General features: G+C 68.1%; 46 protein-coding genes, 4 pseudogenes, 1 riboswitch and 1 other annotated feature. Of the genes and pseudogenes, 22 read left to right on the top strand and 28 right to left on the bottom strand.

The window, feature by feature from the left end:
• Positions 1-44: 44 nt before the first annotated feature.
• From E4V01_RS13885 to E4V01_RS13905, 5 genes are all read right to left on the bottom strand, one after another.
• On the bottom strand, positions 45-1,406 hold the full coding sequence (locus E4V01_RS13885; protein WP_135298745.1) for an L-serine ammonia-lyase: 1,362 nt from the start codon (positions 1,404-1,406) through the stop codon (positions 45-47).
• Between the two features lie 77 nt (positions 1,407-1,483).
• Entirely contained in the window at positions 1,484-2,074 is a 591-nt protein-coding gene (locus E4V01_RS13890) for a sarcosine oxidase subunit gamma (protein WP_135298746.1), read from the bottom strand.
• Positions 2,067-5,054: a sarcosine oxidase subunit alpha family protein gene (locus E4V01_RS13895; protein WP_135298747.1), complete on the bottom strand. Its 2,988-nt coding sequence runs from the start codon at positions 5,052-5,054 to the stop codon at positions 2,067-2,069. The genes E4V01_RS13890 and E4V01_RS13895 overlap by 8 nt, the downstream gene beginning before the upstream one ends.
• Position 5,055: 1 nt before the next feature.
• Positions 5,056-5,388, bottom strand: coding sequence for a sarcosine oxidase subunit delta (locus E4V01_RS13900; RefSeq protein ID WP_135298748.1), 333 nt, complete (start codon positions 5,386-5,388; stop codon positions 5,056-5,058).
• A gap of 25 nt (positions 5,389-5,413) precedes the next feature.
• Positions 5,414-6,667 (bottom strand): sarcosine oxidase subunit beta family protein, encoded by a 1,254-nt coding sequence (locus E4V01_RS13905; protein ID WP_135298749.1) that lies wholly within the window; start codon positions 6,665-6,667, stop codon positions 5,414-5,416.
• A gap of 436 nt (positions 6,668-7,103) precedes the next feature.
• Here E4V01_RS13905 and E4V01_RS13910 point away from each other — a divergent pair, with 436 nt between their 5' ends.
• Complete coding sequence (locus E4V01_RS13910) at positions 7,104-8,135, top strand: GlxA family transcriptional regulator (protein ID WP_060772353.1); 1,032 nt, start codon at positions 7,104-7,106, stop codon at positions 8,133-8,135.
• 313 nt (positions 8,136-8,448) lie between these two features.
• On the opposite strand, the gene E4V01_RS13915 is transcribed toward E4V01_RS13910, so the two are convergent.
• The 4 genes from E4V01_RS13915 to E4V01_RS13930 form a co-directional block, all read right to left on the bottom strand.
• Positions 8,449-9,798 carry a hypothetical protein gene (locus tag E4V01_RS13915; RefSeq protein WP_060771042.1) on the bottom strand — a complete coding sequence of 450 codons (1,350 nt, stop codon included), beginning with the start codon at positions 9,796-9,798 and terminating at the stop codon, positions 8,449-8,451.
• Positions 9,799-9,880: 82 nt separating this feature from the next.
• Positions 9,881-10,717, bottom strand: a complete 837-nt coding sequence (locus tag E4V01_RS13920; protein ID WP_060771041.1) for a glycine betaine ABC transporter substrate-binding protein — start codon at positions 10,715-10,717, stop codon at positions 9,881-9,883.
• A 184-nt stretch (positions 10,718-10,901) separates the two neighbouring features.
• Positions 10,902-11,753, bottom strand: a complete 852-nt coding sequence (locus tag E4V01_RS13925; protein ID WP_060771040.1) for a proline/glycine betaine ABC transporter permease — start codon at positions 11,751-11,753, stop codon at positions 10,902-10,904.
• On the bottom strand, positions 11,669-12,997 hold the full coding sequence (locus E4V01_RS13930; RefSeq protein ID WP_135298750.1) for a glycine betaine/L-proline ABC transporter ATP-binding protein: 1,329 nt from the start codon (positions 12,995-12,997) through the stop codon (positions 11,669-11,671). Before E4V01_RS13930 ends, E4V01_RS13925 begins: the two co-directional genes overlap by 85 nt.
• 504 nt (positions 12,998-13,501) lie before the next feature.
• Positions 13,502-13,611, top strand: a riboswitch (guanidine-I (ykkC/yxkD leader).
• 440 nt (positions 13,612-14,051) lie between these two features.
• On the opposite strand from E4V01_RS13930, the gene E4V01_RS13935 reads away from it, so the two are divergent.
• From E4V01_RS13935 to E4V01_RS13990, 12 genes are all read left to right on the top strand, one after another.
• On the top strand, positions 14,052-15,077 hold the full coding sequence (locus E4V01_RS13935) for an ABC transporter substrate-binding protein (protein ID WP_135298751.1): 1,026 nt from the start codon (positions 14,052-14,054) through the stop codon (positions 15,075-15,077).
• Positions 15,078-15,088: 11 nt separating this feature from the next.
• Positions 15,089-16,144 carry an ABC transporter permease gene (locus tag E4V01_RS13940; RefSeq protein WP_060771037.1) on the top strand — a complete coding sequence of 352 codons (1,056 nt, stop codon included), beginning with the start codon at positions 15,089-15,091 and terminating at the stop codon, positions 16,142-16,144.
• On the top strand, positions 16,141-17,076 hold the full coding sequence (locus E4V01_RS13945; protein ID WP_135298752.1) for an ABC transporter ATP-binding protein: 936 nt from the start codon (positions 16,141-16,143) through the stop codon (positions 17,074-17,076). Before E4V01_RS13940 ends, E4V01_RS13945 begins: the two co-directional genes overlap by 4 nt.
• A complete protein-coding gene (locus tag E4V01_RS13950) occupies positions 17,073-17,873 on the top strand; it encodes a creatininase family protein (protein WP_135298753.1) in 801 nt (266 codons plus the stop codon). Before E4V01_RS13945 ends, E4V01_RS13950 begins: the two co-directional genes overlap by 4 nt.
• A gap of 5 nt (positions 17,874-17,878) precedes the next feature.
• Positions 17,879-19,252, top strand: a complete 1,374-nt coding sequence (glnT, locus tag E4V01_RS13955; protein WP_135298754.1) for a type III glutamate--ammonia ligase — start codon at positions 17,879-17,881, stop codon at positions 19,250-19,252.
• An 11-nt stretch (positions 19,253-19,263) separates the two neighbouring features.
• A complete protein-coding gene (locus E4V01_RS13960) occupies positions 19,264-19,611 on the top strand; it encodes a cupin domain-containing protein (RefSeq protein WP_060771033.1) in 348 nt (115 codons plus the stop codon).
• Between the two features lie 88 nt (positions 19,612-19,699).
• A complete protein-coding gene (locus tag E4V01_RS13965; protein ID WP_135298755.1) occupies positions 19,700-20,512 on the top strand; it encodes an urea amidolyase associated protein UAAP1 in 813 nt (270 codons plus the stop codon).
• A 14-nt stretch (positions 20,513-20,526) separates the two neighbouring features.
• Entirely contained in the window at positions 20,527-21,192 is a 666-nt protein-coding gene (locus E4V01_RS13970; RefSeq protein ID WP_193763203.1) for an urea amidolyase associated protein UAAP2, read from the top strand.
• Positions 21,193-21,194: 2 nt separating this feature from the next.
• Positions 21,195-24,725 (top strand): urea carboxylase, encoded by a 3,531-nt coding sequence (gene uca, locus E4V01_RS13975; protein ID WP_135298756.1) that lies wholly within the window; start codon positions 21,195-21,197, stop codon positions 24,723-24,725.
• A gap of 312 nt (positions 24,726-25,037) precedes the next feature.
• On the top strand, positions 25,038-26,855 hold the full coding sequence (atzF, locus tag E4V01_RS13980; RefSeq protein ID WP_135298757.1) for an allophanate hydrolase: 1,818 nt from the start codon (positions 25,038-25,040) through the stop codon (positions 26,853-26,855).
• Between the two features lie 96 nt (positions 26,856-26,951).
• Positions 26,952-27,167 carry a hypothetical protein gene (locus E4V01_RS13985; protein ID WP_060771028.1) on the top strand — a complete coding sequence of 72 codons (216 nt, stop codon included), beginning with the start codon at positions 26,952-26,954 and terminating at the stop codon, positions 27,165-27,167.
• A 294-nt stretch (positions 27,168-27,461) separates the two neighbouring features.
• Complete coding sequence (locus tag E4V01_RS13990) at positions 27,462-27,683, top strand: hypothetical protein (protein ID WP_060771027.1); 222 nt, start codon at positions 27,462-27,464, stop codon at positions 27,681-27,683.
• A gap of 898 nt (positions 27,684-28,581) precedes the next feature.
• Here E4V01_RS13990 and E4V01_RS14000 read toward each other — a convergent pair.
• Together E4V01_RS14000 and E4V01_RS14005 are read right to left on the bottom strand one after the other, a co-directional pair.
• Positions 28,582-28,797: a hypothetical protein gene (locus E4V01_RS14000; protein WP_060771026.1), complete on the bottom strand. Its 216-nt coding sequence runs from the start codon at positions 28,795-28,797 to the stop codon at positions 28,582-28,584.
• A 356-nt stretch (positions 28,798-29,153) separates the two neighbouring features.
• The gene (locus E4V01_RS14005; protein WP_003600567.1) at positions 29,154-29,336 is read right to left on the bottom strand and encodes a DUF3606 domain-containing protein; all 183 of its coding nucleotides are present in this window, start codon (positions 29,334-29,336) and stop codon (positions 29,154-29,156) included.
• A gap of 541 nt (positions 29,337-29,877) precedes the next feature.
• Here E4V01_RS14005 and E4V01_RS14010 point away from each other — a divergent pair.
• The 3 genes and pseudogenes from E4V01_RS14010 to E4V01_RS14020 all read left to right on the top strand — a co-directional run bounded on the left by E4V01_RS14010 (position 29,878) and on the right by E4V01_RS14020 (position 34,598).
• Positions 29,878-32,544 carry an EAL domain-containing protein gene (locus E4V01_RS14010; RefSeq protein ID WP_245517563.1) on the top strand — a complete coding sequence of 889 codons (2,667 nt, stop codon included), beginning with the start codon at positions 29,878-29,880 and terminating at the stop codon, positions 32,542-32,544.
• 209 nt (positions 32,545-32,753) lie between these two features.
• Positions 32,754-33,901: pseudogene (locus E4V01_RS14015) on the top strand (IS3 family transposase).
• A 271-nt stretch (positions 33,902-34,172) separates the two neighbouring features.
• The gene (locus E4V01_RS14020) at positions 34,173-34,598 is read left to right on the top strand and encodes a hypothetical protein (protein ID WP_135298758.1); all 426 of its coding nucleotides are present in this window, start codon (positions 34,173-34,175) and stop codon (positions 34,596-34,598) included.
• Between the two features lie 223 nt (positions 34,599-34,821).
• Here E4V01_RS14020 and E4V01_RS14025 read toward each other — a convergent pair whose 3' ends face one another.
• The 7 genes and pseudogenes from E4V01_RS14025 to E4V01_RS14060 form a co-directional block, all read right to left on the bottom strand.
• Positions 34,822-35,457: a recombinase family protein gene (locus E4V01_RS14025; protein WP_135298759.1), complete on the bottom strand. Its 636-nt coding sequence runs from the start codon at positions 35,455-35,457 to the stop codon at positions 34,822-34,824.
• An 896-nt stretch (positions 35,458-36,353) separates the two neighbouring features.
• On the bottom strand, positions 36,354-37,064 hold the full coding sequence (locus E4V01_RS14030) for a hypothetical protein (RefSeq protein WP_135298760.1): 711 nt from the start codon (positions 37,062-37,064) through the stop codon (positions 36,354-36,356).
• 48 nt (positions 37,065-37,112) lie between these two features.
• Positions 37,113-38,602, bottom strand: a pseudogene (locus E4V01_RS14035) (IS66 family transposase).
• Positions 38,603-38,708: 106 nt separating this feature from the next.
• The gene (gene tnpB / locus E4V01_RS14040) at positions 38,709-39,035 is read right to left on the bottom strand and encodes an IS66 family insertion sequence element accessory protein TnpB (RefSeq protein WP_371688523.1); all 327 of its coding nucleotides are present in this window, start codon (positions 39,033-39,035) and stop codon (positions 38,709-38,711) included.
• 26 nt (positions 39,036-39,061) lie between these two features.
• On the bottom strand, positions 39,062-39,463 hold the full coding sequence (locus tag E4V01_RS14045) for a transposase (RefSeq protein ID WP_135298762.1): 402 nt from the start codon (positions 39,461-39,463) through the stop codon (positions 39,062-39,064).
• A gap of 118 nt (positions 39,464-39,581) precedes the next feature.
• Positions 39,582-40,457 (bottom strand): annotated as a pseudogene (locus E4V01_RS14050) (IS3 family transposase); the annotation flags it as partial.
• Positions 40,038-40,176 (bottom strand) — a sequence feature (AL1L pseudoknot). Its footprint overlaps the pseudogene before it by 139 nt.
• 328 nt (positions 40,458-40,785) lie before the next feature.
• Positions 40,786-41,385 carry a L,D-transpeptidase gene (locus tag E4V01_RS14060; protein WP_135298763.1) on the bottom strand — a complete coding sequence of 200 codons (600 nt, stop codon included), beginning with the start codon at positions 41,383-41,385 and terminating at the stop codon, positions 40,786-40,788.
• Positions 41,386-41,483: 98 nt separating this feature from the next.
• Between E4V01_RS14060 and E4V01_RS14065 the strand changes: the two genes are divergently transcribed.
• From E4V01_RS14065 to E4V01_RS14080, 4 genes and pseudogenes are all read left to right on the top strand, one after another.
• Positions 41,484-42,056 (top strand): hypothetical protein, encoded by a 573-nt coding sequence (locus E4V01_RS14065; RefSeq protein WP_245517564.1) that lies wholly within the window; start codon positions 41,484-41,486, stop codon positions 42,054-42,056.
• 378 nt (positions 42,057-42,434) lie between these two features.
• Positions 42,435-43,760 (top strand): efflux RND transporter periplasmic adaptor subunit, encoded by a 1,326-nt coding sequence (locus E4V01_RS14070; protein ID WP_135298764.1) that lies wholly within the window; start codon positions 42,435-42,437, stop codon positions 43,758-43,760.
• A 68-nt stretch (positions 43,761-43,828) separates the two neighbouring features.
• Positions 43,829-46,993 (top strand): multidrug efflux RND transporter permease subunit, encoded by a 3,165-nt coding sequence (locus E4V01_RS14075; protein ID WP_060770689.1) that lies wholly within the window; start codon positions 43,829-43,831, stop codon positions 46,991-46,993.
• A gap of 144 nt (positions 46,994-47,137) precedes the next feature.
• Positions 47,138-47,434 (top strand): annotated as a pseudogene (locus tag E4V01_RS14080) (GIY-YIG nuclease family protein); the annotation flags it as partial.
• 86 nt (positions 47,435-47,520) lie between these two features.
• On the opposite strand, the gene E4V01_RS14085 reads toward E4V01_RS14080, so the two are convergent.
• The 4 genes from E4V01_RS14085 to E4V01_RS14100 form a co-directional block, all read right to left on the bottom strand.
• The gene (locus tag E4V01_RS14085; protein ID WP_015823502.1) at positions 47,521-47,826 is read right to left on the bottom strand and encodes a hypothetical protein; all 306 of its coding nucleotides are present in this window, start codon (positions 47,824-47,826) and stop codon (positions 47,521-47,523) included.
• Positions 47,823-49,304, bottom strand: a complete 1,482-nt coding sequence (gene gatA / locus E4V01_RS14090) for an Asp-tRNA(Asn)/Glu-tRNA(Gln) amidotransferase subunit GatA (RefSeq protein WP_135298765.1) — start codon at positions 49,302-49,304, stop codon at positions 47,823-47,825. Before gatA ends, E4V01_RS14085 begins: the two co-directional genes overlap by 4 nt.
• Positions 49,305-49,400: 96 nt before the next feature.
• Positions 49,401-49,688: an Asp-tRNA(Asn)/Glu-tRNA(Gln) amidotransferase subunit GatC gene (gatC, locus tag E4V01_RS14095; protein ID WP_060770686.1), complete on the bottom strand. Its 288-nt coding sequence runs from the start codon at positions 49,686-49,688 to the stop codon at positions 49,401-49,403.
• 157 nt (positions 49,689-49,845) lie between these two features.
• Complete coding sequence (locus tag E4V01_RS14100) at positions 49,846-50,031, bottom strand: hypothetical protein (RefSeq protein WP_135298766.1); 186 nt, start codon at positions 50,029-50,031, stop codon at positions 49,846-49,848.
• A 160-nt stretch (positions 50,032-50,191) separates the two neighbouring features.
• On the opposite strand from E4V01_RS14100, the gene E4V01_RS14105 reads away from it, so the two are divergent.
• Entirely contained in the window at positions 50,192-50,770 is a 579-nt protein-coding gene (locus E4V01_RS14105; RefSeq protein ID WP_060770684.1) for an SMI1/KNR4 family protein, read from the top strand.
• Positions 50,767-51,264, top strand: coding sequence for a Holliday junction resolvase RuvX (gene ruvX, locus E4V01_RS14110; protein WP_060770683.1), 498 nt, complete (start codon positions 50,767-50,769; stop codon positions 51,262-51,264). The genes E4V01_RS14105 and ruvX overlap by 4 nt, the downstream gene beginning before the upstream one ends.
• Here the strand turns inward: ruvX and E4V01_RS14115 are convergent.
• From E4V01_RS14115 to E4V01_RS14140, 6 genes are all read right to left on the bottom strand, one after another.
• Positions 51,261-51,935, bottom strand: a complete 675-nt coding sequence (locus tag E4V01_RS14115; protein ID WP_135298767.1) for a DJ-1/PfpI family protein — start codon at positions 51,933-51,935, stop codon at positions 51,261-51,263. The genes ruvX and E4V01_RS14115 overlap by 4 nt on opposite strands.
• Before the next feature lie 38 nt (positions 51,936-51,973).
• Complete coding sequence (locus tag E4V01_RS14120; RefSeq protein WP_135298768.1) at positions 51,974-53,125, bottom strand: hypothetical protein; 1,152 nt, start codon at positions 53,123-53,125, stop codon at positions 51,974-51,976.
• Positions 53,122-53,955 carry a GDSL-type esterase/lipase family protein gene (locus E4V01_RS14125; protein ID WP_135298769.1) on the bottom strand — a complete coding sequence of 278 codons (834 nt, stop codon included), beginning with the start codon at positions 53,953-53,955 and terminating at the stop codon, positions 53,122-53,124. Before E4V01_RS14125 ends, E4V01_RS14120 begins: the two co-directional genes overlap by 4 nt.
• A gap of 317 nt (positions 53,956-54,272) precedes the next feature.
• Positions 54,273-55,466: a DNA-processing protein DprA gene (gene dprA / locus E4V01_RS14130; RefSeq protein WP_135298770.1), complete on the bottom strand. Its 1,194-nt coding sequence runs from the start codon at positions 55,464-55,466 to the stop codon at positions 54,273-54,275.
• Between the two features lie 31 nt (positions 55,467-55,497).
• On the bottom strand, positions 55,498-56,106 hold the full coding sequence (plsY, locus tag E4V01_RS14135; protein ID WP_060770678.1) for a glycerol-3-phosphate 1-O-acyltransferase PlsY: 609 nt from the start codon (positions 56,104-56,106) through the stop codon (positions 55,498-55,500).
• Entirely contained in the window at positions 56,103-57,413 is a 1,311-nt protein-coding gene (locus tag E4V01_RS14140; RefSeq protein WP_135298771.1) for a dihydroorotase, read from the bottom strand. Before E4V01_RS14140 ends, plsY begins: the two co-directional genes overlap by 4 nt.
• Between the last annotated feature and the right edge of the window lie 258 nt (positions 57,414-57,671).

Consider the following 57,671-nt stretch of genomic DNA (forward strand, 5'->3'; position numbering starts at 1 on the left):
CGCGCGAGCCGGCCGTTCCCACCCGCGACGGCGGGCGCGGGGCCTCAGCAGGCGGCGACGTTGACGGCGAGCCCCCCGAGCGAGGTTTCCTTGTACTTGGCCTGCATGTCGTGGCCGGTCTGGCGCATGGTCTCGATCACCTCGTCCAGGCTCACCCGGTGCTGGCCGTCGCCGCGCAGCGACAGCGAGGCAGCCACCACCGCCTTGTTGGCGCCGAAGGCGTTGCGCTCGATACAGGGCACCTGGACGAGGCCGGCGATCGGGTCGCAGGTCATGCCGAGATGGTGCTCCATGGCGATCTCGGCGGCGTTCTCGATCTGGAGGGCCGAGCCGCCGAGCGCGGCGGCGAGCCCCGCCGCCGCCATCGCCGCGGCCGAGCCGACCTCGCCCTGGCAACCGACCTCCGCCCCCGAGATCGAGGCGCGGGCCTTGATCAACCCGCCGATGGCGGCGGCGGTGAGCAGGAACTCGCGCCCGCGCTCGTCGCTCCAATCGGGGCAGAAGTCGCGGGTGTAGCGCAGCACCGCCGGCACGATGCCGGCCGCGCCGTTGGTCGGCGCCGTCACCACCCGGCCGCCTGAGGCGTTCTCCTCGTTCACGGCCAGCGCGTAGAGGCTGATCCAGTCCATGATCTCGTGGGCCGGGCGGCTGTTGGCGAGCTTCGTCGCCTCCAGCGACTCGTAGAGCCGCTTGGCGCGCCGCCGCACCCGCAGGCCGCCGGGCAACTCGCCGTCCATGCGCAGGCCGCGCTCGATGCAGGCGAACATCGCATCGCGGATGGCGTCGAGGCCGGCATCGATCTCCTCGCGCGTGCGCAGGGTCAGCTCGTTGGCGAGCTGGATCTGCGGGATCGTCAGCCCGGTGCGCAGCGTCAGGTCGAGGAGTTCGCGGCCGCTGCCGAAGGCGAGCGGGGGCGGCTCCTGCCCAGCATCCCCGGTGGACGCCGCCTCGGCCTCCGCCGCGGTGACGACGAAGCCGCCGCCGACCGAGTAGAAGATCTGGTCTTCAAGGAGCGCATCCCCGGCATCGTAGGCGCGAAAGCGCATGCCGTTGGTGTGCAGCGGCAGGATGTCCTTGAAGTTGAAGACGAGGTCGCGCTCGGGCTCGAAATGGACGCCCGGAATGCCGAGATCGCCGGTGCGGCGCAGTTCGTCGGCGAGCGGCGCGGTCCGGTCGGGATCGATGGTGGCGGGCGCGTGGCCCATGAACCCGAGCAGGATCGCCACGTCGGTGCCGTGGCCGCGGCCGGTCCAGGCGAGCGAGCCGTAGATCTCGGCGCTTACCCGAGCCACGCCGCCGCGGGCGAGCACGGTCTCGCGGAACCGGCGCGCGGCGACCATCGGCCCGACGGTGTGGGAGCTCGACGGACCGATCCCGATCTTGAACAGATCGAAGGTGCTGATCATCGGGTCCGTTGCTTTCTCTCGAGTGCCTCTCCCCAGGGTCTATGCAAGTTCGGGGGGAGGCGCGTCACGACAGGATGTCAGTGCGCGGCGGGTCCTTCGACACCGAAGACGGCCTCATTGAGGAAGCCGTGGACGTAGATCGAGAACGAGCGCCAGCACTCGACGCGGTAGAGCGGTGCGTTCGTCGGGCGCAGCAGCACGATCTCGGCCTTGCCGAGCAGGGTGCGGGTGGCGCTGCCCGGCGGGAAGCCGGTCTCGGACAGGTCGAGCGGGCAGCCGGCATTGAGGACCGCCGCCGCCTGCCGGCCCGAGACGTCGATGCCGACATTGCGGTGCGAGACGTCGACCAGAGAATGGGACAACCCGGCGAGCGCCTCATGGATCCGTCCCTGGAGGAGGTCGGCATCGGCCTCCGGGCCGCCGACGAGCCACTCGTCGGGCCCGAGGCGGGCGAGCCAGGTCTCGCCGTCGGTGCCGAGCGTGTTGATCGGCGTCTCGAGCGCGAGCCCGGCGAGTTTCGGCGCGGCGCCGTCGGCGAGCCGCACCCGCAGGGAGAAGCGCGCCTCGGCGCCCGCGGGCCGGACCGATACGCCCGAACCGGTGGTGGCAGGGCGGGACTGTGCGCCGAGCGGCAGGGCGCGGGCGGCGCGGTAGCGGGTCTCAAGCATGGATGCGCTCCCCCTGGACGTCGAAGAAGACCGGTTCGCAGACGGTGACGCGGGTGAACCCGTCCGGCGTGGTGACGTGGAGATGGCCGTTCATGCGCTCCCGGCCGCCCTCGACCAGGGCCAGCGCGATGGAGCGTCCGCAATTGGCGCTCCAGTAGCTCGACGTGACGTGGCCGAGCATGCGCATCGGGATCGGCTGGCCCGTATCGGCGACGATCTGCGCGCCCTCGTCGAGGACGAACGTCGGATCGTCGGTCATGAGCCCGACGAGCTGCTTGCGGTCGGAGGCCACCACGTCGGGGCGCGCCAGCGAGCGCTTGCCGACGAAGTCCCCCTTGGCCTTCGGGATCATGCCGGCCATGCCGACATCGTCCGGGGTCACCGTGCCGTCGGTCTCCTGGCCGACGATGATGTAGCCCTTCTCGGCGCGCAGCACGTGCATCGTCTCGGTGCCGTAGGGCGTGATGCCGTGGGCTTGGCCCGCCTCGAACACCGCCTCCCAGACCGCGCGGGCGTGGTCGGAGGGCACGTTGATCTCGAAGCCGAGTTCACCGGTGAACGAGACGCGGAACAGCCGGGTCGGCACGCCGCAGATCGTGCCCGTCCGCATCGCCATGTGCGGGAAGGCCTCCGGCGACAGGTCGATGTCGTCGACCAGCGGCGCGATCACGTCGCGGGCCTTCGGGCCCTGAAGCGCGATCACCGCCCATTGTTCGGTGGTCGAGGTCAGGAACACGTCGAGGTCGGGCCACTCGGTCTGGAGGTAGTCCTCCATGTGGGCCAGGACGCGGGCGGCACCGCCCGTCGTCGTGGTGACGTGGAAGCAGGCGTCCGAGACGCGGGCGACGACACCGTCGTCGAGGATGTAGCCGTCCTCCTTCAGCATCAGCCCGTAGCGGCAGCGGCCCGGGGCGAGCTTGGTCCAGGGGTTGATGTAGAGGCGGTTCATGAACTCGGCGGCGTCGCGGCCGACGATCTCGATCTTGCCCAGCGTCGAGGCGTCGAAGATGCCGACCCCCTCGCGCACCGCCTTGCACTCGCGGGCGACCGCGGCGTGCAGATCCTCGCCGGCCTTCGGGAAGTACCAGGCGCGCCGCCACAGGGCGACGTTCTCGAACAGGGCGCCGTGGGCCTCCGCCCATTCGTGGATCGGCGTGGTGCGGATCGGATCGAACAGGGCGTGGCGGGCGGGGCCCACCAGCGCGCCGAAGGTCACCGGCGTGTAGGGCGGCCGGAAGGTGGTGGTGCCGACCGCCGGCAGCGCCTTGTCGAGCTGCCCGGCGACGATGCCGAGCGCGTTCATGTTCGAGGTCTTGCCCTGGTCGGTCGCCATGCCGGTCGTGGTGTAGCGCTTGACGTGCTCGATCGACTGGAAGCCCTCGCGCACCGCGAGCTTGATGTCCTTGGCGGTGACGTCGTTCTGGTAATCGACGAAGGCGCGGACCTTGGCCGGGTTCGCATCCGTCGGCATGATCCGCACCGGCTGGAAGCCGGTCAGCGTCTGCGTCGCCTCGAAAGCTTGCCGCGCGTCCGAGCCCGCGGCGGCGGCACCGGCGGCGAAGCCATCCGCGAGGCAGGCGGCGAGGTCGTAGCGGCCCCGCGCCGCGCCGGCCGAACGCTCGGCCTGGGCCGAGACGCTCGGCACGAAGGCATCGATGGCATCGTCGTAGGCGAGCTTGCCGCGGGACTGCGAGAACAGGTGGACGGCGGGCGTCCAGCCGCCGGACATCCCGACGCAATCGCAAGGGAGAATGCGACGGCCGCCGCACCGGCCGTCGCTCCCGACAGGCGCCACGACGAGACCCGTGACGCGCTTCCGGCCCTTCGATCCGACCACGGTGTGGCCGGTCAGCACTTCGGCCCCGGCGGCGCGCAGGCGCGCCAGTTCCGGCCCGCAATCCGCTTCCAGGCGCAGATCGACGAGGGTGACGTCGAGGCCGGCGGCCCGCGCATCGAGCGCGGCCTGGTAGGCCGAGGCGCCGCTCGTGGCGAAGACGAGCTTGCGGCCCGGCGCCACGCCGTAGCGGTTGAGGAAGACCCGCACGCTCTCGGCGAGCAGGATGCCCGGCCGGTCGTTGTCGGCGAAGACCAGCGGGCGCTCATGGGCGCCGCCGGCGAGCACGACCTCGCCCGCCCGCACCTGCCACAGACGCTCGCGGGGCGCCGGACCCGCGGCGGACGACAGGTGGTCGGTGACGCGCTCGGTCATCGCCACGTGGTTGTGGTTATAGTAGCCGAAGGCGGTGGTGCGGGGCAGCAGGATGACGTTCTCGCAGGCATCGAGTTCGGCCAGCGTCTCGGCGAGCCAGTCCGCCGTGGAGCGCCCGTCGATCTGCGAGGTGGTGTCGTGCAGGAGCGCGCCGCCGGGCTCCGCGCCCTCGTCGGCGAGGATGACGCGCTTGCCGGTGCGCGCTGCTGCGAGCGCGGCGGACAGGCCCGCCGGGCCGGCGCCGACGATCAGCACGTCGCAATGGGCGTGGCGGTTGGCGTAGCGGTCGGGATCGGACTCGGTCGGCGCCTTGCCGAGACCGGCGGCGGCGCGGATGAAGGGCTCGTAGACCCGGTCCCAGAACGTCCGGGGCCACATGAAGGTCTTGTAGTAGAAGCCCGCCACGAAGACCGGCGAGAGCCAATCGTTGACCGCGCCGACATCGAATTCGAGCGACGGCCAGTGGTTCTGCGAGGTCGTGCGCAGCCCCGAGCGCGCCTCGACCACGGAGGCGCGGTTGTTCGGGTCGACCCGGCCGGGGCCGCGATCGACGGAGAGCAGCGCGCTCGGCTCGTCGGGGCCGTGGCTCAGGATGCCGCGGGGGCGGTGGTACTTGAACGAGCGCCCGACGAGGTGGATGCCGTTGGCCAGCAGCGCCGAGGCGACGGTGTCGCCGGCGAATCCGTGGACCGGCTTCCCGTTGAATTCGAAGACGATGGGGCGGGTGCGGTCGATGCGTCCGCCGCGGGACAATCTGAACGGCTGTGCCATCTCACGTCCTCGTCTCGCTCTTGGTTGCGGAATTGGTTCCGAGAATCGTTCCGGGTTTCACGCCGGATTTCGGCTGCTCGCCGATCGGATAGGTTTCGATGAAGCGGTCGCTGACCGTGTCGCGCCGGGCGTTGAACCAGCGGCCGCAGCCGTGGACGTGGCACCAGCGCTCGGCATGCACGCCCTTGGGGTTGGCGCGCACGAACAGGTGCTCGCTCCAGCCGCCGTCATCGACGCTCATCGGGTCGGCGGGGCGGGCGATGTGGGCTTGGCCACCGCACCGGAACTCGGTCTCGGGCCGTTTGCCGCAATGGGGACAGGCGATCAGCAGCATGGTTCGAGCTCCCGACGGATGCGGATCAGTGCGCGACGGCCGCGGCGGCGGCCTCGTCGATGAGGCGGCCGGTGCGGAACCGGTCGAGGGTGAAGGGGGCGTTGATCGCGTGCGGCGTGCCGGTCGCAAGGGTGTGGGCGAAGACGTGGCCCGAGCCCGGGGTCGCCTTGAAGCCGCCGGTGCCCCAGCCGCAATTGACGAACAGGTTCGGCACCGGGGTCTTGCCGATGATCGGCGAACGGTCCGGGGTCACGTCGACGATGCCGCCCCAGGAGCGCAGCATCCGCATCCGGGTGAATTGCGGGAACAGCTCGCAGATCGCGTCGAGCGTGTGGGTGGTGATGTGGAGGCCGCCCTGCTGGCTGTAGGAGGTGTACTGGTCGGTGCCCGCGCCGATCACCAGTTCGCCCTTGTCGGATTGCGACAGGTAGGCGTGGACCGCGTTCGACATCACCACGCAGGGGAAGCACGGCTTGACCGGCTCGGAGACCAGCGCCTGGAGCGGGTAGCTCTCCAGCGGCATCGACACGCCGGCCATCGCCATCAGGGTCGAGGTGTGGCCGGCGGCGACCACGCCGATCCGGCCGGCGCCGATGAAGCCGCGGGTCGTCTCGACGCCCACCGCCGCACCGGAGGCGTCGCGGCGGATGCCGGTGACCTCGCAGTTCTGGATGATGTCGACGCCGCGGGCGTCGGCGCCGCGGGCATAGCCCCAGGCCACCGCGTCGTGGCGGGCGGTGCCGGCCCGGCGCTGGAGCGCGCCGCCGAGGACCGGGTAGCGCAAGGAGCCCGAGATATCGAGCGGCGGGCAGAATGCCTTGCACTCTTCCTTCGAGAGCCACTCGTTGTCGATGCCGTTGAGGCGGTTGGCGTAGACGTGGCGCTTGAAGCTCTGGACGTCGTGGATGTTGTGCGCGAGCATCAACACGCCGCGCTGGGAGAACATGACGTTGTAGTTCAGCTCCTGGCTGAGCCCCTCCCAGAGCTTGAGCGCGTGCTCGTACATCGCCGCGCTCTCGTCGTAGAGGTAGTTGGAGCGGATGATCGTGGTGTTGCGGCCGGTATTGCCGCCGCCGATCCAGCCCTTCTCCAGCACCGCCACGTTGGTGATGCCGTGCACGGTGGCGAGATAATAGGCGGTCGCCAGCCCGTGCCCGCCGCCGCCGACGATGACGACGTCGTAGCGGGGCTTGGGCTCGGGGGCGCGCCACTGGCGGCCCCAGCCCGTATGGCCCCGCAGGGATTCGGAGAGTAGCGACGTGAGGGAGAAGCGGCGCATCGGTCGACCTCGCGGTGTTGACAGATCATGGTCCGCGCCCCGCGGCGGGGCTTGATCGACGGCGACCGCGAGTTTGGGATTCCCGACTTCGATCGATTTCCCGGCCTGTCTCACCGAAAGGCCGCCGCGCGGCGTCAACCGGCCCTGTTCGGTGGAATGCTTCGCGCAGCCGGTCGACCGACAAACCGGATGACGTGCCCGATCACGCGGCGGTGATCCGAGGGGCAAACAAGAATTATTCTATTGCCTTCGACGGCCGATCGGAGATTAAGTTCCGGTGTGGGCGTCGCCTTTGCGGAGGTGCCGCGTCCGATCGACCGTGCCGGGCACAGCCGGAGCGACCCCGAATCGCTTCCCCGCCGGCGCAGGATCGGACCGGCACGCGACTTGCCCACCAAGCCGCGGCACAGGCCGACAAACGGTGGTCGGGATGGAAATGACGATCGCGGCCGGGGCCACATGCCCGGCAGGTGTTGCTGCGGCGAGCGAGGCTGTGACCGGGAGAGCCATCTCCGTCGGTTTCATGCTGGTCGATCGCTTCTCGATGATCGCCTTCTCCTCGGCGATCGAGCCCCTGCGGCTCGCCAACCGCGCGGTCGGCCGCGATCTCTATCGCTTCTCGCTGTGGTCGGAGGACGGCACCAAATGCACCGCCTCGAACGGGATCGAGGTCAAGGTCGCGGGCCGCTTCTGCGATGCGCAGGACTTCGACATGCTGGTCGTGTGCGGCGGCATCGACATCCAGCACCCCGATCACCGCGCCCTCCATTCGGCCCTGCGCCGGTGCAGCGCCCGCGGGGCGGCGATCGGCGCGGTGTGCACGGGCACCTACGTGCTGGCCAAGGCCGGCCTCCTCGACGGATACCGGGCGACGATCCACTGGGAGAACCTGCCGGGCCTCGTCTCGGAGCATGACGGGCTGGAGATCGGCTCGGACCTGTTCGAGATCGACCGCAACCGCTTTACCTGCGCCGGCGGCACTGCGGCGGCCGACATGATGCTGTCGCTGATCATGCGCGACCACGGGCCGAGCGTGGCCTCGGAGGTTGCCGACCAGCTCATTCACCACCGCATCCGGGAATCCGGTGAGCGTCAGCGGATGGACCTGCGCATGCGCCTCGGGGTCTCGCACCCGAAGCTGCTGCGGGTGGTGGGGCTGATGGAAACCTCGCTCGCCGAGCCGCTCGGCAGCCAGGAGCTCGCCGACGCGGTACAGCTCTCGACCCGCCAGCTCGAGCGGCTGTTCCTGAAATATCTCGGCCGCTCACCGGCCAAGCACTATCTGCGCATCCGCCTGGAACACGCCCGCACCCTGATCCGCCAGACGGCGATGCCGCTGCTCTCGGTGGCGTTCGAGTGCGGCTTCACCTCGGCCTCGCACTTCTCGAAGGCCTATCTCGACTGCTTCGGCCAGCCGCCGAGCGCGGAGCGGAAGGCGATGCAGGGACACGCCGCCGCCCGCGTCTGAGACGGTTTCCGCTCGATTCGTTCGGACGACGCCTCGCGAGACGGGTGAGGAACCGATCCGATCAACGCGGCGCTGGACGATGCGGCACCCCGTTGAGCGTGGGTGGCCGTGTGCCGAGGCGGACCCACGACGAGATCGGACCCCGGGGGCGGGCTTGGAAAGCGAAAACGCCGGCTCCCAGGGGAAGCCGGCGCGCCGCTCACGAGAACAGCGATCCTAGAGCATCGTGCTGGAAATCAAATCCAGGACGATGCTCTAGCCTCTTGTTTTCGCATCGTCCCGAAAGTCGGAGGCCACCTTTCGGGATGATACTCTAGAAATAGTAGCCGATATTCATGATGAACCGCGACTTCCAGCGGTTCTCGCCGCCCTGGGCGAGGCCGTCGTTGAATTCGCCGACGCCGACATAGGGGTCGTTCCGGCCGATGGCGGCCTCGGTGTAGATGATCAGGTTCGGATCGGCGGTCAGGGTCCAGGCGCCGCCGAGCGTGAAGCGCTCGCTGGCCCGGAAGTTTGCCTTGTCCTTGTAGAAGGCACTGAAGCCGGCGAAGGGCACCACCGTGAACGGGCCGATCGGGTCGGGCACCTTGTAGGTCACCTCCGCCGAGACGAAGTTGCCGCGCGCCGCGAGATTGTACGAGAAGTCGAAGCCGCCGACCGTGACGAGATCGTTGCGGAAGGGGTTTTTCGGGTCGATGTCCTGGCGGACATAGATCGCCTTGAAGCCCCAGGGGCCGTAGGTGCCGAGCGCGTGCAGACCTTCGAGCTGCTTGGTGCCGGTCTGGCGCGTATCGAAATTGTAGATGTCCGAGTGCCAGATCGAGGCGCCGAAGGCGAGCGAGGCGGTGTCGTTCTTGAGGACGAAGTACTCCGCCCGGCCGATGAACATGTTCTGTTCGGCGTTGTTGGTTCCGAACGTGACGTAGGGGTCGGCCCGGACGATCGCGGTGGCGTAGCGCGCGCTGTCCGGGCTCAGGCCGAAGGCGTTGGGGGCGGAGCCCGGATAGAACCCAACCTGATAGTTGAGGTCCGGCTCGACATGCGAGAACTTGACGCCGAGATTGTACACTTCCTCCAGGCCCATGGTGAAGCCGAGTGTTTCGAGGAAGCTCGTCCCGAAATACGGGGTCAAGCCGAAGGGAGCTTGGTTGATGCCGGCGGTGATGCTGTCTTCCGGCGTGAACTTATAGCCGACATAGGCCCACATCGGGTAGCTCACCTCGCCCGGATTGCCGCGATAGCCGCTGCGAGGGCCGTAGATCGAGCTGCCGCCGTAGAACCGGTACTGGGCCGAGCCGAAGATCGTATCGGAATCGTAGGTGGCCTTGAGCGCGAGGGTATCGAAGTCGAAATTCTCCCGCGCCTTGCGCACGCCGCCGCGGCTGGCATCGTCGAAGCGCCAGTCGTAGCGGGCGCGGATGGCACCGCCGAAGGTGAAGGTCCCCGAGTCGGTCTTGCCCTTCGGCGGCCCCAGATCGAAATTGCTGCGGGATTCGGGCGTGTAGCGCGGATCGGCGACGGCAACCGGCTGCTCGCTGTTGGCCTGACTGGGCTCGGCATTGACCTCGACCGGGCCCTGCGCCTGCGCCGCGGCTGTCGATGGGCACAGCATGACCCCTGCGGCACATGCCACGAGGGCAGCCGCCAAACCGTTCGCCGTCATATCCCCCAACCCCCTTGAATGAAGACCCAGGTCGCCTTCCGAGCTGTTTCCCGTCGTTTTTCTTATGTCTCGGACCGGGCCGTCACTTCAGCCAGCCATCGACCGTCGCGCGATTCTGCGCGATCCACTTCGCGGCGGTCGCCTCGGGCTTGGCGCCCTTTTCCTCGTTCTCCGCCATCACGGCTTCTTCGTCCTCGATGGTGAGCTTGAACTTCTGGAGGATCGCGTAGACCTCGGGCATGTCCTCTTTCAGCCCCTTGCGGGCCAGCGTGTTCACGCTCTCGGCCTCGCCGAAGCTCTTCTTCGGGTCGGCGAGGTATTTCAGGTCGTAGCGCGCGAACATCCAGTGCGGCGTCCAGGCCGTGACGACCACGTCCTTCTTCTGCCGCACCGCGTCCTTCAGCGCGCTGGTCATCGTGGCGTCGCTGCCGTCGAGCAGCTTGACCTTGAGGCCGTAGGCCTTGATCGCCGCCTCGGAACTCTTCATCACGCCGGCGCCGGGATCGATGCCGATCACCTTGCCGTCGACCTCGGAGGCCTTGGTCGCCAGATCCTCGATCGAGTTGAGGGACGACGTGGCGGGCACGGCCCAGCCGATCCGGGCCCCCGTGACGTTCGGGCCGATCAGGTCGATGCGGTTCTTCAGTTTTTCGTAATAGGCGCCCTGCGTGACGGGGAGCCAGGCCGCGACGCTCGCATCCGCGTCGCCGGTCGCCACGGATTGCCACATGGCGGCCGCGGCGAGCGGAATCGTCTTCACTTGGTAGCCTTTTTCCTCAAGGGCGAGCTTGAGGATGTTGGTGGCGACCACGGCGTCGGCCCATTCCACGTAGGCGAGCCGGACCTGCTTGTCCGCCGCCTCGGCCGGCGGTGCGATCAGCGCAAGGCAGGCCATCACCCCAAGTATCGGAGCGCGCATGAAGTGAACCTTTCGGGCTTTTCGAGAGGTGAAGTCCGGTCCTGGACCGAGACCGAGCTTGGTCCGGGAAATCTTGATCTTTGAGAGATCCGGCCGGTCAGTGTTCAAGTCGCAATATGTCATATGTTATTCTAATGGAAGGCGAACGCAAGCGGATTCGGTTTGCCGACCGGAGATCGAGGGCTCAGGCCACACCGTGCGGACGAGCCCGGGCGGCGAGGGCCTGCGTCACGCGGTCGAGGATCACCGCCACGATCACGATGCCGATGCCCGCCTCGAAGCCGGCGCCCGCCTCGAGCCGCTGGATCGACTGCCAGACCGCGCGGCCCAATCCGCCGGCGCCGATCATCGCCGCGATGACGACCATGGAGAGGGCGAGCATCATGGTCTGGTTGACGCCGGCCATGATGGTCGGCAGCGCGAGCGGCAACTGCACCTTGAACAACTTCTGGGTCGCCGAGCTGCCGAAGGCGTCGGAGGCCTCGACGAGTTCGCCCGGCACGTTGCGGATGCCGAGCGCCGTCAGCCGGATGACCGGAGGCACCGAGAAGACGATGGTGGCAAAGCAGGCCGAGACCGCGCCGAGCCCGAAGAAGGGCAGCGCCGGGATCAGGTAGACGAAGCTCGGCAGCGTCTGCATCATGTCGAGGATCGGCGAGAAGGTCCGCCACGCCCGTCGGCTGAGCGCGAACCAGATCCCGACGGGAACGCCGATCACGAGCGCCGCGGCGGTGGCGATGGTGACGAGGACCAGGGTCTCGACCGTCGCCTGCCAGAGCCGCAGGTTCCACAGGAACAGCAGGCCGACGAGGGTCAGGAGCCCGATCTTGCGACCGCCGGCCCGGTAAGCCGCGAAGGCCGCGACCGCGATGCAGAGCCATGGCGGGATCGCGACGAGGGCGGTGGTCAGCGTTTCGATCCAGTCGGAGACGGTGCGGCTGACGGCTCGGGTCAGCCAACTGCCATGCTCGGTGAGCCAGTCGAGGCCGTTGTCGCTGAGCGTGTCGAGGGGGAATTTGGGGACGTTCCACTCCATGTCGGGGCTCCTGACGGCTTTGAGGGGATCGGGGCACCGGCATGCGGCTGACCGTGCGTGCCGGGCCGCGCGGCGAGCGCCTGCACGACGTCACGGCTCATGATGGCGCCGATCAGGCGTCCGTTCCGGCCCACGACCGCGACGGATTCCTCGGCGGCGACCGTCGCGAGGAGGCTGTCCAGCCGGCTGTCCGCCTCGACGACGGACTGTCCGAGATCGAGCAGGCTGGAGAGGGTCTCGGTCGGCCGGGCGGAGGCGAGCCTCTCGGCGAAGATGCGGCCGACCAGCCGTCCGTCCCCGTCGGCGACGAGCCAAACCCGGTTGCTTGTGCGGCCACCTGCCCCGCCGAGCGCGGCCCGCGCCTCGGCCACCGTCTGCGTGGGGGCGAGCACGGGGGCGGAGCGATCCGCGACCTGCTCCGCCCGCAGCACGGCGGCCAGATCGATATGCTCGACGAAGCGCTCGACATAGTCGGTCGCGGGGCGGGCCACGATGTCCTCGGGCTGCCCGATCTGCACCACCTCGCCATCCTTCATCAGGACGATGCGGCCGCCGAGCGCGATGGCCTCGTCGAGGTCGTGGGAGACGAAGACGATGGTCTTCTTGAGCTTGCGCTGGAGGTCGCGCAGCTCCGCCTGCATGTCGCGGCGGATCAGGGGGTCGAGGGCGCTGAAGGCCTCGTCCATGAGCAGGATGTCGGCATCGGCGGCCAACGCCCGCGCGAGGCCCGCCCGCTGCTGCATGCCGCCCGACAATTCATGGGGATACTTCGTCTCCCAGCCCTTCAGGCCAACGAGTTCGATGGCCTGCATCGACCGCTCGGTCCGCTCCTTGGCCGGGAGCTGCTTGATCTCGAGGCCGAACCCGACATTGCCGAGGATGGTCCGGTTGGGCAGCAGCGCAAAGTGCTGGAAGACCATGCCGAAGGTCTTCTGGCGGAAGGCGAGCAAGTCCTTGCGGCCGAGCCGGGTCACGTCCACCCCGTCCACGACGATCCGGCCGCAGGACGGCTCCACGAGACGGTTCATGCAGCGCAGGAGCGTCGACTTGCCGGAGCCGGACAGGCCCATCAGGACGAGGATCTCGCCCTCTTCGATGTCGAACGAGATATCGCGCAATCCGACGACCGCACCGCAGGCGGCGGCGATGTCGCTCTTGCGCTTTCCCTGGGCGATCAGATCGAGCGCCTTGAGGGAGTTCGAGCCGAATATCTTGCTGATACCTTCAAGATTGATCCGGCCCATGGGGTGATATCTTTCGATATAAGCCGATATTGTTCACGGCAGAATTTTCTGACAAGCTTATCTTCGACGATGTAAGAGTATTTCCGGCCCTTCGAGGGGGCTTGTCGTATTGCGACGCTTTATTGGCAGCGACCGACGTTCCGGAATTTTAACGCCTCGGCGACCGATCTATGTTGGTCGGTGCTGCGTTTCCGGGCAGATGTGTTCAATAAAGTTGCAAGATATGTGCGGGCCTTGTGCAGAAGGCCCGTGGTTCCCGGCCGGCCGATGCGAGTCCCTGCCGGGGCCGCGCTGTACTCTGGTCGATGCCGTCATCCGGCGCTTCGCCGAGCCCGCGTGCGGTTCGCGGCCGCCGATCCGGCGCCGAACACCGCTCTGCCCACTTGCACCGAATGCGAATTCAGGCTGCAGCGCGCTTAAAACGTGGGCATGAAAGATAAAAACTTACGCAGCCCAAGAATGGTCTCGGCTTGACCAAGAAAACGCCGGGCCTAAAACCATCATCGAGTTGACCGCTAGGGTTCCAGCATCTCTTTGATGTGTTCGGTCCGAGAGCGGTTGCCGCGGCGGGAGACATCCGCCCGGATGCACGGCGGGATAAAAGCCCGGGAGACCTCACTAGCCAGAGATTGGCAAGGGAAGGTCTTGTACAATCTCTTTCTATACGGGAAGGGACGTATGCCCGGCAGAGCCTCCAAGACAGACTTTTCGACATTTTCGGCGGATGCACGCCTGCGTGCCGTCCGACCCGCGCCGCCGACCGGCCTTCGGCCTGCCTCGGCCGCGCTCGGCGAAGGCTTCCCCAGCATCGTCCCATAGGCCGCGCCGGTGCGCGGGCGCTGCGAGCGTCTCGCGCCTGCGGTCTTCCCGATCCGCGCCCTCTTCCCGGTTCCCTTCCTGACCCCCTGGCCCGGCGCTCGTGCTCCGGGTCCCCGACGATGGGCTTTCCCGCCTGCCGCCGCCTTTCCGCGCGCTCGAAATCCGCGAGCGCCCGACAGCCGAACCGAACGTCGCACGCTGTGTCCGGCCATTCGGCCACCCCATGAGACGAGACATGCGCATCCCGAGTCTGATCAATCCTCGTCTGATCACCGATGGTCTCACGGGCGTCCGGCGCGGCCTGTCTGCAATGACCCTCGCGCTCGGCCTCCTCGCCGCGCCGGTGGCACAGGCCGCCGAGCCGCTGCGCATCGGCTACAGCGACTGGCCGGGCTGGGTGGCGTGGCAGGTCGCCATCGAGAAGGGCTGGCTCAAGGAGGCCGGCATCGACGCCAAGTTCGAGTGGTTCGACTACTCCGCCTCGATGGACGCGTTCTCGGCGGGCAAGCTCGACGCGGTGACCTGCACCAACGGCGACGCCCTCGTCATGAGCGGCAACGGCGCCCGCAACGTCATGATCATGCTCACCGACTTCTCCAACGGCAACGACATCATCGTCGGCAAGCCGGGGGTGAAGTCGCTGGCCGATCTCAAGGGCAAGAAGGTCGGGCTCGAAGTCGGCCTCGTCGAGCATCTCCTCCTCATCGACGGCCTGCAGAAGGCCGGGATCAAGGAGGGCGACGTGACGCTGATCAACGCCAAGACCAACGAGACGCCGCAGATCCTCGCCTCCGGCGACGTCGCCGCCATCGGCGCGTGGCAGCCCATCGCCGGCCAGGCGATGCGCGGCGCGGCGGGTGCCCGCCCGCTCTACAGCTCCGCCGACCGGCCGGGCCTGATCTACGATGTGGTGACCGTGACGCCCGCGAGCCTCGCCGCGCGGCGGCCCGACTGGATCAAGCTCGTCGGCCTGTGGGACCGCGTCGTCGGCTACATCACGGACCCGAAGACGCAAGGGGACGCGGTCGCCATCATGGCGGCCAAGGTCGGGGTCGAGCCCGCCGTCTTCACCCGCTTCCTCAAGGGCACCAAGCTGCTGACGCTGGCCGAGGGCCGCGCGGTGATGAAGGATGCCGACGGGTTCGGCTCGCTCTACGGCTCGAGCCGGCACGCGGATGCCTTCAACGTCAAGTTCGAGGTCTACAAGACCCCGCAGGACGTGAAGGCCGCCATCGATCCCGCCCTCACCGACGGCAAGTGAGGCGCGCCCCGATGCGTGCCCAACCGCTTCCGCCCCGGTCCGACGGGGACGCCGCTCCGGCGCTCGCCCCGCTCCCGCCGGTGGCGGGGGCGGCCCCTGTCGCCGGCCGGGCGCGACGGTCGTGGATCGGCGTGGCGCGGCCCCTCACGCGGCGGCGCCACCTGACGCTGACGCTGCTCTCCTTCCTGCTGCCGCTCGGCCTGTGGGCGGCATTCTCCTACCTGCCCTTCCTCTGGCATCCGCTGGTCGAGGTGACGAACCCCGGTGATGTGGCCTGGATGGAGCCCGGCATGCGGGTGCCGCGGGCGGCCTTCGCCGAGGAGGTCGCGACCGCCCGCGACGCCGGCACCGCCCTGCCCGAGGGGCGCTCCGCCAACCCGGTCTACCTGCCCGCGCCGCACGCCGTAGCGGCGGCCTTCTGGACCGCGCTCACCGCGCCGCCGCCCCAGCGCGACGCGATCTGGCTTCCGGCGAGCCTGTGGCACTCGATCCAGATCATCTTCTGGGGCTTCACGATCTCCTCCCTCGTCGGCGTGCCGCTGGGCATCCTGTGCGGGGCGCAACCGACGATCGCCCGGCTGACCGAGCCCGTGATCGAGTTCGTGCGCTACCTCCCCGCCCCCGCCTTCGGCGCGCTGATGGTCGCCATCCTCGGGATCTACGATGGGCCGAAGATCGCCATCATCGTCATCGGCACGTTCTTCCAGCAGGTGCTCGTCATCGCCAACACCACGCGCCGGGTCGATCCGCTGCTGGTCGAGGCCGCACTCACCATGGGCTCGCGCAACCTGCGCCTGATCCGCCGGGTGATCGTGCCGGCGGTGCTGCCGCAGATCTACCGCGACCAGCGCATCCTGCTCGGCTGGGCCTGGACCTACCTGATCGTCGCCGAGCTGATCGGCACCTCGTCCGGCATCACCTTCTTCATCACACAGCAGGCGCGCTACCAGCATTTCGACAACGTCTACGCGGCGATCCTCGTGATCGGCCTTATCGGTGTCGCCACCGACATCGCCCTGGCGCTGATCGGCCGCCGCCTGTTCCCCTACGCGAGGGCCGGGACATGAGCGGCGCTCCGATCCCGCTGACCGCGGAGCCCTGCGACTACCGCACCCAGTGCGAGCCGGTCCGCGCCCGCTTCGACCGGCTGAAGGCCCGCGACGTCGCCCTGCGGGTGGAGGGGCTCGGCAAGGTGTTCCGCAACGCCGACGGCGCGGAGACCGTCGCCTTGCGCGGCATCGATCTCGTTACCCACCGCCGCGAGTTCCTCTGCGTCGTCGGGCCGTCGGGCTGCGGCAAGTCCACCTTCGTGCGCATCCTCGCGGGCCTCGAGACCAAGAGTTCCGGCTGCGTCAGCGTCGAGGGCCGCGCGGTCTCCGGCCCCGGCGCCGACCGGGGCATGGTGTTCCAGGGCTACACCCTGTTCCCCTGGCTCACCGTCAAGCGCAACGTCGCGTTCGGGCTCGAAGAGAACGGCGAGTCGCGCCACGTGGCCGAGCGCGAGGCGGCGCAATGGCTCGCCCTGATCGGGCTGGAGCGCTTCGCCGACGCCTACCCGCACCAGCTCTCGGGGGGCATGAAGCAGCGCGTGGCGATCGCCCGTGCGCTGGCGATGCGCCCGCGCATCCTGCTGATGGACGAGCCGTTCTCGGCGCTCGACACCCAGTCGCGGGCGCGGATGCAGGCCTACCTGATCGAGATCTGGCGCAAGATCGACATCACCATCGTCTTCATCACCCACGACCTCGACGAGGCCGTGCATCTGGCCGACCGCATCCTCGTCCTGAAGGCCCATCCCGGCGAGGTCGAGGAGCTGATCGAGGTGCCGGTGCCCCGGCCGCGCCATCCCGGCCAGAGCCTGACGCCGGAATTCCGCGCCACCCGCGCCCGGCTCGACGCGCTGATCCACCCCGGCGAGGCGGAGGCCGACGGTCCGGCCGATCTCGGTGGCCTCGATATGGTCACCCGGATGGCGAGCGTGGGGGACGAGGTCGAATGAGCGCCCTCCCGAGCCTTCCCTTGCTCTGGTCCGAGCGCAGCTGGGAGGAGATCCCCGGTGATCTCCAAGCGGCCGCGGGGGCCGCGCTCCTGCCCGTCGGCGCCACCGAGCAGCACGGGCCGCATCTCGGCTGCGGCATGGATTTCGTGCTGGCCGACGCCCTCTGCCGCGCGGTCTCGGCCCGCACCCGCGTGCCGATGCTGCCGGCCCTTCCCTACGGCTGCTCGCTCGGCCATTCGCGGCGCTGGCCCGGCACCATCGCCCTCGATCCGCTGCTGATGACCGACCTCGTCCGGCAGATCGGCGCCCAGGCCTACCATTCGGGCGTGCGCCGCCTGTTCCTCGTCAACGGGCACGTCACCAATGCCGCGCCCCTGCGCTGCGCGCTCGAATTGCTGCGGGCGGCCCACGACGACCTGATGCTGGCGCTCGTCAACACCGCGACCGTCAGCGCGCGGGTGCGCGCGGCCCATTTCAGGGATGCCGAGGACTGGCACGCCAACCGCGCCGAGACCGGCCTGATGCAGGCGCTCGCTCCCGCCCTCGTGCGGGAGGACCGCATCGTCGATGCCGACGACCCGGACCGCACCGAGGGGCTCGTCTTCGCCCATCCGGTCAACCGCACCAGCCGCAACGGCGTCACCGGCCGGCCCTCGGAAGCGAGCCCGGCGGAGGGCGCCGAACTGTTCGCCTGGATGGTCGAGGACCTGACCGCCCTCGTCCGGCGCGGGCTCACCGAGACCCCGCCCCTCCCCCATTCCTACGACGGCCCGGCCGTCGTCACCGAAGGAGCCTGACACCCATGGGCCATGCGAACGAGGTCGATCCGCAGATCCGCGCCGTGCAGGAGGATCTGCGGGCCAAGGGCGTGAAATACGTCATCGGCGCCTATGTCGACATCCACGGCGCGCAGAAGGCCAAGGTGGTGCCGATCGACCACCTGCCGCAGATGGCGGCGGGCTCCGAGCGCTACACCGGCTACGCCCTCGACGGCCTGGGACAGGCCCCGAACGAGGACGAACTCGCCTCGGTCCCGGATTTCTCGCAGGTCATCCAGCTGCCCTGGGAGAGCAAGCTCGCCTGGGCGCCGGCCGACCTCACCTTCCAGGGCAAGCCCTACCCGCTCTCGACCCGCGTCGCCCTCAAGAACGTGCTGGCCCAGGCCGAGGCGATGGGCTTCGGCTTCAACCTCGGCATCGAGTGCGAGATCTTCCTGCTGCGCCAGGCCGCCGACGGCTCGCTGCACACGCCGGTGGCGGACGACAAGCTGGTGAAGCCCTGCTACGACGTGCGCGGCTTCATCGACAACTTCTCCTGGCTCGACAAGGTCGCGACCACGATCAACGATCTCGGCTGGGACCTGTATTCGTTCGACCACGAGGATGCGAACGGACAGTTCGAGTTCGACTTCCAGTACGCCGACGCGCTGACCATGTGCGACCGGCTGACCTTCTTCCGCATGATGACGAAGCATTACGCGAAGGAGGAGGGGCTCATCGCCACGATGATGCCCAAGCCCTTCGCCGACCGCACCGGCAACGGTGCGCATTTCAACATGTCGCTCTCCGACCGCGAGACCGGCCGCAACCTGTTCGCCTGCGCTGCCAGTGAGGATCCCCGCGGGCTGGGCCTCACCGAGACCGGCTACCACTTCATCGGCGGCGTGCTGCGCCACGGCCGGGCGCTGTGCGCGGCCTTCGCGCCGACGGTCAACAGCTACAAGCGCCTCGTGCGCCAGGGCGCGATGGCCGGCTTCTCCTGGGCGCCGGTGTTCAACTCCTACGGTTCGAACAACCGCACCAACTCCGTGCGCGTGCCGGCCGGCGGCGGGCGCTGCGAGAGCCGCAACGCCGATGGGGCGGTCAACCCCTACCTCGCCGCCGCCCTGGTGCTGGCGGCCGGGCTGGAGGGCGTGCGCGAGCGGATCGACCCCGGCCAGCCCAACGAGGACAACCTCTACGAACTGAGCGACGGCGAGCGCCGGGCGCGCGGGATCGCGTTCCTGCCCCAGACCTTGCAGGAGGCGGTCGATGCCTTCGCCGCCGATCCCCTGGTCGAGGCGACGCTGGGCACGGGGCTGCGCGATGAGTTCATCCGCACCAAGCGCGAGGAGTGGAACGCCTACCATCTCACGGTGAGCCCGTGGGAGATCGAGCGCTACAGCCATCTGTTCTAGGAGAGTTTGCGATGAAGACCGTCATCAGCTTCGCGAACTCTTCCGCCGAACCCTCGACCTACCGGCCGGCGCCCGAGCGCATCCTGGCCGGAGACCCGGTCCAGACCGCGACCCTCCACTTCACCAGTGCCGACGGGCGCTTCTCCGCCGGCACCTGGGCGGCGGAGCGGGGCACGTGGCGGGTCGTCTTCACCGAGAGCGAGTTCTGCCACCTGCTCGAAGGGGTGATCGTCGTCACCGACGAGGCCGGCACGCGGACGACCTTCCGCGCCGGCGACGCCTTCGTCTCGCCTGCCGGCTTCACCGGCACCTGGGAGATCGTCGAGCCGGCCCGCAAGCTTTTCGCCTTCTACGAGTAGTCCAACCCCAAATTGGCCTGCCGGGACGGCCCGGCCGCGACAGGGCTCTTGGACCGGGACGACCCGGCCCTGATCGGAGACATGCGCAATGTCGGACGAAGCGGGCATCATCGCCGAGAACCGCCGCCGCTACGAGGAACTGAAGCGGGCGGGTCAGGGCCACGCCCCGCGCGCCCTGCCCGGCCCGAGCCCGCGCGGCGGCGTGCCGCTCGACGAGGCCGCGGTGCTTCACCGCGAGACCATCCCCGGCGGCTGGTACTGGACCACGGCGCTGCGGGCCGGCGAGGCGCTCCGGCTCAGCCTCGACCACGGCCCGTCGAGCGTCGCACTGGTGGCGTGGTCGGCCGCCGATCCGAGCGAGCGGCTGAACACCGCCGACACCGTGAAGGTGCAGTGGACGGCTGCCCTGCGAAAGGGCCGGGTCCTGTTCTCCGACATGGGCCGCGTGATGTTTTCGATGACCGAGGATTCGTGCGGCGCGCACGACGCCCTCGTCGGCGGCTCCGACGCCGCCTCGAACGCGGCGCGCTATGCGGGTGGTCCGCACCGCAACACCCGCGACAACCTCGTGCTGGCCGCCCTCAAGAGCGGATTGGAGCGGCGCGACATCCCTCCTTGCGTCGCATTCTTCGCCCCCGTCGTGGTCGGGCCGGAAGGCCGCTTCGCCTGGAACGCCGCCGGCCGCGCGGCGGGCGATTTCGTCGATCTGCGCGCCGAGATGGACCTGACCGTCGCGCTCTCGAACTGCCCCCATCCCCTCGATCCGGCGCCCGACTACGCGCCGAACCCGGTGGCGGTGACCCGTTTCCGCGCCCCACCCCCGGCAATGGACGACCTCTGCCGCACCGCCACGATCGAGGCCGTGCGCGGCTTCGAGAACAACGCCGCCGCCGGCTTCTGAGGGGAGCGACACCCATGACCGACACCGTGACCACGCTCTTCGACCAAGTCGTTCTGGATCAAGTCGCTCTGGATCAAGCCGTTCTGGATCAAGTCGTGCCCGCACAGGCGCCGTTCTCGACCCTGGTGCGGGCCGGCCAGACCCTCCGCATCGAGGACATCGAGGGCTGCCAAGCCGTCGATACCCTGTTCTACCGCGCCGACGACCTGGGCGAGCGCTACTCCTCCCAGGATACGGTGCGGGCGCAGGGCGCGGCCTACGTCACCACCGGCACGCGGGTGATGTCGAACGAGGGCCGGGTGATGCTCACCGTCACCGCCGATTCCTGCGGGCGCCACGACACCTCGGCCGGGGCCTGCTCCTGCGAGAGCAACACCGTCCGCTTCGGCCACGCCACCAAGTATCTCCACGCCTGCCGCGAGAACTTCGCGCTGGAGGTGGCGAAGTACGGCCTGTCGAAGCGCGACATCGTGCCGAACATCAACTTCTTCATGAACGTGCCGATCGAGCAGGACGGGGGGCTCGCCATCGTCGACGGCGTCTCCTCGCCCGGCGACTATGTCGAGCTCCGGGCCGAGATGGACGTGATCTGCGTGATCTCGAACTGCCCGCAGATCAACAACCCCTGCAACGGCTTCAACCCCACGCCGATCCGCGTGACCGTCCGCGGCGAGGGCTGACGATGTTCGCCAAGGTTCTGGTCGCCAATCGCGGCGAGATCGCCGCCCGCGTCGTGCGCACATTGCGGCGCATGGGCATCGCCTCGGTCGCCGTCTACTCGGACGCCGACCGCTTCACCCCGGGTGTGCTCGCCGCCGACGAGGCCGTGCGCCTCGGCCCCGCGCCGGCCGCGCAGAGCTATCTCGACGTCGAGGCCGTCATCGCCGCCTGCCGGGCCACGGGCGCCGAGGCCGTCCATCCCGGCTACGGCTTCCTGTCGGAGAACGTCGGCTTCGCCGAGCGGCTGGCGGCCGAGGGCATCCGCTTCATCGGCCCGCGCCCGGAGCACCTGCGCGCCTTCGGCCTCAAGCACACGGCCCGCGATCTCGCCAAAGCCACCGGCGTCCCGCTCCTGCCCGGCACCGACCTGCTGCCCGATGTCGAGACGGCGCTGAGTGCGGCCGAGACGATCGGCTATCCCGTGATGCTCAAGAGCACGGCGGGCGGCGGCGGCATCGGGATGCAGCTCTGCCATTCGGCGCAAGAGTTGGCCGAGCGCTTCGCCGCGGTGGAGCGCACGGCCCGGGCCAGCTTCGGCGATGCCCGCGTCTATCTCGAGCGCTTCGTGGCGCAGGCCCGCCATGTCGAGGTGCAGATCTTCGGCGACGGGCGCGGCCGCGTCGTGGCGCTCGGCGAACGCGACTGCTCGCTCCAGCGCCGGAACCAGAAGGTGATCGAGGAGACCCCGGCCCCCGGCCTTTCCGACGCCGTGCGCGCCCGGCTCCACGCCGCGGCGGTGGCGTTGGGGGAGAGCGTCGCCTACGCCTCGGCCGGCACCGTCGAGTTCATCTACGATCCGGATCGGGAGGACTTCTCGTTCCTCGAAGTGAACACGCGGCTCCAAGTGGAACATCCGGTGACGGAGGCGGTGTTCGGCATCGACCTCGTGGAATGGATGGTGCGCCAGGCCGCGGGCGAGGACCCGATCGCCACCGCCGGCCTGCTCGTGGCGAAAGGCGCCGCGATCGAGGCCCGTCTCTACGCCGAGATCCCGCACGCGAACTTCTCGCCGAGCGCCGGCCTGCTGACCGAGGTGCGCTTCCCCGACACCGCTCGCATCGACGGCTGGATCGCCACTGGCACCGAGGTGACCCCGTTCTACGACCCGATGCTGGCCAAGATCATCGTCACCGGGCCCGACCGGCCGGCGGCTCTGGCGGCGCTCCGGCAGGCGCTGGCCGACACCGCCATCTCCGGCATCGAGACCAACCTCGATTACCTGCGCACCATCGCGGCCTCCGACCTCTTCGCGAGCGGGCGGGTCGCGACCACGGCCCTGCGCGACCTCGCCTATGCTCCCAAAAGCATTGAGGTGCTGCTGCCGGGGCCCCAATCGAGCCTGCAGGAGTTGCCCGGCCGGCTCGGTCTGTGGGAGGTCGGCGTGCCGCCGAGCGGGCCGATGGACGCCCGCTCCTTCGCCCACGCCAACGCCCTCGTCGGTAACGGGCAAGACACCTGCGCCCTCGAACTCACCGTCTCGGGCCCGACCCTGCGCTTCCATACGGATGCCCGGGTGGCGCTCGCGGGCGCCGCGATGCGGCTCACCCTCAATGGTGAGTCGCGTCCGCACGGCGAGGCCTTTTCGATAACGGCGGGGCAGACGCTTGCCGTCGGCGCGATCGAGGGGCCGGGCCAGCGCGCCTATCTGGCGCTGCGCGGCGGCCTCGCGGCGCCCGTGGTGCTCGGCTCGCGCGCGACCTTCGCGCTCGGTGCCTTCGGCGGTCACGCCACCGGCGTGCTGAAGGCCGGCGATGTGCTCCATCTCGGCGACGCGCCGGAGGTCGCGGCCTCCGCGCCGGAGCCCGCGCCGCTGGCGCAGGACTGGGAGATCGGCGTCGTCTACGGCCCGCACGGGGCGCCGGACTTCTTCCAGGAGGCCGACATCGCCGACCTGTTCGCGGCGTCCTACGAGGTCCACTTCAACTCGGCCCGCACCGGTGTGCGCCTGATCGGCCCGACGCCGCGCTGGGCCCGCAGCGACGGCGGCGAGGCGGGCCTGCATCCCTCGAACCTGCACGACAACGCCTACGCCGTCGGCGCCATCGACTTCACCGGCGACATGCCGATCCTGCTCGGCCCCGACGGCCCGAGTCTGGGCGGTTTCGTCTGCCCCGGCGTCATCGCCCGCGACGAACTCTGGAAGATGGGCCAGCTCCGGCCCGGCGACACCGTGCGCTTCCGGCCCCTGGCCCGGCCGGAGGACGAGATGGCGGCACCCGCCGTGATCCGGGGCGCGGGCTCCGTTCCCGGCTCGCCCGTCCTCGCCCGCGACGAGACCGGCCCGGTCCCCGTCGCCTACCGCCGCCAGGGCGACGACAATCTCCTCGTCGAGTACGGCCCGATGGCCCTCGATATCGGGTTGCGGCTGCGGGTCCATCTCCTGGCCGAGGCGGTGCGCGCCGCCCGGCTCCCCGGCCTCGCCGACCTCACGCCGGGCATCCGCTCGCTGCAGATCCATTACGACGGCACGGCGCTGCCGCGCCCCCGCCTCCTCGGGCTGTTGCGCGAGATCGAAGCCGACCTGCCGGCCGCCGAGGATGTCAGCGTCCCGAGCCGGATCGTCCACCTGCCGCTTTCGTGGAACGACCCGCAGGCGGCGCTCGCCATGCGCAAGTATCAGGAGCTGGTGCGCCCCAACGCGCCCTGGTGCCCCTCGAACATCGAGTTCATCCGCCGCATCAACGGCCTGCCCGACGAGGCGGCGGTGCGCCGCATCATCTTCGACGCGAGCTACCTCGTGATGGGGCTGGGCGACGTCTATCTCGGCGCGCCGGTGGCGACCCCGGTCGATCCGCGCCACCGCCTCGTCACGACGAAGTACAACCCGGCCCGCACCTGGACGCCGGAGAACGCGGTCGGCATCGGCGGCGCCTACATGTGCATCTACGGCATGGAGGGGCCGGGCGGGTACCAGCTGTTCGGGCGCACGATCCAGATCTGGAACACGTGGCGGACCACCCGCGAATTCGTGCCGGGCCATCCCTGGCTGCTGCGGCCCTTCGACCGGATCCGCTTCCATCCCGTCTCCCACGACGAACTCACCGAGGCCCGCGCCGCCTTTCCGCACGGGGCCTATCCGATCCGGATCGAGGAGGGCCGCTTCTCCTACGCCGAGCACCGGGCGATGCTGGCGGGCAACGCCGCCGAGATCGCGCAGGCGGGCGCGCGCCAGAGGGCGGCCTTCGCCGCCGAGCGCGAGCGCTGGAAGGCGGAAGGGCTCGACAGCTTCGTCGCCGACGAGGCGGTCGCCGCGGAGGCCGCCGCGATCCCGCCCGGCTGCGAGGGCGTGCCGACCACGGTGCCGGGCAATGTCTGGAAGGTCTTGGTCGGCGAGGGCGAGATCGTGGCCGCGGGGCAGACGGTGGCGATCCTCGAATCGATGAAGATGGAGGTGGCGGTCACCGCCCCTGTCGGCGGCCGGGTCCGCGAGATCCGGGCCGGGCCCGGCCGCACCCTGCGCGGCGGCGACCTCGTCGCCATCCTCGAGATCTGAAGGCCGGGACGGATCTTGCAAGGCGCGACCGGCCGGATGGCGGAGGCCGCCCGGCACGCTCCCCGCACAGGCACGGAGACGGCCGATGATGCAGCAGATCCACCGCGCCCTCGCCGCGATCCTCGGTCTGGTCGTGCTCGGCCTCCAGGCCAAGGCTGCCGGGCGGCTGCCGCAGGGCGACCGTGACCGGGAGACACCGCGATAGGCAATCCGGCAGCCGGGCCATCAGGCTCGGGTCGCCGGAGGCATTTGTGTTTGAATTTCGGGCCGCGTGCCGCCCGCACGACGCCCTTCCACGGACGTGAGAGATCGATGCCGGTTCCCGCCTTCCCGAGCCTCAGCGCACTCCACGCCGCCTATGCCGACGGGCTCTCGCCCGAGGCGGTGGTGGCGGAGATCGACCGCCGGATCGCTGCTGCCGACGATCCGGGCATCTTCCTCGCGCGGGTGCCGGAGGCGGACATGCAAGCCGCCGCCCGCGCGCTGGGCCCCTTCGACCCCGTGAACAAACCGCTCTGGGGCGTGCCCTTCGCCGTGAAGGACAACATCGACGTGGCGGGCCTGCCCACCACCGCCGCCTGTCCGGACTTCGCCTACACGCCGCAAGAGACAGCCCCGGCGGTGGAACGCCTGCTCGCGGCCGGTGCGGTCCTCGTCGGCAAGACCAATCTCGACCAGTTCGCCACCGGCTTGGTCGGCGTGCGCACGCCCTATCCGGTGCCGAAGAACGCCATCGATCCGGCGGTCGTGCCGGGCGGCTCCTCGTCCGGCTCGGCGGTGGCGGTGGCGCGCGGCCTCGTCGGCTTCGCCCTCGGCACCGACACGGCGGGCTCGGGCCGGGTGCCCGCCGCCCTCAACAACGTGGTGGGGCTCAAGCCCTCCCTCGGCAGCGTCTCGGGCCGCGGCGTGGTCCCGGCCTGCCGCACGCTCGACACCCTCTCCGTCTTCGCCGGCACCGTGACGGAGGCCGATGCGGTCTACCGGATCATCGCCGGATACGATCCGCAGGATCCGTATTCGCGCGCCCTGCCCGTCCCGCCCCGCCCCGGTGCCCTGCCTCCCGGCCTGCGCGTCGGCGTGCCGGATGCCGGGGGCCGCATCTTCGGCGGCGACGCGGCCTCGGAGGCGGCCTTCGATGCGTCGCTGGCCGATCTCCGGACGGTGATCGGCGGCGCGGTGTCGGCGGTCGATCTCGCGCCCTTCTTCGCAGTGGCGGGGCTCCTCTATGCCGGCCCCTGGGTCGCCGAGCGCTATCAGGCGATCCGCGGCTTCATCGAGGAGCGCCCCGAGGCCCTGCACCCGATCACGCGGGCGATCATCGGTGCGGCCACCCGTCACTCGGCGGCGGATGCCTTCGCCGGCCTCTACCGCCTGGCCGAACTGCGCCGGGCGACGGAGGCCGTCTGGCGCGGGATCGACGTGCTCGTGGTGCCGACCTACCCGCGTCCGCGCCGCGTCGCCGAGCTCGAAGCCGACCCGGTCGGGCCCAACAGCGAACTCGGCACCTACACCAACTTCGTCAACCTGCTCGATCTCTGCGCCCTCGCGGTGCCGGGCCGCTTCCGCACCGACGGCTTCCCCTCCGGCGTCACGCTGATCGCCCCGCGCGGGGCCGACGGCCTCATTGCCGAACTCGGCGCCCGCCTCCACGCGGCGGCCGGCGGCACCCTCGGGGCGAGCGGCGTGCCGATTCCGGCGGAGGCCGCATCGCGCGGGGATCGCGCGCAAGGGGATGAGATCGAGATCGCGGTGGTCGGCGCGCATCTGTCCGGCCTGCTGCTCAACGGCGAGCTGACCGCCCGCGGCGCCCGCTTCCTGCGCGCCGTCCCCACGACACCGGATTACCGCCTGCACGCGCTGCCCGGCGGACCGCCGGCCCGGCCCGGCCTGATCCGCGTCGCGCCCGGTACGGGCCATGCGATCGCGACCGAGGTCTGGGCGCTGGCGCCGGACGCCTTCGGCCGTTTCGTGGCGGGGATTCCCTCGCCGCTCGCGATCGGCACGCTGTCGCTGGCCGACGCCACGGTGCCGAAGGGATTTTTGGCGGAAGCGGCCGGGCTCGCGGGCGCGCGCGACATCAGCGGGCATGGCGGCTGGCGCGCCTATCTCGCCTCCGGGGCCGCGACGTAGAGCCGTGCCCGGCCCGATCGCATCGGGCCGGAGCCCCTTGGAGAAACCTCTCGGGGGGATGAGCCCTTTCCTTGACGGAAGCCAAGGAGGTTCACGATGGCAGACGCGAAGACGGAGCGGGAGGCGATCGGGACACAGCCGCCCGGTCGCCCGCCCGGTGAGCGCAGCAAGCCCGAAGCGGAGCCGGATCTCGGACCCACGGGCCCGGCCTCGGCCGAGGGCGAAAAACCCGGCCCTCAGTCCGGCGGCTACGATCAGCACTCGCCCGATCGTTCGACGGACAATGCGAAGGGCGGCTACGGCGCCGGCTGAGCCGGCCCGCGGGGCGGGCGGAGGCGTACCGCTGCCTGCCCCGCAGAACCGATGCCCAGGAGCCGTCTCATCCCCAAGCGGCGGCGCGTTCAAAATTGGGTGTAAGTGTCTCTCACAAAACTCCCGCCGCGCTGTCATCCCCAGAGCGAGAACGGTCAGAGGCCGGGAGTTTTATGAGGCACTAAGTCCTTGAGGGGCCGTGGGTCGCATTGCTCTTTTCCACCCTTTGTCCCCATATGGGAACGAAAAGCGAACGGCCGGCTTGTCGGAGTCGGTCAGGAGGGTTTGGCGCAGATGGCACGCTACCGCTTTCACGCGACGAACGGCTACGCATGCGTGTTCGACGCTCAAGGCAAGGACATCCGGGTCCCCGCACGCCTCGTCCGGCGTGCCGACGCGGTGGCCCAGGCGGTGATGAGCAGCCTCGATGACCAGGAGGATTGGTCGCAGTGGCACGTCAGCGTGCATGACCTCAACGGCCGACGCGTGCTGGTGAAGCCGTTCGTGTCGGGCTGATCGATCGTCAGGTGGGAGCGCGGTCGCGGCGCTGGCCGCTGCCGGTTCTACCAGCACACCCGGGGCAAGCGCCGCTTCCAGCGCTCACCCAGGCGCAGCGTCTCGCTCCCTGCCCTGTCCGAGCGGCGCCGGCTGACGAGAGGGGTTGTCTCCGTCACGGGCTGAGGCGGCTCCGGGACGGGCTGTTCGACGACCTCGATGGCATTCGGGATGGGCACCTTCCGCGGCCTGCCCCGGCGACGCGGGGCGCCCTCTGGCGTGGTGCTGGGCGGCGCGACCCGGCGAACGCGAGGAAGCACCTCGGGCTCGATCGCGGGCTCCGACTCAGGCTCTTGCACCTCCGCGACGAGGAGGCTCGGCAAGATGCGGCGATGCTCGGGGGGCGCCTCGTCAGCCGAAGTCCGGACGCTGGGTGCGGCGGCCTCGAGCGAGGGCCACAGGGCCGCGGCTTCTGCGTGTCCCGCCCGCTTTTGCGCCTCCCGTGGCAGCTTCGAGGGGATGGAGACGAAGCGGGTTTGGCCGTTCGACTTGGCTTCGACGGTGAACGGTCGCCGGCCACGGTTGCGCAACATACCGATCCTGATGCTGAGAGCTTGGGTCTCTGTTCGAAACACCTTGCGCCCGCACATGCCGTGCCACGAAGTGTTTGTCGAGCCCGAGGAACATCAAGCCTTCATGAGGCGGTGCCTCGGCGAGGGACCGGATGGTCTCAACGTTCCGATCGGGCAGGCACCGATCATGCGGAACGGGCGGGTCATTCCGAGCCGCTCATCAAAGATCATCGATATCAACGGTTTGATCTGGCCCGATGGTTCGGACTGGAGCGCTTCACTGTCGCGTGCGGCTTGCCGAGCGGGAGGGCCTTGTGAACGCCCTCCCCTCGATCAAATCTGCCGCTTTACATCCGGTGACGCATCGACCGGTGATGGTGCCGATGCATCATCCGCTTGCGCATCATGTGCCGGTGCATCATGCGCCGCTCGTGGTGGGACATGCGAGCCTGCGTGATGCTGCTATCGGCTTGGATGCCGGCGGGTGCTATCGGCGCTGCCGATGCGGTGCCGGCCGTAAAGCCTCCGAGCAGGATTGCCAGCGCGAGCGTCGTCTTCTTCATCACCATCTCCTTGGGAGCTTAGGGCCGTCCCAGGCAGGGTGGATAGGTGATTATCCTAGGCCAAGGTTCCCACCCGAGAGCATTTTCCTCAAACGGTAGGAGCCAAGGAGCGCCCCCGCCTGGATCATGCTCGCTTGCCCCTAGCAGGCTGCTGCAAAAGTCTCGGGGCGGAGTGAACCATTCTCTGGAAGCCGATTGTCGATGCCGGGCCGTGCGGCAGCCGACGCTTCATCCCGTCAGCACGCCTCACGCTCGGCGCGAAGTTCGACCGAGCTGGAGATGATCGTTCGACCGCGTCGGACTTTTGCAGCAGCCAGCTCAAGCATTGCCCTGGATCAGGTCTCCAGGACGATGCTTCAGCGCTTCTTGCCCAGCTCAGCCGCGATGTCCTTGGTCATGCGGCCCACTTTTCGATGCGCGGCGGTGAGCTGGTCTTGCGTGACGCCCCAGCGCTTCATCCAGAACTCGACCGCTTTGCGCTCGCTGAGGTCGAGGCGGTCCTTGTCGATGAAACCGCGCTTGTCCTTGAGGCCAGCCATGAATGATCCCGTGAGGTCGTCGGAGGTCGTCGGGTTGGATGAGGTGGGACAATCGTCCACGCCACTCGCAACGAATGAAATCAATGACTTAGGGCGCGCGGTTGCCGTTGAGCTGTAGCACCGCGGTGCCGCAGACATCAACACTCATTCGATTGCCAACCTTCGACAGGGTCAGTGAAACCGGTTGCAATACCCCGCCTTCGGCGGAAGGCGTGGAATTCGAACCCTTAGAGCATCATCCCGAAAGGCGGCCTCCGGCATTCGAAAAAAAGATGATGCGAAAACACGAGGCTAGAGCATCGTCCTGGATTTGATTTCCAGCACGATGCTCTAAAAATCCCCTGGCTTGGATCCGCTCGGCCGGGACAGCGAATTGGCAGGGATGCGCCAGCGTTGATCGGCCCACATCGACCACCCAATTTGGATTTCTTCTGCGGGGCGCAGGGCTCCATCCCTCATGGCGGTCACATTTCCGTGAGCTATTCGTCAATCAATGCCGCTTACCGTCCGCCTACTCTCCAAACGGGTGTGGCGTTGAGCAATGGGAATACACGTACCGCCGCTTCTGCCGAACGAGGCCGAGCGCCTCGCGGCGCTGCGCGATCTGCGCATCCTCGACACAGCGCCTGAGGCTCACTTCGATGCCGTGTGCAGAACGGCGGCTGCGCTGTTCTCTGTCCCCATGACGTCGATTGCACTCATCGACAGTGACCGGCAATGGTTCAAGGCCAAGTGCGGAGTCACCGCAGATGGCACGTCGCGCGATGTCGCCTTCTGCGCCTATGCGATTCTCAGTGACGATGCACTCGTCGTGGAAGACGCAACGGCGGACCCGCGCTTTGCGCACAATCCTCTGGTGACAGGCGAGCCCGGCATCCGCTTCTACGCAGGGGCGCCGCTCGTCGTTCGTTCAGGCATCCGCCTCGGCACGTTGTGCATCATTGACACGAAGCCACGCACCTTCTCCGAGGCGCAGAGAACCCAGCTTGAGGACCTTGCTCGCATCGTTGTCGCCCACATCGAGCTTCATCGTGGACGGCTTGTAGCCGAGGCTGCGCTCGAGGAGCGCACACGCTCTCAGGCGCTGATCGCCGCGAGTGAGGAGCGTTATCGAACCGCACATACCAAGCTGGAGCGGACGGCCGATCTCTTGCTGATGGCGCAGGAGGCCGCCGGAGCCGGTGTTTGGGAGTGGAGCCTTGATGAAGGCGTGGTGCGCAACTCACCCGAGAGTGCTCGCATGTACGGGTTTCCCTGCGGGGAAGGAGCGACAGCTTGGGTCGATGTCAGTGTCGCGGAGTTGGCTGCAAGAGTTCATCCTGGTGACCTTGCTCAGATGAGGGCGATCTACGGGGACGCGTTGCATCATACGACCTACAAGCTCGAATACCGGGTCCTTCACCCTGAAGGGGGCAACCGGTACCGCTGGTTGATGGGCTGTTGCCGCATCCTCCGTGACGAGGCGACCGGTCAGCTGCTGCGGATCGTCGGCCTCAACATCGACGTAACTGAGCGTCGAACAACCCAGGATGCACTAGAGCAGAGCGAGGCGCGGCTTGCGCTCGCACTCGACAGCGGCAGTGACGGCTTGTGGGACTGGAGCGTCACTACAGGATACGTCTGGTACTCTGATCGTTGGCACACGATGCTCGGATACGAGCCAGGAGAGATCGAGCCGAACATTCGCTCGTGGGAGCGCCTGGCCCACCCGGATGACATCCGGCACGCTCGGGCGCTTCTCACAGAGCACTTCGAGGAGCGCTCAGCGTCCTATGTGTGCGAGCACCGCGTGCGCACCAAAACTGGCGCTTACGCCTGGGTGCTGTCGCGCGGCCGGGTCGTGGCACGGGACGAGCACGGTGCACCGCTGCGGATCGTTGGCACCTACATCGACATCACAGAGCGCAAAGCATCTGAGCAGCGCATTGCCTACATCGCCCGCCACGATGCGCTCACGGGCTTGCCCAATCGCACCGTATTCCACGAGCATCTGGAGCAAAGGCTGGCCGAGGTGCGCCGCGGTCGAGGTCAGGCAGCTCTGCTGTGTCTCGATCTCGACCGCTTCAAGACCGTCAACGACACGCTCGGCCACCCCGCTGGTGACGAACTGCTGTGCCAGATCGCCCAACGGTTACGTACAACCGTCCGAGAGAGTGATGTCGTGGTGCGGCTCGGGGGCGACGAGTTTGCCATAATTATCTCGCACCTTGACCATGCGCATCAGGCGAGCAAACTGGCGCAGCGCGTGATTGATGCCATAGGCCAGCCGCTTGATCTTGGCGGTGTCCTTGTCACCGTCGGCGTTAGCATCGGCATTGCACTCGCTCCTTCGAGCGGTGACGCGCCGGAGGTCCTGTTCAAGAACGCGGACCTCGCACTCTATCGAGCCAAGGATTTCACGCACGGCACCTTCTGCTTCTACGAAGCTGGCATGGATGCAGCGGTTGAGAGCCGAATGCAGCTTGAGTTGGAGATGCGTGAGGCTGTTCTGTGCGGCGGCTTCGCCTTGCACTACCAGCCCATTCTGCGTCTGATCGACCACAAGACCGTCGGCTTTGAGGCGCTGATGCGCTGGCCTCATCCAACCCGTGGGATGATCGCGCCGGACGCGTTCATCCCGGTGGCCGAGGAAACAGGGTTGATCGTTCCGCTCGGCTCATGGGCTTTGCAGCAGGCGTGTCGCGAAGCGGCGTCCTGGCCTGATGACCTGCGGATCGCCGTCAACGTCTCTGCCATCCAGTTCCAGCAGCCTGGGCTCGAGGAGAGCGTCCTATCGGCTCTTGCTGCCTCAGGCCTCGCGCCAAATCGCCTTATGCTGGAGATCACCGAGAGCATCCTTGTTCAAGACGCTGACGCTGTGACCGCTTGCCTGCATCGGCTGAAAGGCTTCGGAGTCCTCATCGCGTTGGACGATTTTGGTACCGGCTACTCCTCATTGAGCTACCTGCGTCGCTTCCCCTTTGACAAGATCAAGATCGACCGCTCCTTCGTCCGAGAGATCAGCGATCCGGGTGCTGCGGCCATCGTCAGAGCCGTGGTCGGGATCGCGAAGGAACTTGGCGCGACCGTCACAGCGGAAGGCGTCGAGACGAACGCTCAGCTTGAGCAGGTTCACCGCGAAGGCTGTACGGATGTGCAGGGCTATTTTTTCAGCCGACCCCTATCGGCGGCGCAGGCTGTCGAATTCATCGGTAGAAATATAGTGTAAAATTCATAAAACAGGCCGTGTGAAGCCGAATATTCCAGTCTGGCTCGCGTTTGTGCTGCATAGCTGCGCCTGCGGCTTGCAGGCGCGTATTGCCCTGTCCTAGTGCTCCGTCCATCTTGCGATGTGTGGTGATTAGCGCGAGTCTCCTGGCCTGCTGCCGGTTTCACGGACACCCGGTTTAGGTGTGCTGGTGAAGCCGGAGGTGCTCCATGCAGCGTCGCAAGTTCGGACGTGCGTTCAAGATCGAGGCGGTTCGACTGGTTCGGGAACGCGGTGTCAGTGTCGCGCAGGCCGCGCGCGATCTCGATGTTCACGAGACGATGCTGCACCGGTGGGTGAAGCAGGCGGTGGCCGATCCGCAGCACGCCTTTCCCGGTCAGGGTCAGATGAAGCCCGAGCAGATCGAGTTCGATCGCCTGCGCAAGGAGGTCGCCCGTCTGAAGGCGGAGCGTGATATCCTAAAAAAGGCCGCCGCATACTTTGCGAGGGACGCGATATGAAGTTCGCGTTCATCGCAAAGCATCGCGCTGTCTGGCCGGTTGCCTGGATGTGCGCGGCGCTGGGTGTCTCGCGTTCCGGCTTCCACGCTTGGCTCACCCGGCAGCCCAGCCAACGCACACGGGACGACGAAGCCATCCTGAGCAAGGCCCACGCGAGCTTCGTGGCCAGCGACCGCACCTACGGCGCGAGGCGCGTCTGGCGCGACGTGCTGGCCAAGGGCATCGCGTGCGGACTGCACCGCATCGAGCGGATCATGCGCGAGAACGCCTTGCGAGCGCGACCGCGTCGACGGGGGCTGCCGAAGGACGAAGGTGAGCGGGCCGCTGCCTCGCCCAATCTCCTGGAGCGGCGGTTCGCGGCCGACGCTCCGAACCGGAAGTGGATCGCCGACTTCACGTAGATCTGGACCGCTGAGGGCTGGCTCTACGTCGCCGCCGTCATCGATCTGTTCTCGCGCCGTGTCGTGGGCTGGTCGATGCAAACCAGCATGACGGCGCAACTCGTCACGGATGCGCTCGTCATGGCAATCTGGCGCAGAGGCAAACCGGATACTCTGTTGCATCACTCGGATCAGGGATCGCAATACACGAGTGAAGCCTTCCAGCGCCTGATGGCCGAGCACGGCGTGACCTGCTCGATGAGCCGGTCGGGCAACGTCTGGGACAACGCGGCGATGGAGAGCTTCTTCTCGTCGCTGAAGACCGAGCGCACCGCCCGGCGGACCTATCGCACGCGGGATGAAGCTCGGGCCGACGTGTTCGATGACATCGAGCGCTTCTACAACCCGGCGCGGCGGCACTCGACCTTGGGCTACCTCAGCCCTGTCGAGTTCGAAAACCGAGCCCAATTAGCTTAGGACGGTGTCCACCAAACCGGCAGCAGGCCAGATATCAAGGTTGACCACGATGCGAGCGGGCAAGCCGCAGCGCTCGATGCCTTACGGGAGCGCGAGACCAAAGCGATTGCGGACCAGCGCCCGGTGATCGATGTGGATGCGGAGATCGTGGAGATGGTGACGGTGGAGGAGATCACTGCGACGACCGACGACCCGGAGTGATCTGGATCGTACGATGCAGGCGGTATGATGGTCTGATGGTATGGCGGCGGGAATGGTAGGGCGGGAAAGAATGCGGGCGCTCATCTGGGCGGCGGTGGTGATGGGCGTTTCGCTGCCTGTGCAGGCGGATGGGATCAGTTTCGGACCATGGCGTTGTGCCGACAAACCGCATCCCGTTTGCTCGCACAAGAGCTTCAATATCTTGATCTATGGGCGTGTCTTGTGTCCGGCGCAGGCGGGGGCAACGGTACAGCTTGGCGATACCGCCTATGGGTTTCGGACCGCGAGCGGCCTCCTACGGTTTCTCGCGTTCCCGCAACGTCGCCTTGATCTGGTCGCGGACGGCGAGATATTCGCAGTTGACACCAGAAGGCAAGACATCGCCGCGTCAGAATATTTGTGCAGCCGCTCCGATTCGTCGATATTCGGGCAAGTACACGTTTACGAATACGGTAGGTTCTATGTCTGGACGTACAGCAAAGTAAGTCGATTCTGAGCAGGACCGTCATTAGAAATGATGCAAAATTGTATCCGCACTATCTCGAACGCTTGCGAAACGAAAAAGGGGGGTGTGCCCCCCTCGGTCCTGTCCCCTGCCGGGACGCAGCCGTCCAATGCCAGTATTGCCTATCATAAACCTTCGAATACCTGATAGTATATATCCCGTCACATCGATCAAATGAGATTATCTTATCCAATTACCCAATTATTGCAACCCATCACGACTGAGAAATTCGAGTAAAGAGTCGCTGAACACTGGTGGGGTGCCATTGCCCTCCTGTCCGAGTGGTGATGCCGCGTGCGTTCAGGGCCGATGCCGTCTCCCGCACGCTCAGGAGGCCCTGGGAGCGGAGTTCTTCGATGGTGGCTGGGGGGCGGGAATAGGCGTTCGCCGCTGTGCGGGCTTCCTGGGCGAACTGAGCTATGTTCGGCGTGCCAAGCTTGACGCCACGGGCCTTTGCCGCCGCGAGTGCCGCCTTCGTACGGGCGGAGATCATCTCGGCTTCATGCTCCGCGAATGCCGCCATGATGTGGATCGTCAGCTTGTTCGCCGCGGGGAGATCGCAGGCGACGAACTCCACCTTCGACTTCATCAGCCCTGAAACGAAATGCACGTCGCGGGCGAGCCGATCGAGCTTAGCGATAACCAGCACCGCCTTTAACCGCTTCGCGTGCGCCATGGCTTGGGCGAGTTCCGGCCGATGATCCTTCCGCCCGCTCACCACCTCGACGTACTCCGCCAGGATTTCCCCCTGTCGGACGTGCGCTGCCACCGCCGCTCGCTGGGCTTCCAAGCCAAGACCCAACTGCCCCTGCTTCTGGGTGCTGACGCGCAGATAGGACACGAATCTCATGGGTCGTACACGGCTTGAGGTGGATGAATGTGTGTACAGCGCCTGCAAAACAGTGCAAGCGAAGATTTCCACAAACATCCGGAAGACTACGCTTGACGTTCTCCGCGAGATGCTGTCTTATCGAGGCATCGGGAGCGGATTCGTTTCTAGAGGCCGAAAATAAACCCGGTCACAACCCCCCGATCATCCCGCCGAATCTTGATCTGAGTGGGCCGGAGCCGGCGGCGCGGCCAGCATTGGGCGCGGGGCGAGCGCGGCCGGGAAATGTATGTTAGTAGACAGCTATATTGTTACAGCGTGCAAACCCGGTGAAGTTAAGGCTGGGTTTATTCTTCGCTGAGACCGAGGGAGGGGCGCGGGCGCAACTTGTATCTATCGTGCGCCATGCCCGTTACATTTTACGCAATATCCTGCACCAAGGCTGCTCGAATGGGATCGGCGAAAACTCCGGCCCACGCCGCCCAAGGTTGCATGGGAACCACAATGCCCGCCTATTGGTTGGGCTTTCGCGTTCACTCTGGGTCCGCAAATGGAAGGACATATTCGAACCGAAGGGACGGGCTGCTAGAGGCTATAGAAGATGAATGCACTAACAAGTACCATCTATGGGATGATACAACGTCATTCATCATATTTGAGACATCAAGCACGAATTGCGCTGCCATCGCTCGACGTTTGTCGGTTAGGCTGAGCCGCGAAGTCGATGTGATACTCATCCGCGCAATGGATTTCAAAAACGCTGCTGTGTTCGGCGTCAATCACGCCAAAGAGCTTCGTAAGTTCATGGTAGATGGAGATAAGTCTTATCTCATAGATGTTACTCCGCCGAATTAGTCGATAATTATTTGCGAGTGTCGGTTCGGAGGCTGAGCAACTTGGATTAGTGGCTCAGCTTCTCAGACCCATCGAATCCTGAAAGCGAACGCCGCATCATCGTCTCCCGCGACGATCTTCCAGCATCGAGTTCCGCGACGATAGACGCGGCCGACAAAAACAGGCTGCGCCCGGCAATTGTTGGCCGAACACCATGCGAGCACGTTCGCCGCATCTTCCGCCCCATCGAGCGTCACCATCACGTCGGACGCTGCCCGGCTCAGAGTGGCCGGAGCATTTGCGGGAATAACCATATAGGCGATCGGATCGTGCGATCCGCAACCGCGGGATGTAGAAGCGTCGGAGTGATCGTGTTGCATCGAGAGGGTGGGTTCAGAATGCGGCGTCGGGGACCGAACTGGCTTCTCGCTTTGAGTGCAGCGGCCGGAAGCATCGTCGGGCTTGCGCTCTGGGTTTTCATCCACTCTCTCGGATGGGATTTCGTCTCGATGCCGGTCGCGCAGGGTGCAGGCGCGGCCATCGGCGTGGTTGCGGGCGGGGTCTACCAGAACCGTAAAGCCATCCGAGGCACTTCCAATTGATTTCGTCATCTCAGTATTTGCGCGCACGAAAAATCCCCAGAACCTTGCGGCTCCGAGGCTTTTCCGACTGAAGAAAATATTACTTCGAAGTGCGATCCCTTTGTAGTTATTCCCATCGAGGATCGCAATATTATTTAGCGAATCGTCTCGCCCACGCTCCTCATGAGCGTTTCCGACGATGGCGCACTTCATCCAACCTCTTGAGCGTCCCCAAACCGCACTCTATGGTAAGCGTCGTTCTCAGGCCACGGCTTTGAGGGGCTGCGGAGCGTAGGCCCAGGGCAGCAGGTCGTCGATATTGCTCTGCGGGTGTCCGGCGACGATGCGGGTGATGACGTCGGCGAGGTAGGCCTGCGGCTCGACCCCGTTCAGCTTGCAGGTCTCGACCAGCGAGGCGACGATCGCCCAGTGCGTGGCCCCACCGTCCGAGCCGGCAAACAGCGCGTTCTTCCGCGTCAAAGCCAGCGGCCGGATCGCCCGCTCGACCACGTTGTTGTCGATGTCGATGCGACTGTCGTCGAGGAAGTGGGACAGGCCGGCCCAGCGACCGAGCGCGTAGCGGATCGCCTCGGCGAGCTTGCTCTTCTGGCTGATCCGTCCGAGCTTGGCGGTAAGCCACGGCTCCAGCGCCACCACGACCGGCCGGCTGCGGTCCTGACGCACGGCCCGCCGCTCGTCGGGCGGGCGGGCGCGGATCTCTCCCTCGACCCGGTAGAGTTCGGCGATGCGGGCGAGCGCCTCGGTCGCGATCGGCGCCGGGCCGGCCTTGGCCAGTTCGTAGAACCGGCGGCGCACGTGCGCCCAGCAGAAGGCCAAGCTTACGGCGTTGCGCGCAGCCAGGACCTTGTAGCCCGCGTAGCCGTCGACCTGCAGCATGCCCTTGAAGCCGGCGAGGTGACGGATCGGATGTTCGGCGTTGCGGTCGGGCGCGCAGAGGTAGGCCACGCCGGGCGGGTCGAGGCCGCCCCAGGGCCGGTCGTCGCGGGCGTAGGCGAACAGCTGCCCGGTCTTGGTCTGCTCGCGGCCCGGATCGAGCACCGGTGCCGTGGTCTCGTCGGCAAACAGCCGGTCCGACGCCTTCAGCCGCTCGAACAGCCGCTCGAACAGCCGCGCGTGGACCGGCCGCAGCAGGAAGGCCGCCTTGCCCACCCAATCGGCCAGCGTCGAACGGTCGAGGTTCACGCCCTGGCGGCCGTCGATCTGCGCCTGTCGGTAAAGCGGCAGGTGGTCGGCGTACTTGGACACCAGCACGTGCGCCACGCTCGCCTCGGTCGGGATTCCGCCCTCGACGAGGCGGGCGGTGCGGGGGCCTGCACGATCACGTCCTCGCACGCCTGGCAGGCATATTTCGGTCGCCGGGTGACGAGGACGCGGAACTGGGCCGGCACGATGTCGAGGCGCTCGGCGACGTCCTCGCCGATGACGTGGAGGTCGCCGCGGCAACACGGGCAGGTGCGCTCGTCGAGGTCGATCACCCGCTCGACGCGCGGCAGGTGGGCCGGCAGGGTGCCGCGGTTGGCGCGACGCCGGCGGGTGCGGGCCGCGCGGGCCGATGCATCGGCGGCGTCGGTCTCGGCGAGGTCCTCCGCCTCGATCTGCTCGGCTTCCTCCAGGCCCAGGAGCAGTTGATCGACGGGCAGGCTCTCGGCGCGCCGGCCGAAGCGGTGACGCTGCAACTCCCTGATGATCTGGTGAAGCCGATCGATCTCGGCCTCGCGCGCCGCCACCATCGCCTTCAGGGCGGCGGGATCGTCGGGCAGGCGCGCGCTCGGTTCGCTCACGGAGCCGACTTGAGCATGGATCACAAGGCTTTGCTAGCGTGATCGGCCTCCCGGATCAGCCCACGGCGACCGGAACGCGCGTTGGCCGGGCCGCGTGCACGCGCCGCCAGTCGAGCCCTTCCAGAAGGGCCTGCCGTTGCGCCGCCGTCAGCCGCACCACCCCGTCGGTGACGGCCGGCCAGCAGAACGTCCCGTCCTCCAGCCGCTTCGACAGCAGGCATACGCCAGTGCCGTCGAAGTAGACGAGCTTCACCCGGTCGGCGCGCCGCGCCCGGAAGACGTAGACCGTCCCGCTGAACGGGTCGGCGCCCAGGCTCTCGCGCACCGGCGCCGCCAAGCCATCCGCGCCCTTGCGGAAGTCCACCGGCTTCGTGGCCACCATGACACGGACCGCGCCCGCTGGCCCGATCACGCGCCGCCCTTCAGCGCGCCGATCACCGCCGCGATGGTGGCGGGCGAAGCGCCGTCGCCGATCCGCACCGTGACACCACCCGCCTCCACCTCGATCCCCGCCGCACGGCGGCGCGGTGAGGATCGTCTGGTGCGCCGGCGTGGCGGCTCCGCCCGGGCAGGATCCACCACCACGGGCTCGGGTACGGTCACCGCCGGCACGAAGGCCGGCAGCGCGGCGGCTGCCTGGCGGGCCTCGCGCCTCCACGTAAACAGCTGCTGCGGGCTCAGCCCGTGGCGGCGCGCCACCACCGACACCACTGCCCCCGGTACGAGCGTCTCCTCCAGGATCCGCGCTCGGTCGTTGGCGCTCCACCGCCTGCGGCCGGCCGCGCCGTCGATCACCTCAAAGCGCCGCACGGTCCTCTCCGGCTCAAGTCTAAGGTCAAGTCCAGACACAAAACGATCCTCTCAAGCAGATCGTCAAATTGCCCAGTCAGATCGTCCCGCAGAAGATGGGGGCGGAACACCGCTTACCATCCAGCACGAAGGCGGCGTGAGCCGTCCGAGAGACCCGCCAGCCCACGATCCTGCGGGCGAAGGCGTCGATCACGAACGCCACGTAGACGAAGCCGCTCCAAGTGGCGACGTAGGTGAAGTCGCGGACCCACAAGACGTTTGGGCGCGGCGCCTTGAACTGGCGGTTCACCCGGTCGAGCGGACAGGGGGCCGCCGGATCGGGGATGGTCGTGCGGATCTTCCTGCCCCGCACGATGCCCTGCAGCCCCATGGCCCGCATCAGCCGGGCGAGCGTGCAACGGGCCACCACGATCCCTTCCCGGCCGAGCTGACGCCAGACCTTCCGAACGCCATAGACGTGGAAGTTTTCCTCGAACACGCGACGGATCTCGACCATCAGCGCCGCGTCCGAGCAGGCCCGGGCAGGCAGCTTGCTGGGATCGGCCCGCCGCGCAGCATGGGCATGATAGGTCGACGGGGCAATCGGCAGCACGCGGCAGATCGGCCTCATCCTGAGGCTCTCGAAGGACGACCCCGTAGGTCTCACGGTGATCGTCGATGAAGGCGATCATGTCCGCGACCGGCGGTCGAGCTCCGCCAGCGCAAAATACGCCGAGGCCTTCCTCAGGATCTCGTTGGCCTGCCGGAGTTCACGGTTCTCGCGCTCCAGGGCCTTGATCCGTAAGCGCTCGTCCGTCGTCGGCCCGGCCCGCCGGCCCTGGTCCCGCTCGACCTGGCGTACCCAGTTCCGCAGCGTCTCGCCCGAGCAGCCGATTTTGGACGCGATCGACTGGATCGCCCCGTATTGCGAGCCGTGCTCGCCCTGGTGATCGAACACCATCCGCACCGCGCGCTCGCGGACTTCAGGCGAAAAGGGTGTGCTTCGCTTCGTCATGGCTCCATCCTCTCAAGAGTTGGAGCCTCCGGGAAACCCGGTGTGGTTCACCGCTCAGATCCTGCTCGCCCAGGCAAGGCTTACAGCCCGGGCTTCCATTTGCGGTGGGAAGGACACCGGCCGTGCCGAGGCTGGCGAAGCTGATCTTGCCGTGCGTCCAGCCCGACTGGGACACGAAGTTACAGGCAAGGAAACCCCTCAGCTGGCCGATCCCATTGCCGCCGCCAAAGGCTGAACCCTCGGTTTGACGAGTTCCTGCGCGGCCTCGGTGGAGCGAATTACCGACAGACTTCCCTCTCCTGCCGACAAACTTCCCGTGTGCTCACACTCAGTTCTTCACGATCACTTTCGTGCCGACCTTCACCCGGTCGTAGAGATCGACCACGTCCTTGTTGGTCATGCGGATGCAGCCTGATGACACCGCCGCGCCCATCGTCTCGGGCTCGTTCGAGCCGTGGATGCGGTAGAGCGAGGAGCCGAGATACATCGCCCGAGCGCCGAGCGGGTTGTCCTGGCCGCCGGCCATGTAGCGCGGCAGGTCCGGGCGGCGGGCGAGCATCTGGGCCGGCGGGCGCCACGCCGGCCATTCCTTCTTGCCCGTGACCGTCTTGGTGCCCGACCACGAGAAGCCCTGGCGCCCGACGCCGACGCCGTAGCGGATCGCCTCCCCGCCGCCGAGCACGTAGTAGAGCCGGCGCTGGCTCGTGGAGATCACGATCGTGCCGGGCTTCTCCTTGCCGGCATAGGCCACCGTGTCACGCGGGATGGCCTGCGTCTTGAACACGTTGATGAAGTCGGCCAGCGGCCCGCTGTCGAGCGGGTTGGCGCGGGCCGGTACGAGGGCGGCCGCCGCGAGGGCGCCACCGAGGGCAAGCGTTGCGGCGAGGCGCGGCAGCGCGGAACGGTTCGGCCAGGATCGGGTCGGCAAGACGGATATCCTCCGCGAAGGGGCCGCGCCGCGCGGGTGGCGGCAGCAGGTGGGTCGAGCGCTTTAGGGCTGGCCGTCACGGCAGGAGGAAGGCAAGGGTGTGGGTTCTCGGCAACGCCTGCGCCGAAACGTCGGGGGCGTCCGGAGCGCCGTGCGGCCCGGCACATCGGTTCAATGCCGACCATGCTCCGCTGGATGAAAATCCCGGAGGCTGTTCCGGAGGACCGGCCAGAATGCCGCAGTCGATTGCGTGGGAGCGTTTCATCCACCACAATCATGTCATCGTGATCATCATGACTCGCCTTGCCTCGACGGGCCTTGCCGCGGTGGCCCCTGCCTGCCGACCGGCCCGCATCGTTCTGTCCACGCTGGTCGGGCTGCTGAGCCTGCTCGTCGTCATCGGACTGCCGACCGAAGGCTCCGCCCTCGGTGGGATCCCGCAGGCCCGCGGTGCGGTGACGTTCGAGCAACGCCCCGACACGGATCCGCTCGCCAGCGTGCGGGTCGGCCACGCCGTACTCGATCTCGACGAGGTCGCGAACTTCGGGCGCGTGAGCGCGATCATGCCGGGCCTCGACCGCGCGCGGACATCGTCCCTTCCCCGCCCCATCTCGGATCGAAACACAGCCGCCGCCGAGCGCGGTCAGCCCGAGCGCCCGCCTCGGGTCTGACAGATGCGTCGTCCCGGTCGTATGGGCGTTGCCAGGAGTTTGAGCGATGGCGCGGCGCCGATCCGCGCCGTCGTCGGATTGCCAAACTTCGCGCCCAGGATGCATCCCGACTACGTTTGGCTGTCCCGCACAGTCGATCCCCGATGCCTCTGGCATCCTCGTCCAGGGCCTTCGATCCCCGATCGTCGCGGCGGCCCGGTGATTGCAACGGCGCGCGAGACCGATCCGGTCTCCCCCGTCATCCGTGACGCGCGGTGACGCTCTCCATCCCGGAGACCGCCGGCCGCGTCACGGCATCGGCTCGAAGGCCATCACCGGCCTTCGGACAGACGTCGATGCGAAGACAAATGCCGAGAGCATCGTAGGAGTAACCCAATCGTGACGCCGTCTCCCCAGTCGCCCGGCAGCAATCCCGGCCCTGCCAAGGCCGGAAGCCGCCGCTCCCGCTGGTCCCTGCCGGCCTCTCTTCTCGTCGGTGCCGTCCTCGTCGCCGTCTCGGCCTGCAACGAGCAGAAGGCGGCGGCACCTGTGCCGCTGCCGCCGCCCGAGGTCAGCGTCGTGACCGTGCGTCCGCAACCGATCCCCTATGTCCGCGACCTGCCCGGCCGCGTCGCGCCGATGCGCATCGCCGAGGTGCGCTCGCGGGTCTCGGGTCTGGTGATCCGGCGCCTGTTCGAGCAGGGCAGCCATGTCAACGAGGGCGACGTCCTCTACAAGATCGACCCGGCCCCCTATCAGGTCGACCTCGCCAGCGCCGAGGCGACTTTGGCCAACCGCGAGGCCGCCCTTGTGCTGGCCAACCAGCAGGCCGACCGCCTGGAGACCCTGCTCGCCCGCAACACCGCGAGCCAGGCGCAGTACGACACGGCGTTTGCCGCCAAGAAACAGGCCGAGGCCGAAGTCGCCGGCGCCAAGGCGGCCCGCGACCGGGCGCGGCTCAACCTGTCCTGGACCGAGGTGCGCGCGCCGATCTCCGGTCGCATCGGCCGGGCGCTGCTCACCGAGGGCACGCTGATCGAGTCCGGCATCACCGGCGTGCTCGCCACGATCCAGCAACTCGACCCGATCTACGTCGACATCACCCAGTCGGTGGGCGAGCTGAACAAGCTGCGCCGCGACATCGCCTCGGGCGAACTCGCCAAGCTCGCCGCCGACACCGCCAACGTTCACCTCATCATGGACGACGGCACGCTCTACGGCTCGGCCGGGCGCCTGCTGTTCTCCGACGTCACCGCCGACCCGAGCACGGGCCAGGTGACGCTGAGGGTGCAGTTCCCCAACCCGCACAACGAGCTGTTTCCCGGAATGTATGTCCGCGCCCGGATCAAGCAGGGCATCGACTCGGACGCCATCGCCGTGCCGCAGCAGGCGATCCAGCGCACCAGTGACGGCAAGCCCGAGGTCTGGGTGGTCAAGCCCGATGGCAAGGTCATGCTTCAGCCGGTCGAGGTCGGCCCCGTGGTCGGCGGCAACTGGCTGATCCGCGAGGGCCTGGAGGGCGGCGAGAAGGTCGTCGTCGAAGGCTTCCAGAAGATCTCCCCGGGCATCCAGGTGAAGACCGTCCCGTGGAAGACGGAGACCTCTGCCGACGAGGGCAAGCCGATCGACACCGACAGTCACGACACCGACGGCAAGGAGACGAACGAGAAGAGTTCGTCCGCGGCCGATCCGGCCGCCCAACCCGTCGCCCAGTTCGCCGACTGATTTTTCCCAGCATCGCGCGGCTGGCGGACGTCCCGCCGGCCCGATGACAAAGGACATCAACGCGCCTCATGGCTCGCTTCTTCATCGACCGGCCGGTCTTCGCCTGGGTCGTCGCCCTGTTCATTTTGCTGGGCGGCGCGCTCTCGATCCCGCAACTGCCGATCGCCCAGTACCCGATCATCGCGCCCCCCGCGATCGCGCTCTCGACCTCCTATCCCGGCGCCTCGGTGGAGAACCTCTACACCGGCACGACGCGCCTCATCGAGGACGAGCTCAACGGCGCGGCCAACATCCTGAGCTTCGAATCGGCCTCCGACTCCTTCGGCGTGGTCGAGATCACCGCGAGCTTCCAGCCCGGCACCGATCCCGGCTACGCCGGCGTCGAGGTGCAGAACCGCTTGAAGCGCGTCGAGGCACGCCTGCCGGCCGAAGTGCGCCAGCAGGGCATCCTCGTGGAGGAAGCGTCGGCCGCGACGCTGAACATCATCACGCTCGTTTCCACCGACGGGAAAACCGACGAGGTGGGGCTGGGCGACTTCCTGATCCGCAACGTCATCAACGAGATCCGCCGCATCCCCGGCGTGGGCCGCGCCACCCTCTACTCGACCGAGCGGGCGCTGCGGATCTGGATCGACCCGGACAAGCTGCGCGGCCTCTCCCTCAACGCCGCCGACGTGACCAAGGCGATCGGCCGGCAGAACGTGCAGATCGCTTCGGGTGCCGTCGGCGCGCAGCCGTCGCCCGAGCGCCACGCCGTCAACTTCCCCATCATCGTCAAGGGGCAGATGACCGAGCCGGAGGCGTTCGGCGCCATCGTGCTGCGGGCCAATCCTGACGGCTCCAACGTGCGCCTGCGCGACGTCGCCCGGATCGAACTCGGCGGCGACGACTACAAGTTCACCACCCGCCTCAACGGCGGCCCGGCGGCGGGCATCTCTGTGACGCTGGCGCCCGACGGCAACGCCATCGAGACGGCCAAGGCGATCCGCGCCAAGATGGTGGAGCTGTCGCAGTTCTTCCCCGACACGGTGAAGTGGGACATCCCCTACGACATCACGCCCGCGGTCGATGCCTCGATCCAGAAGGTGCTGCACACGCTGGTCGAGGCGGTGGTGCTCGTCTTCATCGTGATGTTCCTGTTCCTCCAGAACATCCGCTACACCCTCATTCCGACCATCGTCGTGCCGATCGCCCTGTTCGGCACCTGCACCGTCATGCTGCTCGCGGGCTTCTCCGTGAACGTGCTGACCATGTTCGGCATGGTGCTGGCCATCGGCATCCTCGTCGACGACGCCATCGTCGTGGTCGAGAACGTCGAGCGCATCATGAACGAGGAGGGCCTGCCCCCGAAGGAGGCGACCCGGAAGGCGATGAGCCAGATCACGGGGGCGATCATCGGCATCACCCTGGTGCTGGTGGCCGTGTTCATCCCGATGGCGTTCTTCCCCGGCTCGGTCGGCATCATCTACCGGCAGTTCTCGATCGCGATGGTAACCTCCATCGCCTTCTCGGCCCTGCTCGCCCTCTCGCTGACCCCGGCGCTCTGCGCCACGATGCTGAAGCCGATCGAGAAGGGGCACGGCCACGCCAAGGGCGGCGTGTTCGGCTGGTTCAACCGGTTCGTCGACCGGGAGACCGCCCGCTACGGCCGCGGCGTGGCGTGGTTCATCCGCAAGTCCGGCCGGGTGATGCTGATCTACCTCGTGCTGGTGGCGGGTGTGGCCTACGCCTTCATGCGCCTGCCCGAGGGCTTCCTGCCGCTCGAGGATCAGGGCTTCTTCACCGTCGATATCCAGACCCCGCCGGGCTCCTCCTTCAACCGCACGGAAGCGGCGGTGAAGAAGGTCGAGGATTATCTCCTGGCCCAGCCGGGCGTGGCGACGGTCACCGTCATCAACGGCTTCTCCTTCTCCGGTCAGGGCCAGATGACGAGCCAGGCCTTCGTGACGCTCAAGCCCTGGGGCGAGCGCGACGCGGAGAACTCCGCCGCCAAGCTGGTCGAGGGGACCAACAAGGCGCTCGGGGGCTACAAGGATGCCGTGATCCAGGCGCTGGAGCCGCCGCCGATCGACAACCTCGGCAACGCCTCGGGCTTCTCGTTCCGCCTGCAGGACCGGGCGCAGAAGGGCTACTCGGCGCTGATGGCGGCCCAGGAGCAACTGCTCTCGCTCGCCCGCAAGAGCCCCGTGCTCACGAAAGTCTATGTCGAGGGCCTGCCGCCCGCGCCCGAGGCCGAACTCATCATCGACCGCGAGAAGGCGGCCGCACTCGGCGTCGATTTCGAGGACATCAACAACACGATCCAGGTCAATCTCGGCTCGGTCTACGTCAACGACTTCCCCAACCGCGGCAAGATGCAGCGCGTGATCGTGCAGTCCGAAGATCTTCAGCGCCTGCACGCGTCGGACCTGCTGAACTACTCGGTCAAGAACGCGCAGGGGACGATGGTGCCGATGTCCTCCTTCGCCGACCTGAAATGGGGCGTCGGCCCGGCCCAGATCATCGGCTTCAACGGCTACCAGTCGGTGCGCATCACCGGCGATCCGGCTCCCGGCTACACGTCCGGCGACACCATCAAGGAGATGGAGCGGCTGATGACCTTCCTGCCGAAGGGCTTCGGCTATGCCTGGACCGGCCAGTCGCTCCAGGAGAAGGAGGCCGGCAGCCAAGCCTCGTTGCTGCTGGCGCTGTCGGTGCTCATCGTGTTCCTGTGTCTGGCCGCGCTCTACGAGAGCTGGTCGATCCCGATCTCGGTGCTGCTCGTGATCCCGCTCGGCGTCATCGGCTCGGTGGCGGCGGTGTATCTGCGCGGCATGCCCAACGACGTCTACTTCAAGATCGGGCTCATCACGATCATCGGCCTATCGGCCAAGAACGCGATCCTGATCGTGGAGTTCGCGCGTGATCTGTGGAAGCCCGGCACCAACATCGTCCAGGCGACGATCCAGGCGGCGACGCTGCGCTTCCGCCCGATCGTGATGACCTCGCTCGCCTTCATCTTCGGCGTGGTGCCGCTGGCCATCGCCACCGGCGCCTCGTCGAAGAGCCAGCAGGCGATCGGCACCGGCGTGATGGGCGGCATGATCTCGGCCACCGTGCTCGCGGTGTTCTTCGTGCCGGTGTTCTTCGTGGTGGTGATGCGCCTGTTCAAGCGCAAGGAGGTCGCCGCCGGCGAGAACGCGGAGGCCGCGCCTGCTCCGGCTCATCATGGGCACTCGGTGCCGGCGGAGTAGCGGATGGGAGGGGCGGCGCGCGTGCTTCGAGGCACGCGCGCCGCGTGCACCTCAGCATGAGGAGCGTGGTGGATACCATCTCCGTTGAGCTGGGGCGTGCATCCGACAGGCTGGCGGACAGATTATCTGCCGCTGGAGCAATCCTTGACCGCGTTCGTCTACATGCTGCGGTGTGCCGATGGCAGTTACTATGTCGGCTCAGCCCGCGGCGAATGCCTCGATAGGCGGCTGGCGGAGCATCAGGCCGGAACGCATGCTGGCTACACCTATCACCGCAGACCGGTGACGCTGGTCTACGCCGAGTGGTTCGACCGCATCACCGATGCCATCGCGATGGAGCGGCGGATCAAGGGCTGGAGTCGCGCCAAGAAGGAAGCGCTCATCACCGAGGATTGGGACAGGGTGCAGTTCCTGGCGAAGCGCCCGTCTGCGAGGGTCGGTTTCTCCCACCCGCCCCCCCTCATCCTGAGGTGCCGCGAAGCGGCCTCGAAGGATCCTCCAGGGACCAAAACGAATTTGGCGCCCTCTCAGCGCTTCAGCACCCGCCGCGCGCCATATCCGGCGGCGGCCCACAGAAACGCCGAGACCGTCCGCACTGGAAAGAACGTCGGCAGGTCGGCGGCGACGGGGGCCGGCCAGGGCAGGCCGATCCGCGTCACGAGCCACGCGAACAGCACCGAGACTCCCAGCGCGGCGATGGCCGCGATGAAGACCTTGCCGAACTGATCCGCCTTCCAGCCGAGGAACACGGCGATCAGGATCAGGAGGGGATCGAATCCGGCGAGAATCCAGACCGAGAACGAATAGACCGGGACGACGGGGGCGGCGTTCACGCCCACCACGCCTTCGGCAGGCTGATCCGCCCGGCCGCCTTCTCGATGGTCTGCGCGGCGGCAAACAGCGTCTCTTCGTCGAACGGCCGCCCGATGAGCTGGAGGCCGAGCGGCAGCCCCTGCGCGTCGAGGCCGGCCGGCACCGCGATGCCGGGCAGGCCGGCCATGTTCACCGTCACCGTGAAGACGTCGTTGAGGTACATCTCGACCGGATCGGCCGAGGCCATCTCGCCGATGCCGAAGGCCGCCGACGGGGTTGCGGGTGTGAGGATCGCATCGACGCCGGAGGCGTAGGCCGCCTCGAAGTCGCGCTTGATCAGCGTGCGGATCTTTTGGGCCCGGACGTAGTAGGCGTCGTAGTAGCCGGCCGACAGGACGTAGGTGCCGATCATGATACGCCGCTTCACTTCGCGGCCGAAGCCGGCGGCACGGGTGTTCTCGTACATCCCGGCGATGTCCTTGCCGGGCACGCGCAGGCCGTAGCGGACGCCGTCATAGCGGGCGAGGTTCGAGGAGGCCTCGGCCGGCGCCACGATGTAATAGGCCGGCAGCGCGTATTGCGTATGCGGCAGCGAGATGTCCTTGATCGTCGCGCCGGCCTCCCTCAGCCAGTCCGCGCCCTGGTCCCAGAGCCGCTGGATCTCGGCGGGCATGCCCTCGACCCGGTATTCCCGCGGGATGCCGATGGTGAGGCCCTTCACGCCGCGGGAGATGGCGGCCTCGAAGTCGGGCACCGGCCTATCGACCGACGTCGTGTCGCGCGGGTCGTGTCCGGCCATGGAGCCGAGCAGGATCGCGCAATCCTGCACCGTGCGGGCGATCGGGCCGGCCTGATCGAGCGAGGAGGCGTAGGCGATGATGCCCCAGCGCGAGCAGCGGCCGTAGGTCGGCTTGATGCCCACCGTGCCGGTGAAGGCGGCGGGCTGACGGATCGAGCCGCCGGTATCGGTCGCGGTGGCACCGAGGCACAGATGGGCGGCGACCGCCGCCGCCGAACCGCCCGACGAGCCGCCGGGCACCAGCGGGGCGTCCGAGCCCTGGCGGCGCCAGGGGGAGATCGTCTTGCCGTAGGCGCTGGTCTCGTTGGACGAGCCCATGGCGAATTCGTCGAGGTTGAGCTTGCCCAGCATCACCGCGCCGTCGCGCCAGAGCTGGGACGAGACGTTCGACTCGTAATGCGGCTCGAACCCTTCGAGGATCTTCGAGCCCGCGGTGGTGTGGACGCCCTGCGTCGCGAACAGGTCCTTGATGCCGAGCGGCAGGCCCTCGAGCGGCCGGGCCTCGCCCTTGGCGATCTTCTGGTCGGAGACCTCGGCCATCTTCAGCGCCCGATCGGGCGTCGCGACGATGTAGGCATTGAGCGCCTTTGCCCGGTCGATGGCGTCGAGATGCGCCTGCGCGATCTCGCGGGCCGAAAAATCTTTGGCTTTCAGCCCGTCGCGAGCCTCGGCCAGGGTGAGTTCGTTGAGTGCCGTCATGCCCGTTCCAAGTGTCTGCCAGGTATCCGCACCAAGCCCGCGGGCGCGTGGCGTCTCGCAGGTGGCAGAAAAGCCGCTCCGTCGCGTCCCAGGGGACTACTCGACAACCTTCGGCACGAGAAAATAGTTATCCTCGGTCTCGGGGGCGTTGGCGACGATGTCGCTCGCCCGCCCGCCGTCGTTCACCACGTCGGCGCGCTTCTTCATGCGCATCGGGGTGACGGAGGTCATCGGCTCGACGCCGTCCACATCCACCGCGCCGAGTTGCTCGACGAAGGCGAGGATCGCGTTGAGTTCCCCCTTCAGCGGGCCGACTTCCTCGTCGGTCACCGCGATGCGGGCCAGATGCGCGATGCGCCGTACCGTTTTCTCGTCGACCGACATGCCGCCCGTGTCGCCTCGCCTGCCGTGAGCACGGGTTGAAAACCTCGCGCCGGGATCAGCCGGGCTATAGCACCCGCCTTCGCGCAGGGGCAACGCTCCGCGCCGGGTCGATGGCAGAGAGGGCCTCGGAGCCCGTGGACTCGATCGAACAGGCGGCTCAGACGATGACGTGGCCGCGCGTCACCGGCATGTCCACGGTGATTCCGGGGCGGCGGTAACGGTCGGCGTTATAGGCCCCGACGCAAAGGATCTCGAAGGCGAGCGCCAGCATCAGCACATGCCGCCGCATGAGGCCGCCGGATCGGGCGGAGGCTTGAGGGGTCGGCGTCGGCGTGAGGGGCACGGGGCGGTTCCGGCGTCGTTAACGAAACCTTAACACCGCTTTTCGCTTTCCGGTCCATCCGCGGAGGGCCGACCATCCGCCATGGTTAATCTGTGCGGTGGACAAGTCCGCGCGGGGGGGCGTAAGCCCCTCCTACATCGGGATACGGCGAGGACGGGGCATGTGGGACAGCGTCTTCCGGGAACTGCGTCCGGGGCTGATCTCCAGCGAGGCGGATCTCGCCCGCGCCGAGGCCGAACTCGGGTTCCCGCTCCCTCAGAGCTACCGCAACTTCGCGCAGAGCTGCGGCGCCGGTCGGATCGGCGGGCATCTGCGCATCTTCACCCCGGTTCCGGTGGAGGCGGCGGATCTCGGTTCGCGCGCGCACCTGATCTCGCACGGCGTGGCGCTCGCCCTCGACGGCCTGCACGACGAGGACAGCGACGAGCCGCACCGCTTCACCATCGAGGGTGATGCCGATGCCGGGCTGATGGAGCGGGCCTGCTTCTTCGGGCAGACCGAGCGGGGCGATTTCCTGTTCTTCGACGTGACGCCGGGCTTTCCCGAATACGACATCTGGGTGCTGTGCGCCGATCTGGAGACCGTGCATTTCGGCGGTGCCGACCTGCCGACCTTCCTGCGCGGGCTCCAAGGCCTCGAGATCCTGCACATCCTCGGCGACGGGGAAGGTCCGCTGCCCGCGACCTTCGCGGGCGACGACGCGGCGGCCCTGGAACAGCTCGGAGCGATGGATTCGTGAACCGGGCAGAGATGGCGGCCTTCGCCGAAGCCTCGGCCGGCGCGCCGCGCCTGATCGGGCTCGACCTCGGCACCAAGACCATCGGGATCGCCCTGTCCGATGTCGGCCGGCAGATCGCCTCGCCGCTGGAGACGATCCGGCGGGTGAAGTTCACGCCCGACGTGGCGCGGATCGTGACACTGTGCGCGACGCACGCCGTCGGCGGCCTCGTGATCGGCCTGCCGCTCAACATGGACGGCTCCGAAGGCCCCCGTGCTCAATCGAGCCGGAGCTTTGCCCGCAACCTCAAGCCGCTGTTGCCGCTGCCGGTCCTGTTCTTCGACGAGCGCCTCTCCACCGCCGCCGTCACCCGCACGCTTCTCGAAGCCGACGCCTCGCGGGCGCGGCGCGGCGAACTCGTGGACAAGCTCGCTGCCGCCTACATCCTCCAGAGCTGCCTCGACGTGATGGGCGGGATGTTTTCGGGCGCTGCCGAGGAGGCGGACGGGTTTTAACCCCGCGTCACCCGCGCCACGATCGCCTCCCGCTCCCGGCGCGTCGCTGACAGCCGCTCGCGGGCGGCCGCGAGAATCTCCGGACCGGCGGTTTCAGGCCGGCCCGCATCGAAGGGCGGAGCCGGAGCGTATTCCTGATGGAGCTGGATCGCCTTCGCGGTGTCCACATCGGTGAGTTCGGCGGCGAGCATCAGGCCGAAATCGATGCCCGCGGTCACGCCGCCGCCGGTCATCAGGTTGCCGTCGCGCACCACACGTCCCTGGGTCGGGATCGCCCCGAAGGAGCTAAGCAGATCGTGGGCCGCCCAGTGCGTGGTGGCCCGCTTGCCCCGCAGAAGGCCTGCCGCGCCGAGCACCAGAGCGCCGGTGCAGACGGAGGTGACGTAGCGTGCGTTCGCCGCCTGACGGCGCAGGAAGTCGAGGGTTTCGGCATCCTCCATCAGCGGGTTCACCCCCGCGCCGCCGGGCACGCAGATCACGTCGAGGGCCGGGCATTCGGCGAAGGTGAGCGTCGGCGTCAGCACGAGGCCGGTGGCGCTTGCGATCGCCCCCAACGCCTTCGCGACGAGATGGACGCGGGCGCCCGGCACCATGGCCAGCACCTCGTAGGGGCCGGTGAGGTCGAGCTGCTGCACCTGGGGAAAGACGAGGAATCCGATTTCGATCGTCATGGCCGCGAATTCCGGTCGTGTCCTGCGCTCGAAAAGACCTACCGCAGATAGATCACGCTGTAGAGCGAGGCGCGCAGCTCGTCCTCGTTGAGCCAGACCCGGCCGAGGTCGCAGCGCTCGGCGATGCCCGGCCGCATCCGGGCGCAATACTCGCCGGTATTGTCCTGCAGGTGGTACTGGCAGCGCCCGCCCGCCTTGCGCCGGGCGATGATCGGGCTCGAATGGTCGGCGGCGATGTCCGGCTCCTTCGGCAGGCGCTCTTCCAGCACGTACCAGGAATAGCCCACCACCGGCAGGCGGCCCCGGTCGAGGGCGTAGTCGATCATCGCCATCAGCCGGTCGGTGCCGGCCGTGAGGCCGGGTTCGCCGCGGGCGGCCTTGTCCATGAAGTCGAGCTGGTTGTCGGCGATCGAGTCCGAGACCGGGATCAGCGGCACCGGCAGGGGCTTGCGGCGGCAGCGCCGCTCGACATGGGCGATCCAGCCGGCGTTGAAGGCGTCGGTCGCCGGATCGCGCAGCCGCGGCACCGTCCCGCCGAGGCTGCGCCACGAGATCTTCGGGGCGGCGACGCGGCTGCGCCAGCGCAGGGCACCGAGGGTGCGCGCGTGCTGGCCGTAGCCGTCGAAGGAGGGCAGGTCCCGGTCCGTGCACAGGCCGCCGAGGTTGTAGAGGAGCGTTGCCGCCTCCTCCTGCCCATCCTCCAGCTTGTCGAAATACGGCTTGCGGCCCGGGTTGCGCTCGCGGCTCGCCTCGGTGTCGTTGCGGCTCTCGGCGATCTCTTCCGCGAGGTCGGGATGCCGGCGCAGGTAGTTCCGCAAGGCACGGTCCCGGCTGCGTTCGAGGCCGGCCGGGTCGGCGAAGTAGTAGCGGGTGGCGACATCCAGCGCCGAGACGGTGACCCCGACGCGCTGCGAGATCATGTCGGCGGTGGCGTAGGCAAAGCAGATCGCGCTGTCGCCCTGGCTCATCGGCGACAGGGCCGGGTTGGGGCTGATGCGATCATCGAGCGGATGCGTGCCGGGCCGGCGGCCCGGCGCCACGACGGTGACATCGGCGCAGGTCGGGTTGCGGGCATAGCGCGGATTTTCGGGCAGCAGGCGCAGATCGACCGCCCCGGCGGGCGCTGCCGCGAGCAGAAGGCCAACTGTGACACAGCGGGCGAGGTAGGCCGCCCCGGATGATGGCCTCAATCCGTCCCTGCCTCGGCGAGCGCCACCGGTGCCGCCTCGGCCCCGTCGAGCACCGCGTCCTGCGCGGCCTCGGCGAGCAGGGCGTAACCGCCATCCGCCATGTGCAGGCCGTCGCTGGCGAACAATTCGGTGCGGGTCAGCCGGCCCTGCCCGATCCAGTCGCGCATCAGGTCGGAGCGGCGGATCACCGGGACGCCGAGATCGGCGCCGAGGGCGCGCACGGCGTCGCGGAACCGGTCGGCGCCGGGCGTGGCGTCGAGCGTCGGGCACCATTGCGGCTCCATCAGAACCACGTCGATCCCCGCCGCGCGGAGGCGCTCCAGCGCCGCCTCCGTTGCCTCCCGGAAATGGTCGAGGGAGACGCCGCGCAGGGCGTCGTTGCTGCCGGTCTGCCAGATCACGAGATCGGGCCGGGGCGCGATCACGTCTTGGTCGAGCCGGGCCAGCATCTCGTCCACCGCCTCGCCGCCGATGCCGCGGTTGGCGACCGTGATTTTGCTGCCGAGATGCGGCAGGGCGCGCCGCAGTCCGGCTTCGAGGCGGGCGGGATAGGCGGCGGCGGGCGTCGAGGCGCCGACGCCTTCCGTCGAGGAGGAGCCGAAGGCGACGATGCTCAGTGGGCCACCCAGCGCGATCTTCTGGGCGACGTGCGGAAGGCCCGCCGGGGCCGTGTCCTCGAACAGGCCGAGATCGAGGTCGAAGCCGAGATCGAGGTGCTGTGGCAGCAGGTCGGCGTAGGCGAGCACCGCGGTCGAGGAGAGAGTGAGGGCCAGCATCAGCGCCGTCGCACCGACGAGCGGCCGCGGGCGTCCCCTCGGGACCGGCTGCATCCGAGCCTGACGTAGAAACCGTACCACCGTTCGAGCCCCCGCCCGCGGGCCGCCTCGATTGGGGGCCTTCGCGGAATGACTGATATCGACCCTTCTAACCGAACCGAGGCCGGATTACGGCCCAATAATCGTGATTCGCCACAGCCGCAATGCGCGGTGTTTGATAGAGTCTTAATTGCGAGACTCGGATCAAAGTGTTGTTGGTCATAGACGCCGCTTGTTCGACGCCGGCATGAAGTCCGGGGGCAGCGATCGAGCACGGTAACGGTGCTGTCTTGCCTTGGCGTCAATGGCCTTTACCTGCCGGATCGGCCGCGTCACGCCCGCGAAACCAGGGAGACCGTCCCGCTGCCGTGCCGCTCGATCCGGCCGTCGAGTTCGAGTTCGAGCAGCGTCGTCTGCACGATCCGAACCGATAGGCCGGTGGAGCGGGCAAGCTCATCGGTTCCGACCGGAACCGGGCTGAGGCATGCGATCAGCCGCTCGCGGTCGTCCCGGGGCTCGGGGGGACCATCTTCCGGCTCTGCCGCGGCAGGAAACAGCGGCAGCGCGGTCTCGGCGCGTCCGTCAAATTCGATCTCGTCCCAGTAATCGGGCGTGCGCCACGTCTCGGAGCGGTCGTTCAGGCCGTCCGCTTGCGGCGCGCCGCCGGCGATCAGCGGATCGAGCACGGACAGGACGTGCTCGACCTCCGAGACCAGCGTCGCACCCTGGCGGATCAGGTCGTTGGTGCCCTCCGCCCGCGGATCGAGCGGCGAGCCGGGCACCGCGAAGACTTCCCGGCCCTGCTCCAGCGCGAAACGGGCGGTGATGAGCGAGCCGGAGCGGCGCGCGGCCTCCACGATGACGGTGCCGAGGCTGAGGCCGGAGATGATGCGGTTGCGGCGGGGAAAGTCGCGCCCGCGCGGCACCCAGCCCATCGGCATCTCGGCGACCACCGCCCCACCCGCCCCCACGATCTCCTCGACGAGGCCGGCATGGTTCTCTGGATAGATCCGGTTCTGCCCACCCGCGAGGACCGCGACGGTGCCGGTGGTGAGCGTGGCCTTATGGGCGCGGGCGTCGATCCCTCGGGCGAGCCCCGAGACCACGACGAGACCAGCTTCGCCGAAACCGCGGGCGAGCCGCTCGGTGAAGGCGAGGCCCGCGGTCGAGGCGTTGCGCGAGCCGACGATGGCCACCGAAGGCTTGAGAAGCGTGGCCGGGTCGCCGCGAACGGCGATCAGCGGCGGCGCGGTATCGGTGGCGTGCAGCGCCTTCGGGTAGGCCGCTTCGCCCATGGCGAGGAAGCGGATGCCGAGGCGGGCGGCCGCCGCCATCTCGCGCTCGGCCTCGGCCTTCGTGGGCGGCACGGCGCGCTTGCCCGCCCGCTTCGTCAGGTCCGGCAGGGCGTCGAGCGCGGCCGACGCGCTGCCGAAGCGGTTGATCAGGCCGCGGAAGGTGCGCGGGCCGATGCCGTCGGTACGGATCAGGCGCAGCCAATCGAGGCGTTGCGCGTCGGTGAGTTGCATCGGTCCCCCTCCGTCCGGGAGGGGGCGGCACTCACCCTTTCTTCCCGATCCGCCCCTCGGTGCCGGCGGCGAGTCGGCGGATGTTGGGCGCGTGCTTCCACCATAGCAAAGCTGCGAGCACGAGGAAGAGCGCTGCAACCGAGCCGTGTCCCAGCGCCCACAGGATGAGGGGCGTGGCAGCCGACGCCGCGAGCGCGGCAAGCGAGGAGTATTTCAGGGCGAAGGCGAGCCCGAGCCAGATCGCGGCGAAGGCGGCCAGCGTCACCGGGCTCAGCGCCAGCAGCACGCCAATGAAGGTCGCCACGCCCTTGCCGCCCTTGAAGCCGAGCCAGACCGGGAAGAGATGGCCGAGGAAGGCACCGAGGCCCGCAGCCAGCGCCGGCCCTTCTCCCCATTGGCTTGCGGCGAGCACCGGCAGCGTGCCCTTGAGCGCATCGCAGAGCAGCGTCGCGGCGGCGAGCCCCTTGCGGCCGGTTCGCAACACGTTGGTCGCGCCGATATTGCCCGAGCCGATCGCCCGCACGTCGCCGAGGCCGGCGAACTTCGTGAGGATCAGCCCGAAGGGGATCGCGCCGCAGGCATAGCCGAGGACGAGAGCCGCGATGAGGACCGGCCAGCCGGCCGCGAGAAGCGTGGTCATGCGGCCAGAGCCGAGAGGTCGGAGCGGTGGACGATGCGGCCGCCGACCAGCGTCAGCACCGCCGCGCCCTGGAGGCGCGCCTCGTCGAAGGGCGAGTTCTTGGAGCGCGACTTCAACTGCCGCTTGTCGAGCAGGTAGGGCAGATCGGGGTCGATCAGCACGAGGTCGGCGGGCGCGCCTGTTTCGAGGCGCCCCGCCTCGCGGCCGAGCAGCGCCGCGGGGTTGGCCGAGAGAGCCTTCAGGAGCGTTCCCAGCGTCACGTCGCCGGTATGGAGCAGGCGTAGGCTCGCCCCGAGCAGGGTCTCGATGCCGAGCGCTCCATCGGCGGCTTCGGCGAATGGCAGGCGCTTGGTCTCGACGTCCTGCGGATTGTGGTCGGAGACGATGACGTCGATCACGCCTTCATTCAGCGCGGCGATCACCGCCTGCCGGTCGTCCTCGCGGCGCAAGGGGGGCGAGAGCTTGCAGAAGGTGCGGTAGTGGCCGATGTCGCCCTCGTTGAGCACGAGGTTGTTGACCGACACGCCGCAGGTGACGGGCAGCCCCGCCTCCTTGGCCCGCCGCACGATCTCGACCGAATCGGCGCAGGAGATCATCGCCGCGTGGTAGCGCGCGCCGGTGAGGCGCACGAGGCGGATGTCGCGCTCCAGCATCACCGTCTCGGCCTCGCGGGGGATGCCGATCAGGCCGAGGCGGGAGGCCATCTCGCCCTCGTTCATCACGCCTTCGCCGACGAGGTCCGGCTCCTCGACATGCTGCATCAGCAGCGCGCCGAAATCGCGGGCGTAGGTCAGCGCGCGGCGCATCACCTGCGCGTTGGTGACGGCTTTCAGCCCGTCGGTGAAGGCGACCGCGCCGGCTTCCGCCAGCAGGCCGAACTCGGTCATCTCGCGGCCGGCCAGCCCCTTCGTGATGGCGGCGGCCGGTAGCACGTTGACGCAGGCGGTGTCGCGGGCGCGGCGCAGCACGAAATCGACGATGGCCGGCCCGTCGATGACGGGGTTGGTGTCGGGCATGCAGACCAGCGTCGTCACGCCGCCGGCCGCGGCAGCCGCGCTCGCCGAGGCCAGGGTCTCGCGGTGCTCGGCGCCCGGCTCGCCGACGAAGGCGCGCAGGTCGATCAGGCCCGGCGCGAGGGTGAGCCCGCCGCAGTCGATTTTTTTGCAGTCTTCCGGTGCATCGGGTGCGGCACCCCAGGCGACATCGGCGATGCGGCCGTCGCGCACGAGCACGGCGCCGGGGCCCTCGCGGCCGCTGGCCGGGTCGAGGAGATGGGCGTTGGAGAGGAGAAGCGGAGGAGCGGTCATTGGGACTGAGAAATTCTCCGCCAAGCGCAACGGGTCCGGTCGAGCCAAGTCATGGCCTCCGACGGGAGAGCTTCGTTACCATCCAACCGAACCACGCGAAGACCGCGAGATACAGGATGCCTGTGAGTGACGCGACAACCTCGCCGCTCAAGCCAGCGACAAGACCGAGGATGAAGATCGCCGTAACGGGAACGAAGACCGTCACCATTCCCCGAGCGGCGAGGACCCAGAGACTCGGCACGTCGGTAAACCAACGTT

Origin of the sequence: Methylorubrum sp. Q1 (assembly GCF_004683995.1) — a bacterium.
Taxonomy (GTDB): Bacteria; Pseudomonadota; Alphaproteobacteria; order Rhizobiales; family Beijerinckiaceae; genus Methylobacterium.

Bases quoted from the DNA above. Each gene is read 5' to 3' on its own strand.
- E4V01_RS13900 (WP_135298748.1), bottom strand. From the start codon at position 5,388: ATGCTGCTGATCGCCTGTCCCCATTGCGGCAAACGGCCCGAGACCGAG.
- E4V01_RS14075 (WP_060770689.1), top strand. From the start codon at position 43,829: ATGGCTCGCTTCTTCATCGACCGGCCGGTCTTCGCCTGGGTCGTCGCC.
- E4V01_RS14140 (WP_135298771.1), bottom strand. From the start codon at position 57,413: ATGACCGCTCCTCCGCTTCTCCTCTCCAACGCCCATCTCCTCGACCCG.
- E4V01_RS14030 (WP_135298760.1), bottom strand. From the start codon at position 37,064: ATGAAGTGCGCCATCGTCGGAAACGCTCATGAGGAGCGTGGGCGAGAC.
- E4V01_RS13970 (WP_193763203.1), top strand. From the start codon at position 20,527: ATGACCGACACCGTGACCACGCTCTTCGACCAAGTCGTTCTGGATCAA.
- E4V01_RS14000 (WP_060771026.1), bottom strand. From the start codon at position 28,797: ATGAAGAAGACGACGCTCGCGCTGGCAATCCTGCTCGGAGGCTTTACG.
- tnpB (WP_371688523.1), bottom strand. From the start codon at position 39,035: ATGGTGGCCACGAAGCCGGTGGACTTCCGCAAGGGCGCGGATGGCTTG.
- uca (WP_135298756.1), top strand. From the start codon at position 21,195: ATGTTCGCCAAGGTTCTGGTCGCCAATCGCGGCGAGATCGCCGCCCGC.
- E4V01_RS14025 (WP_135298759.1), bottom strand. From the start codon at position 35,457: ATGAGATTCGTGTCCTATCTGCGCGTCAGCACCCAGAAGCAGGGGCAG.
- E4V01_RS13950 (WP_135298753.1), top strand. From the start codon at position 17,073: ATGAGCGCCCTCCCGAGCCTTCCCTTGCTCTGGTCCGAGCGCAGCTGG.
- E4V01_RS14105 (WP_060770684.1), top strand. From the start codon at position 50,192: ATGTGGGACAGCGTCTTCCGGGAACTGCGTCCGGGGCTGATCTCCAGC.
- gatA (WP_135298765.1), bottom strand. From the start codon at position 49,304: ATGACGGCACTCAACGAACTCACCCTGGCCGAGGCTCGCGACGGGCTG.
- E4V01_RS13945 (WP_135298752.1), top strand. From the start codon at position 16,141: ATGAGCGGCGCTCCGATCCCGCTGACCGCGGAGCCCTGCGACTACCGC.
- E4V01_RS13915 (WP_060771042.1), bottom strand. From the start codon at position 9,798: ATGACGGCGAACGGTTTGGCGGCTGCCCTCGTGGCATGTGCCGCAGGG.
- E4V01_RS13920 (WP_060771041.1), bottom strand. From the start codon at position 10,717: ATGCGCGCTCCGATACTTGGGGTGATGGCCTGCCTTGCGCTGATCGCA.
- E4V01_RS13910 (WP_060772353.1), top strand. From the start codon at position 7,104: ATGACGATCGCGGCCGGGGCCACATGCCCGGCAGGTGTTGCTGCGGCG.
- E4V01_RS13930 (WP_135298750.1), bottom strand. From the start codon at position 12,997: ATGGGCCGGATCAATCTTGAAGGTATCAGCAAGATATTCGGCTCGAAC.
- E4V01_RS13895 (WP_135298747.1), bottom strand. From the start codon at position 5,054: ATGGCACAGCCGTTCAGATTGTCCCGCGGCGGACGCATCGACCGCACC.
- E4V01_RS13935 (WP_135298751.1), top strand. From the start codon at position 14,052: ATGCGCATCCCGAGTCTGATCAATCCTCGTCTGATCACCGATGGTCTC.
- E4V01_RS14115 (WP_135298767.1), bottom strand. From the start codon at position 51,935: ATGACGATCGAAATCGGATTCCTCGTCTTTCCCCAGGTGCAGCAGCTC.
- E4V01_RS13925 (WP_060771040.1), bottom strand. From the start codon at position 11,753: ATGGAGTGGAACGTCCCCAAATTCCCCCTCGACACGCTCAGCGACAAC.
- dprA (WP_135298770.1), bottom strand. From the start codon at position 55,466: ATGCAACTCACCGACGCGCAACGCCTCGATTGGCTGCGCCTGATCCGT.
- gatC (WP_060770686.1), bottom strand. From the start codon at position 49,688: ATGTCGGTCGACGAGAAAACGGTACGGCGCATCGCGCATCTGGCCCGC.
- E4V01_RS13890 (WP_135298746.1), bottom strand. From the start codon at position 2,074: ATGCTTGAGACCCGCTACCGCGCCGCCCGCGCCCTGCCGCTCGGCGCA.
- E4V01_RS14005 (WP_003600567.1), bottom strand. From the start codon at position 29,336: ATGGCTGGCCTCAAGGACAAGCGCGGTTTCATCGACAAGGACCGCCTC.
- E4V01_RS13985 (WP_060771028.1), top strand. From the start codon at position 26,952: ATGGCAGACGCGAAGACGGAGCGGGAGGCGATCGGGACACAGCCGCCC.
- atzF (WP_135298757.1), top strand. From the start codon at position 25,038: ATGCCGGTTCCCGCCTTCCCGAGCCTCAGCGCACTCCACGCCGCCTAT.
- E4V01_RS13965 (WP_135298755.1), top strand. From the start codon at position 19,700: ATGTCGGACGAAGCGGGCATCATCGCCGAGAACCGCCGCCGCTACGAG.
- E4V01_RS14125 (WP_135298769.1), bottom strand. From the start codon at position 53,955: ATGCAGCCGGTCCCGAGGGGACGCCCGCGGCCGCTCGTCGGTGCGACG.
- plsY (WP_060770678.1), bottom strand. From the start codon at position 56,106: ATGACCACGCTTCTCGCGGCCGGCTGGCCGGTCCTCATCGCGGCTCTC.
- E4V01_RS13885 (WP_135298745.1), bottom strand. From the start codon at position 1,406: ATGATCAGCACCTTCGATCTGTTCAAGATCGGGATCGGTCCGTCGAGC.
- E4V01_RS13905 (WP_135298749.1), bottom strand. From the start codon at position 6,667: ATGCGCCGCTTCTCCCTCACGTCGCTACTCTCCGAATCCCTGCGGGGC.
- E4V01_RS14020 (WP_135298758.1), top strand. From the start codon at position 34,173: ATGCGGGCGCTCATCTGGGCGGCGGTGGTGATGGGCGTTTCGCTGCCT.
- glnT (WP_135298754.1), top strand. From the start codon at position 17,879: ATGGGCCATGCGAACGAGGTCGATCCGCAGATCCGCGCCGTGCAGGAG.
- E4V01_RS14010 (WP_245517563.1), top strand. From the start codon at position 29,878: ATGGGAATACACGTACCGCCGCTTCTGCCGAACGAGGCCGAGCGCCTC.
- E4V01_RS13990 (WP_060771027.1), top strand. From the start codon at position 27,462: ATGGCACGCTACCGCTTTCACGCGACGAACGGCTACGCATGCGTGTTC.
- E4V01_RS13960 (WP_060771033.1), top strand. From the start codon at position 19,264: ATGAAGACCGTCATCAGCTTCGCGAACTCTTCCGCCGAACCCTCGACC.
- E4V01_RS13940 (WP_060771037.1), top strand. From the start codon at position 15,089: ATGCGTGCCCAACCGCTTCCGCCCCGGTCCGACGGGGACGCCGCTCCG.